The 56,975-nt window shown below is 69.8% G+C and carries 43 protein-coding genes and 2 pseudogenes; 26 read left to right on the top strand and 19 right to left on the bottom strand.

What is annotated here, in order from left to right; translation table 11 throughout:
• A pseudogene (locus FIF60_RS15315) lies at nucleotides 1-490 on the bottom strand (hypothetical protein); the annotation flags it as partial.
• Nucleotides 491-610: 120 nt separating this feature from the next.
• Here FIF60_RS15315 and FIF60_RS15310 point away from each other — a divergent pair.
• Genes FIF60_RS15310 through FIF60_RS15285 form a run of 6 tightly spaced genes read left to right on the top strand, consistent with a single transcriptional unit; the run spans nucleotide 611 to nucleotide 8,134 of the window.
• Nucleotides 611-1,744, top strand: a complete 1,134-nt coding sequence (locus tag FIF60_RS15310) for a mandelate racemase/muconate lactonizing enzyme family protein (RefSeq protein ID WP_144186968.1) — start codon at nucleotides 611-613, stop codon at nucleotides 1,742-1,744.
• A gap of 11 nt (nucleotides 1,745-1,755) precedes the next feature.
• Nucleotides 1,756-3,420 (top strand): urocanate hydratase, encoded by a 1,665-nt coding sequence (hutU, locus tag FIF60_RS15305; RefSeq protein WP_144186967.1) that lies wholly within the window; start codon nucleotides 1,756-1,758, stop codon nucleotides 3,418-3,420.
• On the top strand, nucleotides 3,413-4,939 hold the full coding sequence (hutH, locus tag FIF60_RS15300; RefSeq protein WP_144186966.1) for a histidine ammonia-lyase: 1,527 nt from the start codon (nucleotides 3,413-3,415) through the stop codon (nucleotides 4,937-4,939). Before hutU ends, hutH begins: the two co-directional genes overlap by 8 nt.
• Nucleotides 4,940-4,956: 17 nt before the next feature.
• On the top strand, nucleotides 4,957-6,033 hold the full coding sequence (locus tag FIF60_RS15295) for a TRAP transporter substrate-binding protein (protein WP_239451650.1): 1,077 nt from the start codon (nucleotides 4,957-4,959) through the stop codon (nucleotides 6,031-6,033).
• On the top strand, nucleotides 6,033-6,575 hold the full coding sequence (locus FIF60_RS15290) for a TRAP transporter small permease subunit (protein ID WP_239451652.1): 543 nt from the start codon (nucleotides 6,033-6,035) through the stop codon (nucleotides 6,573-6,575). The genes FIF60_RS15295 and FIF60_RS15290 overlap by 1 nt, the downstream gene beginning before the upstream one ends.
• 14 nt (nucleotides 6,576-6,589) lie before the next feature.
• Nucleotides 6,590-8,134: a TRAP transporter large permease gene (locus tag FIF60_RS15285; RefSeq protein ID WP_338032087.1), complete on the top strand. Its 1,545-nt coding sequence runs from the start codon at nucleotides 6,590-6,592 to the stop codon at nucleotides 8,132-8,134.
• Between the two features lie 57 nt (nucleotides 8,135-8,191).
• On the opposite strand, the gene FIF60_RS15280 is transcribed toward FIF60_RS15285, so the two are convergent.
• From FIF60_RS15280 to FIF60_RS15270, 3 genes are all read right to left on the bottom strand, one after another.
• Complete coding sequence (locus FIF60_RS15280; protein ID WP_144186963.1) at nucleotides 8,192-8,677, bottom strand: chemotaxis protein CheW; 486 nt, start codon at nucleotides 8,675-8,677, stop codon at nucleotides 8,192-8,194.
• Between the two features lies 1 nt (nucleotide 8,678).
• Nucleotides 8,679-11,288, bottom strand: coding sequence for a hybrid sensor histidine kinase/response regulator (locus FIF60_RS15275; protein WP_144186962.1), 2,610 nt, complete (start codon nucleotides 11,286-11,288; stop codon nucleotides 8,679-8,681).
• Nucleotides 11,289-11,368: 80 nt separating this feature from the next.
• Entirely contained in the window at nucleotides 11,369-12,136 is a 768-nt protein-coding gene (locus tag FIF60_RS15270; protein ID WP_144186961.1) for an aspartate/glutamate racemase family protein, read from the bottom strand.
• A 105-nt stretch (nucleotides 12,137-12,241) separates the two neighbouring features.
• On the opposite strand from FIF60_RS15270, the gene FIF60_RS15265 reads away from it, so the two are divergent.
• From FIF60_RS15265 to FIF60_RS15210, 12 genes are all read left to right on the top strand, one after another.
• Nucleotides 12,242-13,249 carry a Bug family tripartite tricarboxylate transporter substrate binding protein gene (locus FIF60_RS15265; RefSeq protein WP_144186960.1) on the top strand — a complete coding sequence of 336 codons (1,008 nt, stop codon included), beginning with the start codon at nucleotides 12,242-12,244 and terminating at the stop codon, nucleotides 13,247-13,249.
• Nucleotides 13,250-13,263: 14 nt separating this feature from the next.
• Complete coding sequence (locus FIF60_RS15260; protein ID WP_144186959.1) at nucleotides 13,264-13,887, top strand: 2-hydroxychromene-2-carboxylate isomerase; 624 nt, start codon at nucleotides 13,264-13,266, stop codon at nucleotides 13,885-13,887.
• Between the two features lie 14 nt (nucleotides 13,888-13,901).
• Nucleotides 13,902-15,416 (top strand): amidohydrolase family protein, encoded by a 1,515-nt coding sequence (locus FIF60_RS15255; protein ID WP_144186958.1) that lies wholly within the window; start codon nucleotides 13,902-13,904, stop codon nucleotides 15,414-15,416.
• 71 nt (nucleotides 15,417-15,487) lie between these two features.
• A complete protein-coding gene (locus FIF60_RS15250; protein WP_144186957.1) occupies nucleotides 15,488-16,180 on the top strand; it encodes a GntR family transcriptional regulator in 693 nt (230 codons plus the stop codon).
• Between the two features lie 14 nt (nucleotides 16,181-16,194).
• Nucleotides 16,195-16,716 (top strand): cysteine dioxygenase family protein, encoded by a 522-nt coding sequence (locus FIF60_RS15245; RefSeq protein ID WP_144186956.1) that lies wholly within the window; start codon nucleotides 16,195-16,197, stop codon nucleotides 16,714-16,716.
• A gap of 52 nt (nucleotides 16,717-16,768) precedes the next feature.
• Nucleotides 16,769-17,257 carry an L-2-amino-thiazoline-4-carboxylic acid hydrolase gene (locus tag FIF60_RS15240; protein WP_144186955.1) on the top strand — a complete coding sequence of 163 codons (489 nt, stop codon included), beginning with the start codon at nucleotides 16,769-16,771 and terminating at the stop codon, nucleotides 17,255-17,257.
• A gap of 54 nt (nucleotides 17,258-17,311) precedes the next feature.
• Complete coding sequence (locus tag FIF60_RS15235; protein WP_144186954.1) at nucleotides 17,312-18,430, top strand: ABC transporter substrate-binding protein; 1,119 nt, start codon at nucleotides 17,312-17,314, stop codon at nucleotides 18,428-18,430.
• A gap of 52 nt (nucleotides 18,431-18,482) precedes the next feature.
• Entirely contained in the window at nucleotides 18,483-19,412 is a 930-nt protein-coding gene (locus tag FIF60_RS15230; protein WP_144186953.1) for a branched-chain amino acid ABC transporter permease, read from the top strand.
• On the top strand, nucleotides 19,405-20,400 hold the full coding sequence (locus tag FIF60_RS15225; protein WP_144186952.1) for a branched-chain amino acid ABC transporter permease: 996 nt from the start codon (nucleotides 19,405-19,407) through the stop codon (nucleotides 20,398-20,400). Before FIF60_RS15230 ends, FIF60_RS15225 begins: the two co-directional genes overlap by 8 nt.
• Nucleotide 20,401: 1 nt before the next feature.
• Nucleotides 20,402-21,172 carry an ABC transporter ATP-binding protein gene (locus FIF60_RS15220; RefSeq protein WP_144186951.1) on the top strand — a complete coding sequence of 257 codons (771 nt, stop codon included), beginning with the start codon at nucleotides 20,402-20,404 and terminating at the stop codon, nucleotides 21,170-21,172.
• On the top strand, nucleotides 21,169-21,882 hold the full coding sequence (locus FIF60_RS15215) for an ABC transporter ATP-binding protein (protein ID WP_204251212.1): 714 nt from the start codon (nucleotides 21,169-21,171) through the stop codon (nucleotides 21,880-21,882). The genes FIF60_RS15220 and FIF60_RS15215 overlap by 4 nt, the downstream gene beginning before the upstream one ends.
• A 21-nt stretch (nucleotides 21,883-21,903) precedes the next feature.
• Nucleotides 21,904-23,190: an NAD(P)/FAD-dependent oxidoreductase gene (locus tag FIF60_RS15210; RefSeq protein WP_144186950.1), complete on the top strand. Its 1,287-nt coding sequence runs from the start codon at nucleotides 21,904-21,906 to the stop codon at nucleotides 23,188-23,190.
• A gap of 3 nt (nucleotides 23,191-23,193) precedes the next feature.
• Here the strand turns inward: FIF60_RS15210 and FIF60_RS15205 are convergent, their stop codons facing one another.
• From FIF60_RS15205 to FIF60_RS15175, 7 genes are all read right to left on the bottom strand, one after another.
• Nucleotides 23,194-25,545, bottom strand: coding sequence for a xanthine dehydrogenase family protein molybdopterin-binding subunit (locus FIF60_RS15205; protein WP_144186949.1), 2,352 nt, complete (start codon nucleotides 25,543-25,545; stop codon nucleotides 23,194-23,196).
• 88 nt (nucleotides 25,546-25,633) lie between these two features.
• Complete coding sequence (locus FIF60_RS15200; RefSeq protein WP_144186948.1) at nucleotides 25,634-33,601, bottom strand: Ig-like domain-containing protein; 7,968 nt, start codon at nucleotides 33,599-33,601, stop codon at nucleotides 25,634-25,636.
• Between the two features lie 61 nt (nucleotides 33,602-33,662).
• Nucleotides 33,663-35,003 carry an HlyD family type I secretion periplasmic adaptor subunit gene (locus FIF60_RS15195; RefSeq protein WP_144186947.1) on the bottom strand — a complete coding sequence of 447 codons (1,341 nt, stop codon included), beginning with the start codon at nucleotides 35,001-35,003 and terminating at the stop codon, nucleotides 33,663-33,665.
• Between the two features lie 11 nt (nucleotides 35,004-35,014).
• Complete coding sequence (locus tag FIF60_RS15190; RefSeq protein ID WP_144186946.1) at nucleotides 35,015-37,165, bottom strand: peptidase domain-containing ABC transporter; 2,151 nt, start codon at nucleotides 37,163-37,165, stop codon at nucleotides 35,015-35,017.
• Nucleotides 37,162-38,787: an ABC transporter transmembrane domain-containing protein gene (locus tag FIF60_RS15185; protein WP_144186945.1), complete on the bottom strand. Its 1,626-nt coding sequence runs from the start codon at nucleotides 38,785-38,787 to the stop codon at nucleotides 37,162-37,164. The genes FIF60_RS15190 and FIF60_RS15185 overlap by 4 nt, the downstream gene beginning before the upstream one ends.
• Nucleotides 38,788-38,933: 146 nt before the next feature.
• Nucleotides 38,934-40,100: an acetyl-CoA acetyltransferase gene (locus tag FIF60_RS15180; RefSeq protein WP_144186944.1), complete on the bottom strand. Its 1,167-nt coding sequence runs from the start codon at nucleotides 40,098-40,100 to the stop codon at nucleotides 38,934-38,936.
• A 79-nt stretch (nucleotides 40,101-40,179) separates the two neighbouring features.
• Nucleotides 40,180-40,941 (bottom strand): amino acid ABC transporter permease, encoded by a 762-nt coding sequence (locus FIF60_RS15175; protein WP_144186943.1) that lies wholly within the window; start codon nucleotides 40,939-40,941, stop codon nucleotides 40,180-40,182.
• Between the two features lie 87 nt (nucleotides 40,942-41,028).
• Here FIF60_RS15175 and FIF60_RS15170 point away from each other — a divergent pair, with 87 nt between their 5' ends.
• From FIF60_RS15170 to FIF60_RS15160, 3 genes are read left to right on the top strand one after another with little or no spacing between them, the layout of a single operon-like run.
• Complete coding sequence (locus FIF60_RS15170) at nucleotides 41,029-41,838, top strand: transporter substrate-binding domain-containing protein (RefSeq protein ID WP_158639244.1); 810 nt, start codon at nucleotides 41,029-41,031, stop codon at nucleotides 41,836-41,838.
• Entirely contained in the window at nucleotides 41,745-43,028 is a 1,284-nt protein-coding gene (locus tag FIF60_RS15165) for an NAD(P)/FAD-dependent oxidoreductase (RefSeq protein ID WP_239451651.1), read from the top strand. The genes FIF60_RS15170 and FIF60_RS15165 overlap by 94 nt, the downstream gene beginning before the upstream one ends.
• Nucleotides 43,021-43,689, top strand: a complete 669-nt coding sequence (locus FIF60_RS15160; RefSeq protein ID WP_158639243.1) for a glutathione S-transferase family protein — start codon at nucleotides 43,021-43,023, stop codon at nucleotides 43,687-43,689. Before FIF60_RS15165 ends, FIF60_RS15160 begins: the two co-directional genes overlap by 8 nt.
• Before the next feature lie 11 nt (nucleotides 43,690-43,700).
• Here FIF60_RS15160 and FIF60_RS15155 read toward each other — a convergent pair whose 3' ends face one another.
• Genes FIF60_RS15155 through FIF60_RS15130 form a run of 6 tightly spaced genes read right to left on the bottom strand, consistent with a single transcriptional unit; the run spans nucleotide 43,701 to nucleotide 49,088 of the window.
• Nucleotides 43,701-44,696, bottom strand: coding sequence for an isopenicillin N synthase family dioxygenase (locus FIF60_RS15155; protein WP_144186939.1), 996 nt, complete (start codon nucleotides 44,694-44,696; stop codon nucleotides 43,701-43,703).
• Nucleotides 44,693-45,823 (bottom strand): pyridoxal phosphate-dependent aminotransferase, encoded by a 1,131-nt coding sequence (locus tag FIF60_RS15150; protein WP_144186938.1) that lies wholly within the window; start codon nucleotides 45,821-45,823, stop codon nucleotides 44,693-44,695. The genes FIF60_RS15155 and FIF60_RS15150 overlap by 4 nt, the downstream gene beginning before the upstream one ends.
• On the bottom strand, nucleotides 45,820-46,458 hold the full coding sequence (locus FIF60_RS15145) for a phosphohydrolase (protein WP_144186937.1): 639 nt from the start codon (nucleotides 46,456-46,458) through the stop codon (nucleotides 45,820-45,822). The genes FIF60_RS15150 and FIF60_RS15145 overlap by 4 nt, the downstream gene beginning before the upstream one ends.
• 16 nt (nucleotides 46,459-46,474) lie before the next feature.
• A complete protein-coding gene (locus tag FIF60_RS15140; RefSeq protein ID WP_144186936.1) occupies nucleotides 46,475-47,488 on the bottom strand; it encodes a C-terminal binding protein in 1,014 nt (337 codons plus the stop codon).
• Complete coding sequence (locus FIF60_RS15135) at nucleotides 47,485-48,105, bottom strand: carboxymuconolactone decarboxylase family protein (RefSeq protein ID WP_144186935.1); 621 nt, start codon at nucleotides 48,103-48,105, stop codon at nucleotides 47,485-47,487. The genes FIF60_RS15140 and FIF60_RS15135 overlap by 4 nt, the downstream gene beginning before the upstream one ends.
• Nucleotides 48,102-49,088, bottom strand: coding sequence for a M14 family metallopeptidase (locus FIF60_RS15130; protein WP_144186934.1), 987 nt, complete (start codon nucleotides 49,086-49,088; stop codon nucleotides 48,102-48,104). Before FIF60_RS15130 ends, FIF60_RS15135 begins: the two co-directional genes overlap by 4 nt.
• A gap of 99 nt (nucleotides 49,089-49,187) precedes the next feature.
• On the opposite strand from FIF60_RS15130, the gene FIF60_RS15125 reads away from it, so the two are divergent.
• Genes FIF60_RS15125 through FIF60_RS15110 form a run of 4 tightly spaced genes read left to right on the top strand, consistent with a single transcriptional unit; the run spans nucleotide 49,188 to nucleotide 53,130 of the window.
• On the top strand, nucleotides 49,188-49,982 hold the full coding sequence (locus FIF60_RS15125) for an amino acid ABC transporter permease (protein WP_144186933.1): 795 nt from the start codon (nucleotides 49,188-49,190) through the stop codon (nucleotides 49,980-49,982).
• Between the two features lie 25 nt (nucleotides 49,983-50,007).
• Entirely contained in the window at nucleotides 50,008-50,862 is an 855-nt protein-coding gene (locus tag FIF60_RS15120; RefSeq protein ID WP_204251211.1) for a transporter substrate-binding domain-containing protein, read from the top strand.
• 10 nt (nucleotides 50,863-50,872) lie between these two features.
• Nucleotides 50,873-51,760, top strand: coding sequence for an amino acid ABC transporter permease (locus FIF60_RS15115; protein ID WP_144186932.1), 888 nt, complete (start codon nucleotides 50,873-50,875; stop codon nucleotides 51,758-51,760).
• Nucleotides 51,757-53,130 (top strand): formimidoylglutamate deiminase, encoded by a 1,374-nt coding sequence (locus tag FIF60_RS15110; protein ID WP_144186931.1) that lies wholly within the window; start codon nucleotides 51,757-51,759, stop codon nucleotides 53,128-53,130. Before FIF60_RS15115 ends, FIF60_RS15110 begins: the two co-directional genes overlap by 4 nt.
• A 17-nt stretch (nucleotides 53,131-53,147) precedes the next feature.
• Here the strand turns inward: FIF60_RS15110 and FIF60_RS15105 are convergent, their stop codons facing one another.
• Nucleotides 53,148-54,455, bottom strand: coding sequence for a hemolysin family protein (locus FIF60_RS15105; RefSeq protein WP_144186930.1), 1,308 nt, complete (start codon nucleotides 54,453-54,455; stop codon nucleotides 53,148-53,150).
• A gap of 88 nt (nucleotides 54,456-54,543) precedes the next feature.
• Nucleotides 54,544-56,340, bottom strand: coding sequence for a PHA/PHB synthase family protein (locus FIF60_RS15100; protein ID WP_144186929.1), 1,797 nt, complete (start codon nucleotides 56,338-56,340; stop codon nucleotides 54,544-54,546).
• A 159-nt stretch (nucleotides 56,341-56,499) separates the two neighbouring features.
• On the opposite strand from FIF60_RS15100, the pseudogene FIF60_RS15095 reads away from it, so the two are divergent.
• A pseudogene (locus tag FIF60_RS15095) lies at nucleotides 56,500-56,975 on the top strand (hypothetical protein); the annotation flags it as partial.

Genomic DNA, 56,975 nt, shown 5'->3' with positions numbered 1-56,975 from the left:
CGACGCCGCGGGCGCGCAACTCGCGCCGCCTGGCGAGCTCCGCCTCCGCGTCGCGCTCGGCGGCGTCGCGCGCGCGGGCCGCCGCGAGCGTTCGGTCATGCTTGGCCTCTGCGGCGGCGACCTGGGCTGTAGCCCGGGTGCGCTGGCTTTCGGCAAGCACGAGATTGGCCCGCGCCGCCTGCTCCTCCGCCACGGCCGCGCCGAGCCGCGCGACGAGATGGCTGTCCTCGAGCCGGGCTACGGGCTGGCCTGCCTCGACCCGGGAATTGTAGTCGACCAGCACCTCGCGCACCTGGCCGGAAAGCTGGCTCGACACATCCACCGTGCGCCTCGGGTTCACGCTGCCCGTGGCGGAGACGGCCGCGACGATCGGCCCGCGGTCGACCACGGCGACGCGGAGCGGCCTTGGCGGCTCCTCCCGCACGGAGGCAACGGCCAGGGCAGCGCCTGCGCCGATGCACGCCAGAACAGCGATGGTGCGAAGCGTCATGCCTTCGCCAGTCCCTCGTTGTGTCGATCACCCCCTGCCCGCGCCGGATTGTCGCCCGGCCGGGAAGGGCATCATACTCGATCTTCGCCCGCTTCGGGACGCCTCACGAAAAGGCCAGCGATGACGCGAATTCGCGAGATCCGCCTCACCCCCCTTCGGCATGCCCTGGCGGAACCCTATGGCATGGCAAGGGGGCTTGCGGCGGCACGCCAGTGCACCCTCGTCGAGCTCGACACCGATGACGGCATCACCGGCATCGGCGAGGCCTGGGGTCCGCCCGCGGCGGTGAAGGGCTATCTCGATGCGGTGAAGGACGCCTGGATCGGGCGCGACCTCTTCGCCCATGCCCAGGCCGTGCCGCTCATCCTCGGCCGGAACTACCATTTCGGCATCGAGAACCAGCTGATGGCGCTGTCTTCGGGCATCGACATCGCCGCGCATGACGCGATCGGCAAGCGGCTCGGCGTTCCCGTGCATGCCCTGGTCGGCGGCAAGGTGGCAGACCGTGTCGCGGTCTATGCCTCCGGCGGCTACATGACGGCCGACCCGGAAGCCAGCCTCGACGGGATGATCGACCGCTTCCTCGGCAGGGACTTCTTCGCCGCGAAGATGAAGATCGGTCATTCGGTGGAGAAGGACGTCGGCCGCGTCGCCCACGCCCGGCGGCGGCTCGGCGACGGGTTCGCCTTGATGGTCGACATCAACGGCAACTGCACGGCAGACCAGGCGCTCGCCACGATCCGCGCCATCGAGCCGTTCCGCATCCACTGGATCGAGGAGCCGCTCGCCCCGCTCGATTGGGCCGGCTACCGCTGGTTGCGTGACCGTTCACCCGTACCGATCGCTACGGGCGAGGCGCTCTACACCGCGCACCAGTTCAACCGGCTTGGCGCCGAGGGCTGCGCCGATGTCTGGCAGCCCGACCTCTCGCTCTGCGGGGGCCTGACCCAGGGGCGGCTGATCGCACAACTGGCCCATCTCCATCACAAGCGGCTCAGCCCGCATGTCTGGGCCTCCGCCATCGGCCTCGCCGCGGCCGTGCACCTCGTCGCCGCGCACAGCCCCTATCCCGCGACGACGCACCCGCCCGACCCGACCTACGTGGAATACGACGTCGGCGAGAACCGGCTGCGCGACGAGCTGCTCGCCGAACCGCTCGTGCCGGAAGCCGGCTACATCACCGTGCCGGACGGCCCGGGCCTCGGCATCGCGCTCGACCCCGACGCCGTGAAGCGCCTCACGGCCGACATCTGAGGAGAGTGGGGATGGCCCAGGCCAATCGCCGCATCATCCGGAGCCCGCGCGGGGCCGAGCTCAACACCCTCTCCTGGCAGACCGAGGCGCCGCTTCGGATGCTGATGAACAACCTCGACCCGGAGGTGGCGGAACGGCCTGACGATCTCGTCGTCTATGGCGGCATCGGCCGCGCGGCGCGGGACTGGGCGAGCTTCGACACGATCGTCGGCGTGCTCAAGCGGCTGCGCGACGACCAGACGCTCCTCGTGCAGTCGGGCAAGCCGGTGGGCGTGTTCCCCACCCATGCCGACGCCCCGCGCGTGCTGATTGCCAACAGCAACCTCGTTCCCGCCTTCGCGACCTGGGAGCATTTCGACGCGCTCGATCGCAAGGGGCTCATGATGTACGGCCAGATGACGGCCGGAAGCTGGATCTACATCGGAAGCCAGGGAATCGTGCAGGGCACATACGAGACCTTCGCCGAGCTCGCGCGCCGACACTACGGCGGCACGATGGAGGGGCGGTGGATCCTGACCGCGGGCTTGGGCGGCATGGGCGGGGCGCAGCCCCTCGCGGCCGTATTCGCGGGCGCCTGCATGCTTGCCATCGAGTGCCAGCCGAGCCGGATCGAGAAGCGGCTCGCCACAGGCTATGTCGACCATTGGGCGAAAAGCCTCGAGGAGGGTCTGGCGATGATCCGCGCCGCCTGCACCGAGAAGCGGGCCATCTCGGTCGCGGTGCTCGGCAATGCGGCCGAGATGTTCCCCGCCCTCGTCGTGCAGGGCGTGAAGCCCGATGCGGTGACCGACCAGACCTCCGCGCACGACCCGACCAACGGCTATCTCCCGCTCGGCTGGACGCTCGAGCAATGGGAGGAGCGTCGCGTCTCGGATCCGCGCGGCACGGCGGCAGCGGCGCGGAAGAGCATGGTCGCCCATGTCGAGGCGATGCTCGCCTGGCACCGCATGGGCATCCCCGTGGTCGACTACGGTAACAATATCCGACAGATGGCGAAGGAGGAGGGGCTCGCCGACGCGTTCGCCTTCCCGGGCTTCGTTCCCGCCTATATCCGTCCCCTCTTCTGCCGCGGCATAGGCCCGTTCCGCTGGGCCGCGCTCTCGGGCGATCCGGACGACATCGCGAAGACCGACGCGAAGGTGAAGGAGCTGATCCCGGACGATCCGCACCTGCATCGCTGGCTCGACATGGCCCAGGCGCGCATCCACTTCCAGGGCCTTCCCGCGCGCATCTGCTGGGTGGGGCTCGGGCAGCGCCACCGCATCGGACTTGCCTTCAATGAGATGGTCGCGCGCGGCGAGCTTGCCGCACCCGTGGTGATCGGGCGTGACCATCTCGACAGCGGATCGGTCGCGAGCCCGAACCGCGAGACGGAGGCGATGCTGGATGGGTCCGATGCCGTGTCGGACTGGCCGCTGCTCAACGCGCTGCTGAACTGTGCATCTGGCGCTACGTGGGTCAGCCTCCACCATGGCGGCGGCGTCGGCATGGGGTGGAGCCAGCATGCGGGTATGGTGATCCTCTGCGACGGAACCGAGGCGGCGGCGAAACGCATCGCACGCGTGCTCTGGAACGATCCCGCCACCGGCGTGATGCGCCACGCCGATGCCGGCTACGACATCGCCATAGCGTGCGCGCGCGAGCAGGGGCTCGACCTGCCGATGCTCCATGGCTGAACGCGTCACCGCTGGCGCCCTGACGCTGCCGCAGCTTCGCCGGTTGTACGAAGGCGGCTCGGCCGTGCTCGGAGAAGGCTGGCGCAAAGCCGTGGCGGCGTCGGCCGCGACGGTCGCAGGCGTGGTCGCGCGCGGCGAGGTCGCCTACGGCGTGAACACGGGCTTCGGCAAGCTCGCGACGACGCGCATCGCGGCCGAGGATGTGGCGGCTCTCCAGCTCAACCTGGTGCGCAGCCACGCCGCGGGAACCGGCCCTGCCCTGCCCGCCCCCATCGTACGGCTCGTCCTGCTGCTGAAGGCCGCGAGCCTGGCGCGGGGCTTCTCCGGCGTCCGGCCCGAGATCATCGAGACGCTGATGCGCCTTCTCGAAGCCGATGTCCTGCCGGTGATCCCCGCGCAGGGCTCCGTCGGCGCCTCGGGCGATCTTGCGCCGCTCGCGCATCTCTCGCTCGTTCTCGTGGGCGAAGGCGAAGCGATGGTAGGAGAGCGTGTCGTTGCGGGAGCGGAAGCGCTTCGGTCGACCGGCCTCGCACCGCTGACGCTTGCCGCGAAGGAAGGCCTCGCACTTCTGAACGGCACGCAGGTCTCGACGGCGCTTGCGCTGGCCGGCCTGTTCGCTGCGGAGGATTGCCTTGCCTCCGCCCTGGTGACGGGAGCGATGAGCGTTGATGCCGCGCGCGGTTCCGACACGCCGTTCGAGCCGCGCATCCATGCCGTACGCGGCCATCGCGGCCAGATCGACGCGGCCGCCGCCCTGCGGGGGCTGCTCGCCGGAAGCGCGATCCGCGACAGCCACCGCGTGGGCGACCCGCGCGTGCAGGACCCCTACTCGCTCCGCTGCCAGCCTCAGGTGATGGGCGCGCTTCTCGATACGCTCCGGGCGGCTGCCGCGACGCTGGAGACAGAGGCGAACGCCGTCTCCGACAACCCGCTCGTCTTCTCCGAGACGGGCGAGATCCTCTCAGGCGGCAATTTCCACGCCGAGCCGGTGGCGATCGCGGCCGACACGCTTGCCCTCGTGATGGCGGAGACCGGCAGCCTCGCCGAGCGTCGCATCGCGCTGTTGACCGACCCGGTGATGACCGGCCTCCCCGCCTTTCTTGCACCCGAGCCGGGGCTCAATTCCGGCTTCATGATCGCGCATGTGACGGCGGCCGCGCTCGCAGCCGAGAACAAGGCGCTCGCCACGCCACGCTCGACCGACAGCCTGCCAACCTCCGCCAACCAGGAGGATCATGTGTCGATGGCGACGCATGCTGCGCGACGGCTCGGCGACATGGGCGGGAACCTCGCCGCCCTCATCGGCATCGAGGCGCTTGCCGCAGCGCAGGCGGTCGGGTTCCACCGCCCGCTCACCACCTCCGCGCCGCTCGAGGCAGCAATCGCGAAGCTCCGCGAAACCGTCCCGCCCTGGGGAACCGACCGCGTGATGGCGCCCGACATCGCGGCTGCGAAGGCGCTCGTCTCCTCCGGCGCGCTTGCCTCGCTCTGCCCCCTTGCCTTGCCGTCGCGCCGATGAACGGGAATGGAGACCAGATGATGAAGCGTCGTGGAGTGCTCGCCGGTGCTGCCGTCGCGGGTCTTGCCGCCCCGGCCATCGCGCAGGGGAGGATGGAGTGGCGCATGGTCACCTCCTGGCCGCGCAACCTCCCCGGTACGGGAAGCGGGGCGAACAGGGTGGCCGAGCGCATCGCCCAGGCAACGGGCGGGCGCATCACCGTGCGCGTGCACGCCGCGGGCGAGGTCGTGCCCGCCTTCGGCGTGTTCGATGCGGTGTCGCAGGGAACCGTCGAGCTCTACCATTCGACGCCGCATTTCTGGTTCGCCCGCTCCCGCGCCGCCTCGATCATCGGCAGCTTCCCGTTCGGGCTGATGACGACTGAGCTCACCGCCTGGCTTCGCAATGCGGGCGCCCAGGCGATGTGGGACGAGCTCTACGCCCGATTCAACCTCAAGCCATTCCTCTGCGGCAATTCCGGCCCGCAATGGACCGGCTTCTTCCGCCGCGAGCTTGCCACGCCGGACGACCTTCGGGGCCTCAGGATGCGCGCTGGCGGGCTCGTGGGCGGCATGTACCAGCGCCTCGGCGCCTCGGTGGTGCAGATGCCGGTGGGCGAAGTATTCCAGGCGCTCCAGGCAGGCACGATCGACGCCGCCGAGTTCGCCGGGCCCTGGGCGGATGGTCCGCTCGGCTTCGGCCGCGTCGCACGCTTCTACTATCGCCCCTGCGGGCAGGAGCCTTCGGCGAGCCTCGAGACGGTGATCCACAAGCCGAAATACGATGCGCTGCCCGACGAGCTGAAGGCCGCGCTCCGCTTTGCCATCGAGGGCTACAACGAGGAGAGCGTCGCGGAGTGGGACCACTTCAACCCGCTCGCGCTCAAGGAGGTCGTCGAGCGGCAGAACGTGCAGGTGCGCTCCGTTCCCGAACCCATCGTGCGCACCATGGCCGAGACGGCGAAGGCCTTCATCAGCGAGCTGCGCGACGAGGGCGACGCGCTGAACCGCCGCATCATCGAGAGCTACATCGCCTACCGGCAGGCAGCGGCCGACTACGTGGGCGAGGCCTACGCGCCGGTGCACGCGGGCCGGGCGATGGTGAGCTGGGCGTGATGGCGCTCGCGGCGCTCGGCCGCGCGCTCGACCGTTTCTCCGATCTCGTCGGCCGCACCGTGATGTGGCTCGCGGCCCTGCTCGTGCTCGTGCAGTTCGCCGTCGTCGTCCTGCGCTACGGCTTCTCGACGAGCCTGATCCAGATGCAGGAGAGCGTGATCTACATCCACGCGACGCTGTTCATGCTGGCCATCGCCTACACGATGCTGCACGAGGGCCATGTGCGCGTGGACATCCTCTATGCCGGATGGAGCGCGCCGCGCCGCGCCGCGGTCGATCTCGCCGGCATCATCGTCGCCGTCATTCCCTTCTGCCTCCTGATGCTCTGGACGTGCTGGCCCTTCGTCGAGGCATCCTGGCGCATCAGGGAGGGTGCGATCGCCTATGGCGGCATCCCCTACCAATACCTTCTGAAATCGCTGATCCCCGCAATGGCGGTGCTGCTCCTGCTCCAGGCCATCGCGCATGCTGTGCGCTGCGTGCTGACGATCGCGGGGCTCCGGGCTGACCATCGCGCCGGCCGCGTCACGGAAGGGGCCTGAGGGCGTTGGGCGGCGTGCTCGACATCCTGATGTTCGCGACCCTCTGCGCGGGAATCCTCACCGGCATTCCCGTCGTCTTCATCCTCACCGGCGCGTCGCTTCTCTTTGGCGCGCTCGGCTGGGCGTTCGGCGTGTTCACGCCTTCGCTTCTGGGTGCGCTGCCGCCGCGCATCTTCGGCACGATGACCTCGGAGGTGCTCGTCGCCATCCCGCTCTTCGTCTTCATGGGCATCATGCTCGAGCGGTCGAAGATCGCCGAGGACCTGCTCGAGACGATGGGGCGCCTGTTCGGAACGATGCGCGGCGGGCTTGCCATCTCCGTCACCATCGTCGGTGCCCTGCTTGCGGCGAGCACCGGCATCGTCGGCGCGACGGTCGTCACGATGGGGCTGATGGCGCTGCCGGCGATGCTGCGCAACCGCTACGATCCCGCGCTTGCCTGCGGCACGATCTGCGCTGCCGGAACGCTCGGGCAGATCATCCCGCCCTCGACGGTGATGGTGATCCTGGGCGAGATCATCTCCGCCGCCTACCAGCAGGCGCAGCTCGCCAAGGGCGCGTTCTCGATCCAGACCGTGTCGGTCGGCCAGCTCTTCGCCGGCAGCCTGCTTCCGGGGCTGCTTCTCGTTAGCCTCTACATCCTCTACCAGGCCGTCCTGGCCTGGGCCCGGCCGGCCGTCGCCCCGGCGCTTCCGGCAGGAGAGAAGGTCAGCCGCGAGGAGGTGCTCGGCGCACTCGTGCCGCCGATCGTCCTCGTCGTCGCCGTGCTCGGCTCGATCCTCGGCGGCATCGCGACACCGACGGAGGCTGCCTCCGTCGGCGCGGTGGGGGCGAGCCTGCTTGCCGCGCGCCGCGTGTCGCCGGCGCGCTGGCCAGCGCCGCTCGCGCTTGCCTCCATCGTCGGGCTCGTGGTGCTTGCAAGCATCTTCGACCTGCGCCTCGGCCGCGCCGCCCCGCCGCTCGGAGACCAGCTCGGCGTCGCCGGCGCGGCGCTCTGCGCCGCAGGTCTCTCGGCGGCCATCCTGCACGCGCTCCTCGTCACCGGGCGCTCGGGCGTTCTCGCGGGCGTCTGCCGCGCGACCACGACCATCACGGCGATGATCTTCGCGATGCTGATCGGCGCGACCCTCTTCGCCCTTGTGTTCCGGGGCCTCGGCGGAGATGACATGGTGCACGCGGCGCTCTCCGCCATTCCGGGCGGCGCGGCCGGCGCGATCACGGTGGTGATGGTCGTGATCTTCGCTCTCGGCTTCTTCCTCGATTTCGTCGAGATCTGCATCATCGTGATCCCGATCGTCGGGCCGATCATCCTGCAGATGGATGTCGACCCGATCTGGTTCGGCGTGCTGGTCGCGGTAAACCTGCAGACCTCGTTCCTCACCCCGCCCTTCGGCTTCAGCCTGTTCTACTTGCGCGGCGTCGCGCCCGAGAGCGTGGGCACAGCAGACATCTATCGCGGCATCATCCCGTTCGTGGCGATCCAGCTCGTGGGCCTCGGGCTGACCGCAGCCTTCCCCGCCCTCGCCACGGCCCTGCCGAAGGCGCTGTTCGGCGCATGAGAAAGGGCCGGCGAGGGTCACCCCTCGCCGGCCCTCGGGCACGCGCCAATAGGACGCTCAGCCCTTCAGGTCGACGCCGATGTCAAGGAGCTTGTCCACGTCGAGCACGACCATGAGCTGGCCCTGCAGCCGATAGACGCCGAGCGAGACCGACCGCCAGCGCGAATCGAGCGTCGGCGGGTTCGCCTCGCGCGCCTCGTCGTCCAGCGCCAGCACCTCGCCCACCTGGTCGACGAGCAGGGAGTAGAACTCGCCGGCCGTCTCGACGACGACGCTCATCGGCTTCGCGCTCGCCTCAGGTGCGGGCAGGCCGAGGCGGCGTCGAAGGTCGATCGCCGTCACGATGCGGCCACGCAGGTTGAGGCTGCCGGCCACCTCCGGCGGGGCGAGCGGCACGCGGGTCACCTGCTGCACGCCGAGGATGTCGCGCACGGTGAGCACGGGAATGCCGCAGAGCTGGTTCGCGACGGTCAGCGTCACGAATTCCCGCGCGGTGCTGGCGGTGCCGCGCGCGGCGCGCGGGCGTTCCATCACGGTGGTCATGTCAGAGCGTCTCCATCTCGGTGGCCGAGAGAACCTGGGCGAGCGCGGCGAGCACCGCGTCACGGTCGAACTTGGCAACGTAGTCGCTGAACCCTGCCGCGCGGCCGCGGGCGATGTCCGCCTCCGACACGCGGCTCGTCAGCGCGATGAGCGGGAGCGAGGACCATGACCCGGCGCGCCGGACCTCGGCGGCGAAGGCAATGCCGTCCATCTCCGGCATCTCGATGTCGGAGACGATCGCGTCGAACATCTCGCCCGCCTCGCGCAGCTTCAGCGCGGCCGCGGCACTGTCGACCACCGTGACGGCGTAGTTGGCGGTGGTCAGCACGGGCGGCAGCAGCTGGCGGAAGAAGGCGCTGTCGTCGAGCACCAGGACACGCTTCTGGCCCTGGCCGACCTCGCTCTCCTTGCGCGCGAACCAGTCGGGGTAGGCGAGGCGGAGCCAGTAGGTGATGTCGATCACCTCCGTCGCGCGGCCGGCGATCGTCGCGGTGCCGAGGAAGCCGGGCCTGTGCGTGTTCAGCTCGACGCGGAGACGGTCCTCCACGACATCGAGGATCTCGTCGACGAGCAGGCCCATCGACCGCTCGGCGTCGTTGAACACGAGAACGGGCTGGCGCGTGCGGCCGCCATTCTCCGCACCGGGGCTGCCGACCATGCCGCCATCGATCGGCACGAGCGGCATGAGCTTGCCGCGATACTGCATGACGGGCGAGCCGTTGGCGTTCTCGATCGCCTCGATGGGATACTCCTCGAGCCGGGCGACGAGGCCGAGCGGCACAGCCTTCGGCTCCGATCCGCCGGCGCGGAAGAGCAGCAGCGCGGTCTTGTCGGTCTCCACCACGGATTCCGAGGTGGTGCCGTTGAGCGCCTCGCGCTCGGCCCCCGTGCCTGTGCCGATGCCGACGGCGCGGGCGATGCCGTTCGGGTCGAGGATCATGATCACGCTGCCGTCGCCGAGGATCGTATTGCCGGAGAAGAGCGTGATGTGGCGCAGGATCGGCGCCACGGGCTTGACCACGATCTCCTCGGTGTCGAACACCCTGTCGACGATCAGGCCGAAGGTCTGCACGCCGACCTTGCAGACGATGATGAAGTCGCCCGAGGCCTGGTCGGTCTCGGAAGGCAGGCCGAGCAGGTTGCGCAGGTCGACGAGCGGCAGGAGCCTGTCGCGCAGGCGCAGGACCGGCGTTTCGTTGATGCGCTCGATCGCTGCTTCGGAGGCCCCGCCGGCGCGGACGAGCTCGACAACGCTGATCTGCGGGATGGCGAAGCGCTCCGCTCCGGCCTGGACGACGAGGGCTGCGACGATCGCGAGCGTCAGCGGAATCTTGATCGTAAAGGTCGTGCCCTGCCCTTCGACGGAGCGAAGCTCGATCGTGCCGCCGATCTTCTCGATGTTGGTCTTGACGACATCCATGCCGACGCCGCGGCCGGACACGGAGGTGACGGCGGCGGCCGTCGAGAAGCCCGCGCGCCATATGAACTGGTGCACGTCGCTCTCTGCCATCGCCGCGACCTCGGCCTCGCCCGCGAGCCCCTGGGCGACGGCCTTCTGGCGGATGCGCGCGGTGTTGAGGCCCCGCCCGTCGTCGCTGATCTGGATGATGATGTGCCCTCCCTCATGGAAGGCGTTGAGCACAAGCCGGCCGGTCTCGCTCTTGCCTGCCGCGCGCCGGTCCTCCGGCTTCTCGATGCCGTGGTCGACGCTGTTGCGCACCATGTGCGTCAGCGGGTCCTTGATCAGCTCGAGCACCTGGCGGTCGAGCTCGGTCTCGGCGCCGATCATCTGCAGGTCGATCTTCTTGCCGATCTCGTGGGCGATGTCGCGCACGAGGCGCGGGAACTTGCTCCACGCATTGCCGATCGGCTGCATGCGCGTCTTCATCACGCCGTCCTGCAGGTCGGAGGTGATGTGCGAAAGCCGCTGCAGCGGCACCTCGAAGGGGTTGTTCTCGTGCGTGCGGGAGAGCTGCAGAAGCTGGTTGCGCGCAAGCACGAGCTCGCTCACCAGCGTCATCAGGTCCTCGAGCACATCGACGCCGACGCGGATCGACTGCTTGGAGGCGGCGAGCGTGTCGGTCCCGTCCCTGCCCGCGTCGCGGGCGGGGCCTGCGGGGGGCAGGATCTCGGCCTTGGCCTCCACTGCGGGCGCCTCCGTCGCCGCCGGCTCGGGCGGCAGCTCCTCCTCCTCGGCCGGCGCGGCGGCCACCGCTGCGGGCGCGTCGACGTCCTCGCCGTTGTAGATCCGGTTCAGCGCATCGATGATGTCGCTGTCGTCCGCCGCCACCTCCTGGCCGTGCTGCTCGAGGTCATGGACGATCGTCTTGATCCGGTCGATCGAGCCGAGAACAACGGAGATGGCACCGGTCGTGACGGTCATTGTCCCGTCGCGAAACTTGCCGAGAACGTTCTCGGAGGCGTGGGCGACCTTCTCGAGGCGGGAGAGGCCGAGGAAGCCGCAGGTTCCCTTGATGGTGTGCACCAGCCGGAAGATCAGCGCGAGCGTCTGCGCATCGTCGGGCGACTGCTCGAGGCGGATCAGCGCCGTGTCGAGCTCGGCGATAGCCTCGGCCGTCTCCGTCAAGAAATCCTTCAGCAGATCGTCCATCGGCGCACCTCCATGCAGGTGCCCGCATTCGACCCCGATGCGCCGAAGAAACCGTAAAGACCGCGCCGATTCCCGGCCTTTCAGCCGCCGAGGCAGGTTCGCCGGTCGGCCGGCGGGCCGAAATCCCGGGGCCTCAGCCCAGCATGGAACCAGGCAATGAAGGAATAGATGTCGTAGACAGGCAGGCCCAGGGCCTCGCGCAGGGCATGGGCGTAGGGCGGCATGTTGGTGCATTCGAGCACGATGGCGCCGACCTCCGGGTGGCGCGAGACGAGGTCGCGCCCCGCGTCGAGGATGTCCTGGGCCGCGAGCGCGACGTCCATGTCGTGCTTCTCGCCCTTGATCAGCACGCGGAAGAATTCCCGCCCGTTCTCCGTCCCGGCCACGGGGATGTCGCGTGGAACGCCCGCGGCATCGAGATGGGCCGGTGTCAGCGTGGACGCCGAGACGGTAATGAGCCCCACCCGTCTTCCCGGCGGAAGCGTTGCCTGCACCAGGGGCACCTGCATCAGGCTCGAGGTCGCGACCGGAACGTTCAGCCGCTCGGCCATCTCTCTCTGGAACAGGCTCAGGAACCCACAATTGGTGGTGATCGCCTCGGCGCCGAGGTCGATCAGATCCTCCGCTGCCGCGACGAAGGCATCGAGAAGCCCCTTCGCCCCCTCGAGCACGACGCGTTCCGGGCTCGCTCCGCGAACGACACGGAACAGAACCGGAAAGGGCCAGGTCAGGCCGTTGCCCATGTCGCCCGGGATGCGGGGGAAGCGCGCCTCGAGCATCAGGATGCCCAACGGGGCTCCGTAGATGCTCTTGCCTCCTGCGGCGATGGCGGTGCGGGGGGCCTGCATGTCTCGGGTCATAGTGCGTCTCGCGAAGGTTCCGCGCGCCGGAGGGTTTGCGCTCGGCGGTTGCAGCGGACACTATGCCGCCCTGGGAGATATTGGGAGGGATTGATGAGCATCCGTTCGTCCGCAACGCGCCGCGCCGCGCTCGCAGCAGCACTCGCCTTCACCGCTCCGTTCGCCTCAGCGCCGGCCGCGGCGCAGGATTTCCCGGTCCAGGGCAAGCCGATCACCATCGTCGGCGGCTTCCCGAACGGGTCGGGCACCGACATCTACAGCCGCAGGCTCGCCGAGCCGCTCGGCCGGGCGCTGGGGGCGACGGTGGTGGTCGACAATCGCGTCGGCGCAGGCGGCAACATCGCGATGGACCATGTCGCCAAGTCGATGCCGGACGGGCACACGATCCTGTTCGGCACCTCCGCGATGCTCGCGATCAACCCCGCCCTGTACGCCCGGATGCCGCTCGACACGATGAAGGATCTCGCCCCCGTCATCGCCCTGGCCGATGTGCCGAACGCGCTCACCGTCGCGCCCGACCGCCGGCCGAACCTGACCGACTGCCGCGCCGTGATCGCGGCGGCGAAGGCAGCGCCGGGTCGGCTCAACTACGCCTCGACCGGCAATGGCGCCTCGACGCATCTTGCCGGCGCGCAGTTCGCGGCCGCTGCCGGCATCGAGATGACGCACGTGCCCTATCGCGGCGGACCGTTCGCCATGACCGCCCTGCTCGGCGGCGAGGTGGACATCTTCCTGCACCAGACGCCTGCCCTCGTCGGCCCCTACCGGCAGGGCCAGGTGAAGCTGCTCGGCGTCACGAGCCGCGGCCGCCTCGCCGGCTTCCCTGACGTGCCGCCCATGGCCGAGGCCTGCAACCTGCCCGGCTTCGCGACCACCACCTGGTATCTCCTCGCCGTGCCGGCATCCACGCCCCAGCCCGTCATCGCCAAGCTCGCCGCCGAGGTGCGGAAGATCATCGACGAGGCCGGCTTCGTCGCCTGGATCAATGAGCAGGGCATGACGCAGATGTCCGAGGGCCCGACCGAGGCGCGCAAGCTGCTCGAGGCAGACCTCCCCGTCTGGGCGGAAGTGGTTCGTCGCTCCGGCGCGCGGGTCGACTGACCTCGCGCCATCCCATGACCGAGGCGATCCAGTACTTCCACTCCCTGTCGTCTCCGTGGGCGTATCTCGGCGGGCCGCGGCTCGCCGAGCTCGCCGCGCGCTACCGCGTGCCCGTCGTCTGCCGGCCCATCACGGTGCTGACGGAGAATGGCGGGGTGCTGCTGCGGACCCGCCCCGACGCACGGCAGCGCTACCACGAGGTGGAGCTCGAGCGGTGGCGCAGGCATCTCGGTATGCCCCTGAACCTTCGCCCGAAGCACTATCCGACGGACCCCAAGCCCGCCGCCCTGGTCGTGATCGCCGCCCAGCGCGCGGGCCATGACGCGGTCGCGCTCTCGCATGCCTTCCTCCGCGCCCTCTGGGCAGAGGAGCAGGACACGAGGGACCCGGCGGTGCTCGCCCGCATCGCCGACGCCGAGGGCCTGCCCGGTGCGGCGCTCGTCGCGGCTTCGGCGAGCGCGGAGGTGGAGGCGGAGTGGGTCGCCAACCGCGAGGCTGCGATCGCGGGCGGGATGTTCGGAACGCCGAACTATGTCTGGCGCGGCGTGATCCATTGGGGGCAGGACCGCCTGTCCTTCCTCGAGCGGCTGATCGCGCAGGACACCGCGCCGGCGATCGCCACCGGCCGAGCCTGGTAGCCAAGGAGGCGGCAATGGCCGCGACGGAGAAGGGCGACCTCGTCATCCGCGGCGGCCTGCTCGCCGACCGCGCCGCCACCATCGCCGAGCCGCGCGACATCCTTGTGCGCGACGGCGTCATCGCGGAGATCGGCCCGCCGGGCATGGCGGTGCCGGAAGGCGCGCGCATCCTCGACGCCTCGGGGATGCTTCTCCACGCGGGGCTGGTGAACGGCCACACCCATGCGCATGGCTTCCTCTCGCGCGGCGTGGGTGACCGCTGGACGCTGGAGTTGCTCCTTGCCGCCTCGCCGTGGGTCGGCGGCGCACGCACGGTCGCGGACAAGGCGCTCTCGGCGACCATCGGCGCGGCAGAGATGGTGCTGAAGGGCTGCACGGCCGCCTTCGACATGGTCACCGAAACACCGATGCCGACCGCGGAGGGCATCGACGCGGTGGCAGGGGCGTACGACGCGGTCGGCCTCCGTGCCGTCATCGCGCCGATGGTGGCAGACCGGACGCTCTACGAGGCCATCCCCCCCATCGCCGAGGCCCTGCCCGAGGCTCTCCGGGCCGAGGTCGCGGCACTTCGGCTGCCGCCCTGGCGCGACACCTTCGCCGCGCTGGACCGGATCGTCGCGGGATGGCGCTGGTCGGGGCGCGACATCGCCGTCGGCATCGGCCCGACCATCCCGACGCACTGCGATGATGCCTTCCTCGCCGCCTGCCGCGACCTCGCAGAACGGCACGGCGTGCGGCTCTCGATGCATGTGGCGGAGAGCAAGGTGCAGGCCGTGATGGGGCTGCGCACCTATGGCCGCACGGTCGTCGAGCATCTCGATGGCCTCGGGCTGATCGGGCCGCGCTTCGTCGCCGCCCACGGCATCTGGCTCGATGACGGCGACCTCGAGACGATGGCGCGAAGGGGAGCGACGATCTCGCACAACCCCGGTTCCAACATGAAGCTCGGCAACGGCCTGTTCCCGCTTCGCCGGGCGCTCGATGCCGGCGTTGCCGTTGGCCTCGGCACCGACACCTGCTCGTGCGGTGACAACCTCAACATGTACGAGGCAATGCGGCTCGCCTCGCTTCTCTCCAAGGTGCAGGGCCCCGACCCCGCCTCCTGGGCAAGTGCGGAGGAGGCGTATGGGGCAGCGACCGGGGGCTCGGCCCGTGCGCTTGGCCTGGAGGGCATCGGGCGGATCGCGGTGGGAGCCAAGGCAGACATCGTGTTCCTCGACCTGCGCCACCCGAACTGGATGCCGCATCGCTGGACGGTGAACCAGCTGGTGCACGTCGAGGACGGCACCGCCGTCCGCCACGTCATGGTCGGCGGGCGGCTGATTGTCGAGGACGGGCGGCTCACAACGGTTGACCTCGCCGCGCTGAAGGACCGCGCAGAGGAGGCCCGGGCAAGGCACGAGCGCGACACGGCCCCGCAGCGTGCCCTGTTCGAAAGGCTTGCTCCCATCGTCGCCAAGGCCGGCCCGGCGATCGCTGCCGAGCCGTACAGGGTGCGGCGCTACCTCGCCGAGAGCGGCAGCTTCTAGCGCAACAGCCTTTGGAGGCGCGCGCTTGGCCCTTGCGCGCGGTTCTGACATGTCAGAGAAATGCCCGAGCGATGACAGAGCCTATATCCTTCGTCCCGGCCCCAGCGAGCCTGACCGAACAGGCAATCGCCGCGCTGCGGCGCGCCATCCTCTCCACCCGCATCGCCCCAGGCGCGACGGTGAGCGAGGCTGAGGCGGCAGCGCTCACCGGTCTGGGCAAGGCGCCCGTCCGCGCCGCGCTGGCGAGGCTCGCCGACGAGGGGCTCGTGCAGCCCATGGCCCGGCGGGGCTGGCTCGTCACCCCCGTCACCGTGCGCGACATCCATGAGGTGTTCGGGCTTCGCGCGCTTCTCGAGCCGGAGGCCGCGCGGCTCGCCGCCGGCCGCGTCGATGAGGCGGCCCTGCAGCGGCTCGATGCCGTCTGCCGCTGCGGCTACGACCCGGCCGACCCCGAAAGCGCGCTCGCCTTCCTCGAGGCCAACACTGCCTTCCACGTTGCCATCGCGGATCTCGCCGGCAACCGCCGCCTCGCGCGCACGCTCGCGCGGCTGCTCGACGAGGCGGCGCGGCTTCTCGTTCTTGGCCTCTCCGCGCGCGACCGGACGGGCGAGATGCGGGCGGAGCACGGCGCGCTGATCGCTGCGCTCGTCGCAGGCGATGGCGCGCGCGCGGCAGAGGCGGTGGCGGCCGAGATCGAAACAAGCCGGGCCATGGTGCTCGAGGCGCTGCTGCGCCCCGATTCCGCCACCCGCGTGGGCACCTGAGGGGGGATGGAGAGATGACCAGGGGGGTCGGACGGAGCGCCGCCTTCAGCGCCATGCTGGGAGGCATCACCGCGGCCGCACGCGCACCGGAGACCTCGCGCCACCTGGCCGTCGCCGAGGCGCTTGCGCCGTTCCTTGCCGCCGATGATCTGCTCGCCGGCTTCCCCTGCCCCTGCTCGCCCGACCGCTACGTGCGGCACCTGCTGCACGAGAACGCCGCGGAGGGCTGGGCTATGGTCGCGATCGCCTGGGCGCCAGGCCAGGCGAGCCCGGTGCATGGGCATCGCACATGGTGCGCCGTCGGCATCTATCGCGGCTGGCTCGAGGAGCGCTATTTCGGTCTCGAGAGCGGGCTGCCGTCCCTTGCCGCCCGGCACCCGCGGGCTGTCGGCGCGACCTCCTCCGGCCCCGCCGACATCACGCTCGTGCACCAGCTCGCGAACGTCTCGGACGGGCCGGCGCTCTCGCTGCATGTCTACGGCGTCGCGTTCGATCGCTTCGGAGACGGGGTGAACCACGTCTACGCCGCCGCTTGACGGCGCGCCCCGCTCCGCGCAGCGTTCCGCGGTGCACAATGGAGGGGTAAGGATGGAAGCGGCCCCGCTTCGGGCGCAGCTGAAAGCGCAGCTCGCCAACCGCGCGCTGATCTACCTCGAGGCCTATGACGCGCTCGCTGCAGAACTCGGCGCCGAGAAGGCCGAGGAGGTGCTCAAGCGGGCGATCTACAAGCGTGGCACCGCCGTCGGCGAGGCGTTCAAGCGCTTCGGCCCGGCCGATCTCGTTGGCTTGCGCGATGCCTTCATCGGCGGGCTGCCCGGCGGGCCTGACTTCTTCAAGCCCGAGGTGAAGCGCTGCGATGCCGGCAAGCTCGAGATCCAGTTCCATGACTGCCCGCTGAAATCGGCCTGGGTCGCCGCCGGCGTTCCGGACGAGAAGCTCGCCACGCTCTGCCGCATCGCCGGCATCATCGACAACGGCACCTTCGAGGCCGCAGGCTTCGCCATCGAGAACCGAACCTGGACGCCGGGCAAAGAGGGCTGCTGCAACCTCCACATCACCCCGGGCAGCACGGCCTGAGCGGTGCCGTCCGGCCCGATCAACGCGCCCGAGACTCATGCGACGGAGATAGACATGACCACGACACGCCGCACGCTTCTTCTTGCCGGCGCCGCGCTTCCCCTGGCCGGGGCGGCGGTGGCGCAGCAGCGCACCGTCACCCTCGGCTACCAGCTTCCGCTGACGGGCGAGTTCAGCCAATACGGCGAGCGCTTCCGTAACTCGGCGATTATGGCGCTCGATGCCTTCAACCGCTCGGGGCGCATTCCCGCGCAGGTGAACATCGTGTTCGAGGATACACGCTCCGACCCGCGCGAGGCCGTCGCCGTTGCCCGCAAGTTCGTCGACAACCGCGACATCGTCGCCGTGCTCGGTGACTTCTCCTCCTCCGCAGCGATCCAGGCCGGCCGCGTCTATGCCGAGGCGGGCATGCCGCAGCTGAGCCAGACGGCCTCGCATCCCGACTACGTAAAGATCAGCCCCTGGCAGTTCCGCAACATCACGACGCAGGCATATGAGGGCCCGCATGTGGCGCGGTGGATGGCGGCCAACGGCGTCAAGCGCGTCGCCGTCGTGTCCATCCAGAATGACTGGGGCCAGTCGGTCGTCTCGAACTTCGCCGACGCCTTCAAGGCGACCGGCGGCGAGGTCGTCGCGACGCAGATGTACAACCCCGGCAACCGCGAGTTCCGCGCCGTGCTGACCGACATCGCCCGGCAGCGGCCGGATGCGATCTACATCGGCATGTTCTACGAGGATGGCGCGGCGTTCCTGCAGCAGCGGCGCCAGCTCAACATCCGCGCGCCCGTCTACGGCACCTCCTCGATGTACGAGCCGAAGCTGATCGAGCTCGCAGGCCCAGGCGCCGAGGGTATGTACCTCTCGACGAGCTTCATGGCCGAAAGCCCCGAGGCGCATGTGAAGGCCTATGTCGAGGAGTACAAGCGCCGCTTCAACTCCGAGCCGAACATGTTCTCGGCCCAGGCCTTCGATGCGGTGAACATCATGCTCGAGGCGATCGCGCGCGCCTGGCCCGACGTCACCCGCCAGCGCGTTCGCGACGAGCTCGCCAGGACGAAGGACTTCCCCGGCGTGACGGGTGCGACGACCTTCGACCCCGAGACGCGGGAGCCGGCCAAGACGCTGGCGCGGATGCGCATCCAGGACGGCAAGTTCACCCTGATCCAGAACTGAGCCAGCGTCCGGCGGGAGGCGCGCGGCCTCCCGCCCTTGCGGGAACATCTCGTTGTTCGACCGTTTCGACATCTTCTTCGTCCAGCAGCTCGTCAACGGCTTCTCCGTCGGGCTCGTCTACGCGCTCGTCGCCATCGGCTTCACGCTGATCTTCGGCGTGCTGAACGTCGTCAACTTCGCGCATGGCGAGATCTACATGATCGGCGCCTATGCCGGGCTGATGGCGCTGATCTTCCTCGCCCCGCCCTGGGTCGCGCTTCTGCTGATCGTCCTCGCCGCCGGCATCGTCGCGGGCGTGCTGCTCGAGCGGGCCGCGTTCAAGCCGTTCAGGCGGTTCCGCGACGAGGCCTCGTTGAAATCGAAGGCGATGCGCGAGAGCACGCTTCTCTCCTCGCTCGCCGTCTCGATCATCGTCCGCGAAGCGACGGAGAAGATCTTCGGCGCCGACATGCGGCCGATCCCGCGCGCCTACGCCAACGCGCTGCAGGAGCCGATCCTGATCGGCGAGCTCGCCGTCGCCTCGGGCCAGCTCGTCATCCTCGGCGCGGCGATCGTGATGTTCCTGACGCTGCAGTTCATCCTGTTCCGCACGCAGATCGGGCTCTCGATCCGCGCGGTCGCGGCAAACCCGCTCGGCGCGCAGTATGTCGGGGTGAACGTCGACCGGACGGTGATCGCCACCTTCGCGATCGGCTCCGGAATGGGCGCGGTCGCGGGCATCCTGATCGGCCTCTACCAGGGAACCATCTTCCCGGCGATGGGCTTCGCGCCAGGCGTGAAGGCCTTCGTCGCGATGGTGATGGGCGGGCTCAACTCCATCCCCGGCGCGGTGATCTGCGCGATCTTCCTCGGCGTCTCCGAAGCCGTGGCGACAGAGTTCTTCGCCCAAGGGTGGGCCGACCTTGTCGCCTATCTCTTCCTGGTCCTGACGCTCATCTTCTTCCCGACAGGTCTCTTCGGTGCGGGGCGCGAACGTGTCTGACCGTCGATTCCCGCCGCTCGCGATCGCTCTCGGGGCCGCGATCTTCGTCCTCGTGCCGCTCGGGTTGAGCCTCGCCGACTCGGGCTATTTCTTCCGGCTCGCGATCGTGACGCTGATCTTCTCGATCCTCGCGCTCTCGATGCAGCTCATCACCGGCGTCGCCGGCCTGCTCAGCCTTGGACACGCGGCGATCTACGGCGTCGGCGCCTACACCGCGGCGATCCTCTCGACACGGCTCGGCCTCGGCCCGCTCCTGACCATCCCGCTTTCCGGCCTCGTCTCAGGGCTTCTGGGCATCGCCCTCGCGCTACCGACGATGCGGCTCGTCTCGATCTACTTCGCCGTCGCCACGCTCGGCCTTGGCGAGATGATCTACGTCACGCTGCTCAACTGGGTGTCTTTCACCGAGGGTCCCCTCGGCATCGGCAACATCCCGCCACTGAGACCTTTGGGGATCGACCTCTCCGGCCCGCTCGCGACCTATCTCTTCGTCGCGGTGATCACCGCCATCGCTGCCGTCATCGTGCATCGCTGCACCCACTCCTATTACGGCAACGCGCTGCGCGCGGTCCGCGAGGACGACCAGTGCGCAGACGCAATGGGCCTCAACGTCGTCCGCCTCAAGATCGAGGTGTTCGCAATCGCCTGCTTCCTCGCAGGCATCGCCGGTGCCCTCTGGGCGCACACGACGGGCTACGTGAACCCTGGCGATTTCCGCTTTGCCGAGAGCATCCTCATCCTCGCGATGGTCGTCGTCGGCGGGTTGGGCAGCGTTCCGGGCGCGATCATCGGCGCGGCGCTGCTGCTGCTCCTGCCCGAGGCGCTGCGCGCCGTGGGCGAGGTGCGCATCCTGATGGTCGGCGTCGTGATGTTCCTCTGCATCCTGTTCCTGCCGAGGGGGCTGTTCGGCGAGGTGTCGGCGCTGTCGCTCGCACGCCGGCAGCTGGGTGCGGCCTGGCAGCAGGACCGCGGCGTGGGGTGGCGCTGAGATGCCGCTGCTCGAGATCGATCGTGTCACGCGGCGCTTCGGCGGGCTCACCGCCGTCGACGATGTCTCGGGCCATGTCGGGGAAGGCGAGCTCGTCGGCCTGATCGGGCCGAACGGCGCGGGCAAGACGACGCTGTTCAACGTCATCTGCGGCTTCACCCCGCCAAGTGCGGGCGAGGTGCGCTTCACCGGCACGCGGATCTCCGGGCTCAAGCCCTGGCGGATCTGCCGCCTCGGCATCGGGCGGACGTTCCAGAACCTGCGCGTCTTCCCGAACATGACCGTGTTCGACAACGTATCGGTCGGCGCGGCGGGGCGGGAGGGCCAGTCGCCGCTCGACGCGCTCTGGCGAAGCGGTGGCGCGCGCGCGCGAAGTGGCGCGATCAGCCGCCGCACGGAAGAGGCGCTCGAGCGGACGGGCCTCGCCGACGTCGCCGGCGAGCTTGCCGCCAACCTCTCCTACGGAAGGCGGAAATATCTCGAGATCGCCCGCGCGCTCGCCACAGGCCCGCGACTTCTGGTGCTCGACGAGCCGGCCGCGGGGCTGAACGATACCGAGACCACCGCGCTCGCCCGCTTCATCACCTCGCTGTCTGCCGAGGGGTTGACCATCCTCCTCGTCGAGCACGACATGGGCCTCGTGATGAGCATCTGCCAGCGCGTCATGGTGCTCGCCTCCGGCCGGAAGATCGCCGATGGCACGCCTGCCGAGGTGCAGAAGGACGAGGCCGTGCTCGAGGCCTATCTCGGCGTGGCGGAGGACGAGGCGTGAGCGCGGTCCTCGAGGTGCGGGACCTCGCGGTGCGCATGGGCGCGCAGACCATCCTGCACGGCATCTCGCTCGACGTTCCCGCCGGTGGCATCGTCACCGTCCTCGGCTCGAACGGCGTCGGCAAGACGACGCTCATGCGCGCGCTCTCGGGCGTCTATCGCGCGACATCGGGAACGATCCGCCTTCTCGGCGAGGACATCACGGCGCTGCCGAGCCACGCCATCGTTCGCCGCGGCCTCGCCCAGGCGCCGGAGGGGCGGCAGATCTTCGGCGCGATGACCGTTGCCGAGAACCTGCGCCTCGGCGCGATCGGGGAGGCGGACCAGGCGCTGCTCGAACGCATCCTCACGCTCTTCCCCATCCTGCGGGAACGCTACCGCCAGCGTGCCGGATCTCTCTCGGGGGGCGAGCAGCAGATGCTCTGCGTCGGCCGCGCGATGATGGCGCGGCCGAAGCTCCTGCTGATGGACGAGCCCTCGCTCGGCCTCGCGCCGAAGCTCGTGAAACAGATCTTCGACCTCGTCGCCACCATCCGGGCCGACGGCACGCCCGTGCTGCTCGTCGAGCAGAACGCGCGCGCAGCCCTTCGCGTGGCCGACCATGCCTACGTGATGGATGGCGGGCGCATCGTGCTCGAAGGCCCTGCGCGAGAGCTCGCCGAGGACGAGCGGGTCAAGGCGGCGTATCTCGGCGGGCACGCCCACGCCTGACAGGAAGGAGCCGGTCGCGGAATGACCGACAAGCGCGACGAGATGCCGCCGAGCCTCTGGGCGGCGACCGCCCCTCCCCCGCCCGACACGCCGGCGCTTGCGGGCACCGTGACGGCCGATGTCTGCGTGATCGGCGGTGGCTATACCGGCCTCAACGCCGCGCTCGCTGCGGCCGAGGCAGGCGCAAAGGTGGTGCTCATCGAGGCGGCCTCGATCGGCTGGGGCGCCTCGGGCCGAAACAACGGCCAGGTCATCCCCACGCTCTCGCGCATGGACCCCGACGAGATCTCCGCCTCGGGCGGGGCGAAGGGCGAGGAGTTCGTGGGCCTGATCCGCGACAGCGCATCGCTCGTGTTCGACCTCATCCGCCGCCACGGCATAGAGGCCGAGGCCTCGCAGAGCGGCTGGATCCAGCCCGCCCATCGCGAGAGCCGGATGAAGATGGCCGCCAAGCGCGTCGAGGCCTGGAGCAAGCGAGGCGCGCCGGTCGCGCTGCTCGACCGTGCCGCGATGGAGACGCTCACCGGAACCGATCACTGGTTCGGCGGCTGGACCAACAGCTCGGGCGGGACGATCAACCCGCTCGGCTATGCACGTGGTCTCGCGCGAGCGGCGATCGCCGCCGGCGTCACGATCCATACGGCGACGCCTGCCGAGGCGATCTCCCGCAGCGGCGACCGGTGGGAGGTGAGGACGCAAGGCGGCGCCGTTCGGGCAGAGCGCGTGATCATCGCCACCAACGCGTATTCGACCGATCTCTGGCCGGGCTTCCGGCGGGAGGTGATCCCCGTCCGCTCCTACCAGATGGCGACGGCGCCGCTCACCGACAACATTGCGAAAACGATCCTTCCCGGTAAGCAGGCGCTCTCCGATACGCGCGGCGATCTCTACTTCTTCCGCTACGACGCGTCCGGAAGGCTCATCACAGGCGGCGCGCTGGCGCTTGGGCATGACTGGGAGAAGCGGATCCGCGAGCGGATTGGCGCGCGTGTCGCGGCCGTGTACCCGCAGCTCGGCGTGCCGCGCTTCGACTATGTGTGGTGGGGCTATATCGGCATGACGGCAGACAAGGCGCCGCATGTGCACGAGCTCGCGCCCGGTGTCACCGGCTGGAACGGTTGCAACGGGCGCGGCGTCGCGCTTGCGACCGCGATCGGCCGCGAGCTCGGGCGGCAGGCGACGGGAACGTCCTGGTCGGACATTCCCCTGCCGCTCTCGCCCGTTCGGCCCATCCCGGCCTACGAGTTCGCCAGGCGCATCGCGCCGGCGGCGATCATCGAACGCCGCTGGCGCGACGCGCGCGACTGATCCTCAGGCCGCCTTCGCCGCCTTGATCGCCCGCCACACGCGCTCGGGCGTCGCAGGCATGTCGATGTGGCTTATGCCGTACTCCGAAAGCGCATCGACCACGGCATTCATCACCGCAGGCAGGCTGCCCGCGCATCCCGCCTCGCCGCAGCCCTTCGCGCCGAGCGGATTGGTCCGCGCCGGAACGGGGCGGCTCTCGGTCGCGAAGGCGCACACGTCGTCCGCCCGCGGCAGGGCATAGTCGGTGAACGAGCCCGACACGAGCTGGCCGTTCTCGTCGTAGACGGTGCTCTCGTAGAGCGCCTGGCCGATGCCCTGGACGATGCCGCCATGCGCCTGGCCGGCCACCAGCATCGGGTTCACCACCGTGCCGAAATCGTTCACCGCGACGTAGCGCACCACCTGCGTCACGCCGGTATCGGGGTCGATCTCAACCTCTGCGATATGGCAGCCGTTCGGGAAGGCCGAGGGCGCCTGGTCGAACACGTGCCGCACGTCGAGGCTCGCCGGAACGCCGGGCGGAAGCTGCTTCGCGGCGCGCAGCCAGGCGGCGAGCTCCATGATGTCCATGCCTCGGTCGGTGCCGACGATGGAGAACCGCCCACGCTCGAAGGCGATGTCGGCGACCGCTGCCTCGAGGGCATGGGCTGCCGCCTGCGTGCCCTTCTCGATGACCTGGTCGGACGCTTCGAGGATCGCCGCGCCCGAGGCCATGATCGACTTCGAGCCGCCCGTTCCGCCACCGGCGACGAGCTCGTCGCTGTCGCCCTGCACGAGCCGGATCTTCTCGAAGGGAACGCCGAGCTTCTGGTGCAGCACCTGGGCGAACGGCGTCCAGTGGCCCTGCCCGTAGTCGAGCGTGCCGGTGATGATCGTCACGCTTCCGTCCTTCTCGAAGCGAAGCCCGCCCTGCTCCTTCGCCGGGGGCGCCGTCACCTCGAGATAGTTGCCGATGCCGCGGCCGCGCAGCTTGCCGCGCGTGGCACTCTCTGCCTTGCGCGCGCCGAACCCGTCCCAGTCGGCGGCGGCGAGCGCGCGCTCGAGGAGGGCGGAGAACTCGCCGCTGTCATAGGCCGAGCCGGAGGCGGCCTGGAACGGCATGGCGTCGGGGCGGATGTGGTTCAGCCTGCGCAGCGCCACCGCGTCGCGCCCGGTCTCCTTCGCCGCAGCCTCGATCAGCCGCTCCATGAAGTAGTTGCCTTCCGGCCGCCCGGCACCGCGATAGGCAGAGACGGGCGTGGTGTTCGTGACCGCGCAGGTGGTGCGAACGCCGATGAGCGGCGTGGCGTAGTTCGACTGTACGTTCTTGACGAAGTTGCCCGTGCCCATCAGCGGCGCGACCGTGCCGAGATAGGCGCCCATGTTCGCATAGGAGGTGAGCCGGACGGCAAGGAACTTCCCCTCCACGTCGAGGGCGAGCTCAGCCTTCACCTCATGGTCACGCCCATGCTGGTCGGACAGGAAGCTTCCCGAGCGGTCATCGGTCCACTTCACCGGGCGGCCGAGCAGCTTCGCGGCATGCAGCAGGCACACATACTCGGGGTAGACGGAGGCCTTCATGCCGAAGGAGCCGCCGACATTGCCGGTGAGGACCCGCACCTTGTCGACCGGAAGCTTGAGGATGTCGTTGGCGAGCTGGCCGCGCAGGCCGAACACGCCCTGGCTGCCGACACGGAGCGTGAACCGGCCCGACGCCGCGTCGAACTCGCCGATCGCGCTCCGCGGCTCCATCGCGCAGACGACGACGCGGTTGTTTCGGATTGACAGCGTCGTGACATGGGCGGCGCGAGCGAAGGCCTCGTCGACCTTCGCTTGGTCGCCATAGGCAAAGTCCAGAACCACGTTGTTCGGGATGTCGTCATAGAGTTGTGGCGCGCCAGGCTCGGCCGCGGCGGAGGCGTCCGTGACGGCGGGAAGCGGGTCGATGTCGAGGATCACCGCCTCAGCGGCATCGCGCGCCGCCACCTTGCTCTCGGCCACCACGAAGGCGACGGGGTCGCCCACGAAGCGGACCTTGTCCGACGCAAGCGCCGCGCGTTCGATGTTGCGCAGCGGCGTGCCATCGGCGTTCTTCAGCGGCAGGACGCAGCGCATCGTGCCGTATTCGCCGAGGTCGGCTGCCGTGAACACACCGAGCACGCCGGGCATGGACTTCGCCGCCTCGGCATCGATGCCCCGGATCACCCCATGCGCGTAGGGGCTCCGCACCATCACGCACCACACCTGGCCGGGCAGCGAGAGGTCGTCGGTGTACTGCCCCTCGCCGCGCAGCAGGACGGGGTCCTCGTTCCGAGGCACCGGCTGCCCGATGCCGAACTTGAGCATGGTCGGGTCGAGGACCTGTGTGTCAGGCATATCCGGCTCCGCGCTGTTTTCGCTTACCTGGGCCGGAAAGCTACGGCAGCAAGCCTGTCCTGTCAGCCCGTCGCCCGACTGGGCCGTCTCACCACGTGATGCGTTCGATCTGGGTGAAGTCGATCTGCGCGCCGTCTCCGAACACGATCCTGCCCGAGGCGGGCTCGCTGAAGTCGAGCGTTCCTTCCCCTCCGGTCCAGCTCACTCCTGCCTCCTCGAGGATGATCGTCCAGCCCCCGGCAGGAGGCGGCCCGGCCGAGGGTGGGCCGGCAGCATCGCCGAGCATCACCGTGTCGAACCCCTCGCCTCCCTCGATGACGTCGGCCCCGCCGCCCTGCTCGATGAGGAACAGGTCGTTGCCCGCGCCGCCGCGCAATGTCTCGTCGGCGGCACTGCCGACGATCACGTCATCCCCGGCCCCGCCCTCGGCAACCCCGCCCTCGCTTTCGATCACCTCGTCGCCGATGAGAACGGAGAGCCGTTCCGTGGTGCTGTCGCCGCCGGCATCGGTCAGGGTGATCGAGAGGCTGCGCGGCCCCGTCTCGAGCGCGCCGCCGTCTGCGTCGATGAGCGTCAGCCGCTCGATGAGATCGGCATACACCTCCGGTGCCGCCGCGCCGGCGAGCCGGAGCGTTCCCGCCTCGGCATCGAACCCACCGCCGACCATCCGGATGCCAGTGTCACCGACGAGCACGTCCTCGCCATCCGGCACCAGCGCCAGGCCGTCGAGAACGATCCGGTCTCCAGCGTGGCGACCGGCACCGAGCATCACCACCGCACCGATGATCGCCTCACCGTCCGGCTCGGCGATGGCGGCAGAGGAAACGAGCGCGGCCTCTCCCGCGGCCGCCTCGGCAGGGCTGCCGGAGGCGATCGCGAGCGCCGGCGCTTCGGCGATCGGCGCGATGGTCACCGGAAGGCTCGCGATCGTCGCCGCGCTGTCGCCATCGCCGAGCTCGCGGGACCCGGCGGTAACCGTGAGCGTCATGCTGCCGAACCAGTCCGTCGCCGGGATGAGATGCAGTCCTGCAAGCTCGGCCGGCGCAAGCAGCCAGGATCCGTCCTCCCGCTCCGTGCCGGCCGAAAGCCGCGCGCCGGGAGCAAGGCCGGCGACAACGATGCCGGTCAGCACCTCCGAACCGTCGGTGTCTGCGAGGCGCAAGCTGATGCCGAGGGGAACCGTACCATCCTCGACGCCGGTCGCAGCCGTGACGGACAGGATCGGCGCCGTCGCCACTGCTTCGACGGCAAGCATGACCGATGCCGTCGCCGTGGCGCGCTCATCGGTGTCGATCTCGCGCACCTCGGCAGCGACGGACAGGGTCGTGTTGCCGGACCATCCCGGGGCCGGAATGAGGCCAAGGCCCGCGAGATCGGCCGGGGACAGCAGCCAGCTTCCGCCCGGCTGCAGGCTCCCGGCCGTCAGGCGCGCTCCGGGTGGCAGGCCGGAGACGGTGATGCCGAGGATCTCCTCCGAGCCGTCTGGATCGATGAGCGGCACGGCAAGCGCAAGCGGCACGATCTCCCCCTCCGCACCGGAGGCGGGCGCGGCCGCGATCGTCGCGCCGTCGACCACAGGCGTGACGGTCACGGTGACGTCCGCCGTCACGCTGCGGGAGTCTCCGCCGGCTTCCGTGCTGGTGATGGTGAAGCGGAGCGGGAAGTCGCCGGCGGCATGCGGAGGCGGGGTGAAGGCAAGCCCGGGAAGGTCCGAGGCTGCGAAGCTCCAGCTTCCATCATCGTTGCGCTGGCCGGCACTGAAGGTCGCGCCCTCGGGCACGCCGGTCGCCGTCACGGTCAGCGTCTCCGAGCCGTCGCGATCGCGCAGCGTCGCGGTGATGGAGATCGGGATCGTCGTGTCCTCGGCGCCACGGGCGGTCGGCGTCGCATCAACGATCGCGCCATCCGAGACGGCGCCAACGGCAATCTCGAGCGGGGCCGTGCTGGCCGCGACCGCGCCGGTGCTGCGCTCGACGGAAAAGGCTGTCACCGTTGCGGAGATCGTCCCCCCGAAATCGCCCGGCGGGGTCAGGGAGAGGCCGGCAAGCTCGTCCGGGCGCAGCGTCCAGCTTCCGTCGCCGTTGTTGACGCCGGCCGAAAGCCGTGCGCCGGAGGGCATGCCGGAAATGACGATGGAAAGGCTTTCCGACCCGTCCGTGTCGGCAAGCGCGGCGCCGATTGAAAGCGGTATGGCGTCGTCCTCGCTGCCCGAAGCGGCGGCGACCGCAAGAAGCGGCGCATCCGGCACAGGCGCGACGCTGAAGGAAACGGTTCGCGTCACCGTGCGGTGGTCGCCGTTGCTGACCTCGGCCACCACCGCCGACACGGTGAGCCCATAGGTCCCATGGGCATGGGCGGGTGGCAACACGCACAGTGACGCGAGGTCAGCGGGGTCGACCGAAAACGTTCCGTCGCCGTTGTCGGTGATGCCATCGCCAACGAGCCGTGCGCCCGGCGGGACGTCAGCGATCGTGACGGACAGCAACGTCTCCGACCCGTCGCGATCGCCCGGCGTTACGGAAAGGTTCAGTGCGACCGGCTGGTCTTCCGTGCCAGCGCCAGGCAAAGCCCCAATCGCTGGCGCGTCGGCGACGGCTTCCAGCACCGCCTGCGGCATCCCCATGCTGCTGGTGGAGGCGCCGAGCGCATCGGTCGCGACAGCGCGGACGGTGAGGGAGACGGGGCCGGACAGGTCGCGCGGCGGAAGCACGGCAAGCCCGGGAAGGTCGGCCTCGGTCAGAAGCCAGCGGCCGGTAGCCGGATCGCGGAACCCAGCCGTCAGTGACGCCCCTGGTGGAAGGTCGCTCACGACATAACTGAGTGTGACGTCGCCGGTGCCGCCGCCGCCATGCGCGGAAGTGATCGAGAGTGCGAGCGGCCGGTCCTCGTTGCCATCGGCGAGCGTCGCGATGAGTACGGGCGCCTGGGGCTCCGCGGCGCCGCCCCCCACCCCCGATGATCCACCGCCGCTGGGGTCGCCGCCCCCGGCCTCTCCGCCGCCAGTCTCGCCGCCGCCGGAGCCGCCGCCAGCGATACTGAGGCGAAGCGTTGCCGTTGCTGTCGCGGTGTCGCCTTCCCGCTCGGTCGCGATGGCACGGACGGCGAGAGCGACCTCGCCCACGAAACCTGCTGGCGGACGGATGGAGATGCCCGCACCCTCTCCTGGCTGGAGCACCCAGGTGCCGTCGCCCATGCTGTGCCCGGCCGACAGGCGGAAGCCCTGCGGCACGCCGTCGATCACGAGCCGGACGCCCTCCGACCCGTCGACATCCGCAACGGCCGCGGATAATGGCAGGGACACCCATCCCGCGTCGGGATCGGACGAGCCGTGCGTGGCGGCCGCCCTGTCCTCGACCGTGAGGAGAGGCATGTCGGCCACGCCGTGCGGATCGACGGTCATCACGCCGCTGATCGTCTGCCGCTCGCCGCCCGTATCCTCGATCGTCATGCTGACGGTGAGGTCGAACGCGACGTCACTGTCGCGCGGGGGGATCACCCGTACATCCGAAAGCCGCTCGGCAGGGATCGCGTGGAGCCCGTCGGCGCCTGCCGCGATGGCTGTGCCATCCGCGTAACGGAGCGAGGCGGCGGCGGGAACGCCCCCGATCACGATCGTGCCGACCACGCGTTCGGAGCCGTCGCTGTCGGCGAGGCCGGGGTCGAGCGGCAAGGCGATGACGCTGTCCTCCGCCCCGCGCGCCGTCGCCCAGCGCGCGGCCGAACCGGTTCCGCCAACCGAAGGGGTATCGACCACGGCGGTGATGCTCACAGGAAGCGGAACGGTGCGTGTCGCGATCGACCCACCATTCCGCTCCTGCGCGACGGCAGTCAACGTCAACGCGTGGTCGCCCGCGTAGTCGCGTGGCACCACGAGCGCGGCGCTTTCCGCCTCCTCCGCAGTCAGCGACCAGCGGCCGGGTCCTGCGAAGGTGCCCGCGGTCAGGCTCATGCCGGTGGGAACGCCGGAGACGACGAAGGAGAGCAGCTCCGACCCATCGGCGTCGGCGAGGCGTCCGCTGATGCCGAGCGGGACAGGCTGGTCCTCCGCCACCATAGCGCCGCCGGCGACATCGACCGGCGCATCGGCAACGGCGCGGACTTGGACAGGCAGCGCGACGGGCATGCTCTCGGCCATGCTGCCGTTCGGCTCGGCCGCGATGCTGGAAACGCGCAGGGTGAAGTCGTCATCCGCGTTCGCAGGCGGCGTGATGCGGAGTCCCGCCACGGCGGCCGCCGGAACGAGAACGCTTCCGTCCGGCTCCGGGATGAGCACGCCTGAAGGCGTGCTGAGGCTCGCACCGGCAGGAATATCAGCGATGCGGAACAGCATGATCTGCTCGGACCCGTCAGTGTCGGTCGCCACGCCATAGAGCAACAGCGGAATGGCGCGATCCTCGTCACCCGCCGCGGCGACGACGCGGATCGTCGGCGTGTCGGCAACCGCGTCGACGTGTACCGAGAAATTGGCCCGCGCTTCTGCCGAAGACCCGTCGCGCGCTTCGGCGGCGACGGCCACCAGGCTCAGGTCAAGCGTGCCGGAAAAGTCACGCGGCGGCAGGACGGACAGTCCTGCAAGGTCGCTCCCAGCGACGACCCAGGCGCCGCCCTGCTCGCTGCCGTGCGAGAGCCGCGCACCCGCCGGCAAGCCGGTGATCGTGACGGTCAGGGCTTCTGAGCCATCCCTGTCGGCAAGCGCGGCCGATAGGCCGCCAAGCGGGATCCACGCATCCTCCGTGCCGGCGGAGTTGGCGACGGTGACGAGAGGCGCATCCGCCACCGCGGTGACGCTGATCGTCCCCTGCGCCGTGATCGTCCGCGCGTTGCTCCTGCCATTGCCGGCATCGCTCAGCACGGCGGAGAAGGTCAGCGCGATGTCGGCGTCGCTGTCCTGCGGCGGGCGGATCGAGATACCGCCCGCCCGGAGCGTGGCGGTTGAAACCACCCAGGTGCCCGGCGAGATCTCCGTGCCTTGCGACAGCAGGGCACCGTCCGGGACGCCACTGATCGTCGTCGTCGCCGACCAGGTTTCCGAACCGTCGCGGTCGGGCGTGGTGAAGGACGCGGCGATGGCAATCCATCCGTCCTCGGCACCCTTACCCGATGCCGTGATCCGCCCCAGGTCAGCGACCGGATCGACGGAGATGGTGAAGGTCGTGCTCTGCTGTGCCGGCGCCGCGCCATCGTTGGCTTCGGTTGCGATGGCGGTGAGCGTTACCGTGTATGTGCCGGCGCGATGCGGCGGCGGCAGGAACGAGACGCCCGCGAGTTGCACGGCGGTCAGGCTCCAGCTTCCATCTCCGTGCTGCGTTCCTGCGGAGAGACGAGCACCGGGACGGAGACCCGAGAGCCGGAAGGAGAGCGTTTCCGACCCGTCCGTGTCGGCTAGGGCGCCACCCAGACCCGCGAGCCGGATCCAGCCATCCTCGTGGCCTGCGGCATCGGCTGCCTGCACCATGGGCGTGTCGGCAACCGCTCGCACGACGATCGTTGCCGTCGTCGTCACCGGGCGCTCGTCCACCGCGACGCCGGACCGATCGATCACGGATGTCGCGAAGCTGAGCACCAGGTCCGCATCGCTGTCTTCGGGCGGCCTGACGGAGATCGCCCCGCCGAGCAGGTCGTCCGTCGCAACGGTCCAGACGCCTGGAGAGAGCATGGCCCCGTGCGAAAGTGTCGCTCCGGCGGGGAGCCCGGAGATCGTCGTCGTCGCGCCGTACGTCTCCGACCCGTCGGCGTCAGGTGTGGCGAAGCTCGCCGTGAGCGGGATCCGCTGGTCCTCGGACCCCGCCCCCGCAATGGTCAGGGTCGCCGCATCGGCCACGGGATCGACCGTGACCGTGAAGCCTGCATGCCGCGAGGCCGGTGCCGCCGCAGGATCGGCTTCGGTCGCGATCGCGGTTACCATGAGCGCATAGCTTCCCGATGCATGGGCCGGGGGGCGGAACCGCAGCGTCGGGAGGTCCGAGGCAGGCACGGTCCAGGTGCCGTCGGCGTTCGCGGCTCCGGCCGACAGCGCGCCCCCGGCGGGCACGCCGGCGACGGTGACGGCGAGGGTTTCCGACCCGTCCGTGTCGGTGAGCGACGCAGCGAGGCCCTGGAGCGGGATCCAACTGTCCTCGGCACCGCTTGCGTCCGAGGCGCTGAGCAGCGGCGCATCGGCCACCGCCTCGACCGCGACGGTCAGCGATGCGGTGACCTCTCGGCGCGCCTCGAGCCCGCCTTCGCTGTCGATCACCGTCGCGGTGAGGTCGAGGGGGATGTCGGTGTCGCTGTCGACAGGCGGCAGGATGGCAAGCGTGCCGTCCTGCAGGGAAGCCGTTGGCACACGCCAGGCACCGCCGCCAAGCGCTTCGCCCGCGTTCAGCAACGCCCCATCCGGAACGCCGGAGACGAGCACCGTCTCGGCCCAGCGTTCGGATCCGTCCGTGAAGTCGCCGAAGCGAGCATCGATCGCGATCCAGCGATCCTCGAGCCCGGCCGCGGAGGCAGAGAGCGTCGCTGCGTCGACCACTGGAACGACCGTCACGGCGAAGGGCACCGTCGTCATTGCCGTGTCGCTGTTCGCCCCCTCAGTTGCGGCAGCGACGAGGGTGAGCGCGATCGTTCCCGCGAAGTCGCGTGGCGGCAGAAGCGAGAGCAAGGAGAGCTCCGTTGCCGCAACAACCCAGCCTGCCCCGTTGGCGACGCCATGGGAGAGGCGCGCGCCTGCCGGCAAACCCTCGATGCGAACCGAGAGGGTTTCCGAACCGTCTCGGTCGACGAGCGCCGCGGAGAGGCCGGCGAGCGCGATCCACCCATCCTCCGCCCCCGCCGTGTCGGCAGCGGTCGCCTCCGGTGCGTCGCCCACCGCAGAAACCGTGACGGTGAAATCATGCGCGGAGGTGGCCGTGCTGCCGTTCGGCTCCGCTGCGGTCGCGATAAGGCGGAGTGCGATCGTCCCGGAGAAATGCTCCGGCGGGGTAAGCGTCAGCGCCGCAAGATCCTCCGGCACGATCGACCATGAGCCGTCATCCAGCCTGGTGCCGCTCGAGAGGCGCGCCCCTTCCGGCACCCCGAGCAGGATGACCGAGGTGATCTGCTCCGAACCATCGAGATCGACGGCGACGGCGCGCGTACCAAGCGCAATTGCGCTGTCCTCGCGCCCGGTAGCCAATGCCGCGACGTCGGGCGCATCGGCAACGGCATCGACGCGCAAGGGAACAGAGCGCGTGGTGACGGCTTCGACGCCGTCATCGGTTCGGGAGACCGCGCGGATCTCGAGCATCACCTCGCCGCTCCAGTCCCGCCCAGGCGTCAGGGTGAGCCCTTCGAGCTCGGCGGGCGTGAGCATCCACGCCCCGTCACCGATTGCGCGGCCGGCAGACAACGTCGCACCCGGGGGCAGGCCTTCCACATAGACAGCGAGGACCTCGCCACCGAGACCGTCCCGGTCGTCGATCGCAGCAGTGATCGGCAGCCCGACGGCAGTGTCCTCATCGGTGACCACGCCAGCCGCCTCGAGGCGCGGAGGGTCGGCAACGGGTGAAGGCCTGTCCTCGTCCCCCGTCTCGTCCGCCGCCTCATCCTCGGATGCCGCACTCTCCTCACCAGCGGATCGCGCCGCCGGAATCGCGGTTGCGGACTCCCCCGGAAGCGACACACGCTCGGCCGAAGCCGGCGTTAGCGATGCGGACTCGGTCCTCCTCCCTGCAGCCTCGGGCATTGCCGTCGCCCCGGTCGTCATCGGTGCCGCGCCGGAGGTGCGAGGCGGTGTCGCCGTCGTATCACTGCGAGCCTGCTCGTCGATCCCCTCGCGAGACGGAACGGGTGCGTCATGAGGCGTCGTTGCGCCATGCTGCGCCGGCGGTGCCGTCGCCTCCTGCGGCAACGCCCCGCCGATCGTTGAGGCGGCGGCGGACCGGTCAGCGGAGACGAAGCCGACGACCACGGGGGCTGCGACCGCAGCGTCGGGGAGTCCAGGTCGAACGGCTGCGCGGAGGGCGCGCAGCGCGACTTCGTCGACGAGCGAGGCGCCTGCCTCAAGCGCGTCGCGCTCCGCCGGGTCGTTCTGTGCCATTGCAGAAGCTCCTCGGCCCGCCTCGCCGGCCTCGTGCCGGCGGCAGGCTTTGCGCGCGCCTTCAGCGCTCGCGGAAACTGTCGCTCATCGCTGCGTGAACAGGCTTCATCAGGTAGGCGAGAAGCGTCTTGCCGCCGGTCACCACGTCAGCCTGTACGGTCATTCCGGGGATCAGGCGATTGGCGTCCATGTCACGGCCGACGTGATCGGAGGCGAGCGCGATCCTCGCCGCGTAGAAGGGCTGATTGTCGGCATCCAGGGTGGTGCCGGCCGCGAGATGAACGATCGTGCCCTCCGTCGTGCCGAAGCGCGCGTAGTCGAAGGCGTGCACCTTCACGCGCACCGGCTGGCCAACGGAAACGAAGCCGATGTCTCGCGGCGAGATCCGCGCCTCGACCAGGAGGCGCGCGCCATCCGGCACGATCTCCATCAGCGGCGCGCCGGGAGGGACAACCGCCCCAGCGCGGCGAACCTGCGTACCCTTCACCGTTCCCGCGACCGGCGAGAGGACCACGAGCCGGCCGACACGTTCCCACGCCTCGCGGATCGCCTCTGCCACCTCGAGGCGCTCGACGGCGATGCGGCCGAGATCGCGGGCGAGCTCGTCGCGCAGCGAGGATTCCGCCTCCGCAAGCCGTGCCTCCGCTTCGGCCGCGGCGCGCCGCGCTGCCTCCGCCATCGCCGCGAGCCGCTCGACCTCCGCGGACGCGGCGAGGAAGGCACGGCGCGTCTCGAGAACGGCTATGCGCGTCGTCAGGCCCTGGGCGAGCAGCGTCTCGCGCAAGGCGAGCTCGTTGCCCTGGAGCGTGACCTGCCGGGCAACGCCCTCCTGCTGGGCCGAGAGCGCGCCGAGCTCTGCCTCGCGCTGGGCCATCGACTGTCGCAGCACGGCGAGGCGATCGTCGCGGCTTCGCAGACGTTCCTCGTGCGCCAGCCGCTGGTCGGCGGCGAGGCCCACGAAGGTGAGGTCGTCGGTCTCGAGTTCGAGCGGCCTGCCATCGAGCATCGCCCGCAGATGCGCCTCCCGGAACCTGAGCCCTGCCTCGCGGGCGCGCAGCCTCTCGAGCTCGCCCTGGGCCTGCGCGGAGGCGAAGCGGAGCAGAGGCTGGCCCTCGCGCACGTGCTCGCCATCGGAGACCAGAACCGCCTCGACGATGCCGCCTTCGAGATGCTGCACCTGTGCAACAGGGTCCTCGGTCGCCACCTGGCCGGCGGCCACGGCGACCTCCGGCAGTCGCGTCACGGCCGCCCAGGCAACGAGGCCCGCAAGGAGCATGGCGATGCCGAGGATGATCGCGCGGTCGGTGCCGCGCCGCCCGCTCTCTTCGAGCCCCGAGAGCATCAGGAGCGCGCGATGCTCGAAACGGGCAATATCCTGCGCCCCCGTCGTGGTTTTCTGCATCGAATGGCTCCTCACCTCTGCTGCGCCAGAAGCCGCACGGCGGAGGGGCGCTCGGCCTTGCGCTGCTCCTCCACCTGGCCGTCGGCGAAGCGGAACACCCTGTCGGCAAGTGCGATGTGGCTCGGCCTGTGCGTGACGACGAGGATCGTCGAGTTGCCCCGCAGCGCACCGATCACCCGTGCGACGGCAGCGGAGCCGTCATCGTCAAGCCCGTTCGCCGGCGCATCCATCAGGACGATGCGCGAGCGCCGAAGCAGGAGCCGCGTCAACGAGATGCGCGTGACGAGACTCGCCGCCACGACGCTGTCGCTGTTGTCGCCGAGCCTCGTGTCGAACCCCTCGGGAAGCGAGGCGACAAGCCTGTCGAGGCCGGTCTCCGCTGCTGCCTCGCGGATCTCGGCAGGCGTCGCGTCCGGGGCGGCGAACAGGAGGTTCTGCGTCACCGTCCCGTAGAGCAGCTGCGGCGTCGCAGGCGCGTAGGCGATCGCCCGGCGAAGCTCGACCGGGTCGAAGCGCCGGATGTCGAGGCCATCGATGCGCACGCTTCCCGCACTCGGGCGGTAGAGGCCGAGCACGGCGAGCAGGAGCGAGGTCTTTCCCGAGCCCGAGGGGCCGACGAGCGCGACGACCTCGCCCGCGCGGATTTCCGCCGACACGCCGAGCAGCGCTGGTTCGGCCTGCGGCAGATATCGGAGGCTCAACCGTGATATCGCGATATCGCCGCGCAGCTCGCCGACCGGCCGCGCCGGTGCCTTGGCATCACGCTCCGGCGCGAGCGCCATCATCTGGTCCGTCTGCCGGATGGATGTGCGCACCTGCTCCCAGCGCGAAAGGATGGTGAACGCCATCTGGATCGGGCCGAGCACGCGCCAGATCACCATCATCGCAGCGATCAGCGCGCCGGGGCCGATGCTTCCGGCCAGCACCGCATGCACCCCGAGTGCGACCGCGGAAAGGCCTGACAGGCCGATGGCGGCCTGGCCCAGTGCGGCCACCATCCCGCCGAGCGAACCGACCTCGGCACCGGCGCGTGCCGCTTCTGCCGCCGCCGCGCGGTGCCGCGCCCGCCAAACCTCGGCCGCACCGCATTGACGTATGAGCCGCATCGAGCCGAGCGCCTCGAGCGCCACCTCGTCGCGCTTCTGCGACGCAACCGCCGCGGCCGACACCGCGCGTCGCATCGCTCCGCGCACGCCGAGGAACAGCAGAGCGAACAGCATGATCGCGACAATCGGCGCGAACGCCACCGGCCCGCCGATCCCCGCGAGAAGCGCCACCAGAAGGAGGGCAACGGGCGCGTCGAGCGCGGCAACGGCGAGGCTTCCCGAGAAGAACTCGCGGACCGTCGAGAAATCGCGCAGCCGGTTGATCTGCGCGGAAAGCCCGGCGCGCTCGGTCATCGTGAGAGGAAGCGACAGGAGCCGGTCGAGCACCGCATGCGCTACGGTCCCATCGATCCGCTCGCCGACGCGCGCGAGGATGCCGAGGCGGGTCGCGCGGAATCCGGCCTCGAACGCGAGAGCGAGTGCCAGGCCCACCAGAAGCATCGGCAACGGGGCCGCCGTTCCGGCGCCGATCAGCACGTCGAACACCGCCATCGTGAACAGCGGCACGGCGAGCGACAGCAAAGCGAGCGCGACGCTCGCCGCGATGAGGGGCGGAAGCATAGGCCGGAACCCGAGAAGCATCGCGCGCACCCAGCCGTCCCGCGTCGGCGCCTGCGGCATCGCCTCGCTCAGGCAAAGGGCGGGGCGTGCGAGGTCCGCCGGGTCCAGCGGGGGTGACCAGGTGCCATCCTCGTTCACGCGGACCGCGCGGCCGGCATCGTCACGCACCGCGACGCTGATCGTCCCATCCGGCTCGATCAGGATCGCCGGTAGGCGTTCGAGGCGAAGTGCGCCGGCCCCGAGATGTTCGGTGCGATAGCCCAAATTGGCCAGAGTGACCCTGAGGCCGACGAGGTCGAGCGGGCCGGCGCAATGCGGCACGGCGCCGGCAAGCTGCGCTGCCGTGCCGCTCCAGCCGATCGCGGAGAGGAACTGGCCAAGCGCGCCTGTCGCCGGCCCCGGTTCGGCGATGCCGGGGGCGATCGCGACGGGAGGGCGCGGGCCATCGAGGCTGCCCCATGGCGAGGCGGAGAGCCAGGCAGGCGCCTCGCTCACGGCACCTCTCCCAGCCTTCCGTCGGCGAGCGTGTAGCGCCGCTCGGCCAGCGCCAGCGTGGAAGGCCGGGCGCTGACGAGTACGATCGTGCAATGGCCGCGAAGCCGCCCGAGCAGAAGGTGCACCGCCCGGTCGGCCGCCGGATCGAGGAAGACATTGGCTTCGTCGAACAGGACGATCCGCGGCGCGACGGCAAGAGCCCGGGCGATCGCGACGAGCTGCACCGCGCCACGCGGAAGCAGCGCCCCGCCCTCGCCGAGTGGTGTGTCATAGCCCTGGGGAAGGGTCGCTGCGATCGCATCGAGCCCGAGGTCGGCAGCGATTGCGCGAGCCCTGCCGGCAAGCGAGGGCCGATGCATCGTCAGGTTCTCGAGCAGCGTCCCGCGCACGAGTGCGCCCTGCGTAGGAAGCAGCGCGCACACCTCTGCGATGCTGTCCGGATCGACATCGGAAAGGTCCGAACCGTCGATCAGCACGCGTCCATGAGAGGGTGTCACCAGGCCCGCGATGAGCCGGAGAAGCGCGGTCTTGCCCGCCCCGTTTCGCGCGGTGATGCCGATGATCGCACCGGCTGGCGCGTGCAGGTCGAGCCCGCTGAGAACAGGCGAGCCGTCGTCGCGGCGGACAACGGCTCGCTCGATGCGGATCTCGCCGTGCCGCGCGGCGAGAGCGGGCAGCGGCGGTGGAACAGGCAGGGCGGTGATCTCCGCGAGCCTCTGCGCCGCGCCGCGCAGCACCTCGGCGCGGGTGAACACGGTGAGGGCGGAGGACAAAGGCTGGAGCGAGCGGCCGCAGAGGAGGAGGCAGGCGCCCAGCGCGCCGACCGTGATCCGCTCCTCGATCACCTCGACGGCCCCGAGGGCAGCCACAAGCGCGGATCCGATGCTGGCAAGCAGCAGCGCTGCGCCGTGCCCGTGGCCAGAGAGCGCAGCGAGCTTACGCCGTGCCGCCGCACAGCGCAGGATCAGCCGCTCGTTCCGGCGCAGCATCTGCTGCTCGAGCCCGAGTGCCTTGACCGTGTGCACATGGGCAAGCACGTCGAACAGCATGTTGAAGCGCCGCTCCTCACCCTCGGCGAGCGCGGCGACGGTGCGGCGGAGGCTTCGACCGACAAGCAGCGACACGGCGAGATAGAGCGCCGCGAGAAGCACGGGCACGGCGGCGAGCGTCGGCGACAGATGCGCCATCGCCGCGACGTAGACGAGGCAGAACGGCAGGTCGAGAAGCGCCTGGAAGGCCGCACCGGAATAGGCGTCGCGCACCGTCGCGATGCTCGCGAGGCGCTCGAGATAGAGGCCCGCACCACTCCGCTCGAAGCGCTCGATCGGCGTGCGCGACAGCACCCCCATCGCACGCGCCTGCGTGTTTGCCTCCCACGCCCCCCCCACGCGCGCGACGACACGCCCACGCAGGATGCGCAGCGCCGTCTCGAGCACCAGCGCGACGACGACGGCAGAGGCGAGCGCCCAGAAGGTCGCGACCCCGTTCTGCGCCAGCACGCGGTCATAGACGTGCAGCATCGCGATCGGCAGCGCGAGGGAGAGGAGGCTGATGAGAAGCGAGGAAAGGACGAGCTCGGCGGAAGCCCCGGAGAGGCTCCGCAGGATGGAAGGGGCCGCCATCCCCTGCAGTCCTGAGCTCGACACGCGACCCACCTCGCACACCGCCGCGCCACGGCCGATGCGGCGCGATCCGACGCACTATGGGCGGAGAGGCATCACCGTGCGGTTAATGGCAGCCTGGGCATGCCAGAGGCAGCGGCCACGCGTCAGCGAAGGGGTTCGAGCACCGAGACGTAGTTGGCGACGGCGACGCCGCCCATGTTGAATACCGCACCAAGCGATGCGCCGGGAACCTGCATCGCCCCCGCCGCCCCGGTCAGCTGCATGGCGGCGAGCGCGTGCATCGAGACGCCGGTCGCCCCGATCGGGTGGCCCTTGGACTTGAGGCCTCCGGAGGGATTGACCGGAAGCGTTCCGCCCATCCGCGTCCAGCCCTCCATGGCCGCGACGGGCCCCTTGCCTTCCGGAACGAGGCCCATCGCCTCGTATTCCAGAAGCTCGGCGATGGTGAAGCAGTCATGCGTCTCGACGAAATCGAGGTCATCGAGCGTGATGCCGGCCTCAGCCTTGGCATCCGCCCAGGCCTTGGCCGCGCCTTCGAACACGATCGGGTTGCGGAGGGAGAGCGGCATCAACTCGTTGACATGCACCGCCGAACGGAACCGCACCGCCTTCGTCAGGCTCCGCGCCACCTCCTCCGCCGCGAGCACGACCGCCGCAGCACCATCGGAGACGAGCGAGCAATCCGTCCGACGCAGAGGCGGCGCGACGTAGGGGTTGCGCTCATGCACCGAGCGGCAGAACTCGAAGCCGAGATCCTTGCGGATCTGCGCATAGGGGTTGTTCACGCCGTGCGCATGGTTCTTCGCGGCGATCATGGCGAGCGCGTCGGACTGGTCTCCCCAGCGCTGGAAATAGGCCTGGGCGATGCGGGCGAATACACCGGCGAAGCCGCCCTCAACCTCCGCTTCCTCGGCCCGGTAGCTCGCCGCGAGCAGCGCATCGCCCACCTTCGGCCCCGGCGTGGAGGTCATCTTCTCGACACCGATCACGAGCACGACCTTCGCGCGGCCCGCGGCGATCATGTCGCGCCCGGCATGGATGGCCGCCGTTCCTGTCGCGCACGCATTCTCCACGCGCACGGCAGGCAGGAAGCGCCAGGCAGGCACCGCGTTGAAGGCGAGCGAGGAGGGGAAGTCCTGCGCGCTGAAGCCGTTATTGAAGAGGCCGACCGCAAGGGCCTCGACATCCTCCACCGCAAGCCCGGCATCCTCGACCGCCGCCCGTGCGACGCGGTGGATCAGGCTTTCGATGTCGGGATCATCGAGTTTGCCGAACGGCGTATGCGCCCAGCCGACGATGCAGGCAGTCATCGATCCCTCCTCCTGGACTGGCCGGCCCGTTGTCCACCCTCCGGGTGCACTTGTCCACGACCGCCGCCAGGCTCGGGCTTCACGCCGGCTCGATCCGTCCCGGCGTCCGGCCGCTTACGGCGAGCCGGCGCTCGAGCCAGCGCACCCCGGCAGAGATCGCGATCACGAGAACGAGATAGCAGACGATCAGTACCGTGTAGATCTCGAGCGGCCGGAATACCGTGACCACCAGCTCATTCGCCTTCCGCGTCAGCTCCGGCAGGCCGATGACGGAGGCGAGCGAAGACATCTTCACGACATAGACGAACTGGTTGCCAAGCGCGGGCAGGATGCGGCGGATCGCCTGCGGCAGGATCACGAACCGCATCGACTGCCAGCGCGACAGGCCGAGCGCGGAGGCCGCCTCCCGCTGGCCATGCTCGACCGACTGGATGCCGGCTCGGAAGATCTCCGCCTCGAAGGCGCTGTCGCAGAGCCCGATCGCGAGCACGGCGGCGGCGAACACCTCGAGCCTGATGCCGGTGACGATCGGCAGGCCGTAGAAGGCCCAGAGGATCATCACGAGGATTGGGACGGCCCGGAACCCTTCCACCCAGATGCGCGCCGCGATGCGCGCGGGCCTTAGGGGGGCGGCGCCGAGCAGCGCGACGGCAAGTCCGAGCACCATGGAGAGCGCCATCGCGGCGACCGCGACCTGGATGGTCGCCGAGAAGCCCTCGAGGATGAAGGTGAGGTTTGACCACCCGCCCGGCGTTCGCGGATCGACGACATGCCAGCCGAAGCTCGATCCGCACGCTCCGAGCAGCAACAGGCACGCCACGGCGATGCCGGCACGGTGCATGGACTTCCCCTTTTGCAACACCGCGCCTACGCTGCACGTGCGAAGGCACGGCCACAAGCACGGGCCGGCAAAGGGGAGACATCTCTGATGAACAGACGGGAGATCGGGGCGGGGGCGGTTGCCCTCTCCGGCATCGCGGCAGCCATGCTTGCCTCCCCTGCCGCTGCTCAGCCAGCCTCGGGCTCGCGGCTCCAGGCGGTGCAGCAGGCCGGCGTGATCCGCTTCGGCACGACGGGCGACTTCAACCCGATGAGCTTCCGCGACCCGGCGAGCCGGGAGCTCAGGGGGCACCAGATCGACGCCGCACGCCAGCTCGCGGCTGACATGAACCTTCGCGCCGAGTTCGTGCCGACGGATTGGCGGACCCTGATCAACGGGCTTCAGGCCAACCAGTATGATGCGGTGTTCACCGGCACGTCGATGAGCGTCGCCCGCGCCATGGCCTCGGCCTTCACCATCCCGTGGGGCCGCAACGCCTTCGTCCCGCTCGTCGCGCGCGCCAACGCGGCCCGTTTCAAGGATTGGCCCGACCTGAACCAGCGCGGCGTCACCATTGGCACCAATCTCGGCACGACGATGGAACAGTTCGTCCAGGGCGCCCTGCCGAACGCAACGCTCCGCCGAGTCGAGAGCCCGGCGCGCGATTGGCAGGAGCTGCTCGCCGGCCGGGTCGACGCAACGATGTCGTCCCTGATCGAGGCAGCGTTCCTGACGAAGGAGTATCCGCAGCTCGTCTCCATCCTCGCCGACAAGCCGCGCAACCCGATCCCGATGGCCTTCATGGTCGCCGCAGGCGACCCGGGCTGGCTCACCTTCCTCAATGCCTGGATCACCATCCGCCAGGCGAGCGGCTTCTTCGACGAGATCAACACGCGCTGGGGCATCGTCCAGCTCTGAGCACGGGGACAGACGCCGCCCTCGCGGGGCTGACGCGCCGCGAGGGGCCTGGGCGCACCGTCGCGATCGTCGGCGGCGGGATAGGCGGGCTCAGCCTCGCCTGGGCGCTCGCTCGCCGCGGGCACCGCGTCACGCTCGTCGAGGGCGCCGCCCTGCCCAATCCGCGCGGGAGCTCTGCCGACGAAGGGCGGATCATCCGCCACGCCTACGGAACGATGGCCGGGTATGGTGCAATGATGCCGGCCGCATACCGGGCCTGGGCCACGCTGTTCGCCGAGACGGGCGCCGACCGGCTGGTCCGTGCGCGCGCCCTCTACATCCTGCGTGAGGAAGGGCCGTGGCAGGATGCGGTCGCGCGCACGCTCGCGGCCTCCGGACACGCCCTGACGGTGCTGGACGAGGCGGCGCTCGCCTCCTTCCCGATGGTCAATCGAGACGGCGTGCTGCGCGTGGTCGACGTCGCGGGCTCGGGAATTCTCGAGGCGGGAGCGATCCTCGCCGACCTCATCGCGCTCCTGCCACGCCTTGGCGTCGCGCTTCGGCCGGCCACCCGTGTCATCAGGCTGGATGCCGAGGCGGGGCGGCTTCACCTCGCCGACGGCGCGACGATAACGGCCGACCATGTGGTCGTTGCCGCCGGCACGGGCGCGCTGCGCCTCATGCCCGCAGAGGCCCGGGCTGCGGGGCTTCGCGCATCGGTCCAGACGCTCGCCTACCTCGACCCGCCCGGCGACCTCGCCGACGCCTGGGCGGACGGGCCGCTTCTGCATGCGCGGCTTCCCGGCCACCAGGCGGGCGGCGTCTATGTCCTGCCGCCGCGGCGCGGAGCGCGCCTCAAGATCGGCGACTACGCCACGAGCATCGACGCCGACCCGGAACGTGACCATGCCGCGCTCCGCGCCGACCGGGTCGCGGCACTGCTCGACGGCGGCGCTCGGGTGATCGCAGGGTTCGGCGACTACCGCATCGCGCAGCTCCGCCACTGCCACTACACCATGGTGCCGGACGACCGCTTCGTTCTTCGCAAGGCCGGCGGCCGTGCGACGCTTCTCTCGGCCTGCTCCGGCCATGGCTTCAAGCTCGCACCGCTGATCACGCTCGGCCTTGTCGCTGCGCTCGAGGGGCGTCTCGGCGACGACGCTCTGGGGCATTGGGCGGCAGGACGCATCGGGGAGGATGCGGATGGCTGAGCTCGTCCTCTACGGCAACGATGTCTCCGGCTACTGCTGCAAGGTGCGGATCATCCTCGCCCACAAGCACCGTGCCTGGCGCGACGAGGCGCCGCCGGACGGCTACGGCAGCCCCGCCTATCGCGCGATCGTTCCGGCCGGAACGATCCCCGCCCTGGTTCAGGGCAACCTCGTCCTGAGCGAGAGCGAGGCCATCGCCGAGTATCTCGACGAGGCTTGGCCCGACCCGCCGATGCTGCCCGGCGATGCCGCTGCGCGGGGAAGGCTACGCCAGCTCGCGCGCTTCCATGACAGCCGGCTCGAGCCGCCGCTGCGCGCGCTGTTCGCGCATGTCGCACCGGAGGCGCGGGACGACGCAACGGTCGACCGGCAGATGGCGCTCTACGCGCAGAGGCTCGGCGAGCTCGCCTCACTCGCGGTGCCCAGGCCGCTGCTCGGCGGCGAGGCGCTGACGCTGGCCGATTGCGGCTATCCGGCGACGTTCATGCTTGGCCGAGGCATGGCGGGCGCATTCGGACTCACCGTCGCGATGCCGGAAGCGCTCGCATCGTACGAGAAGGCGCTCGCCGCACACCCGTCGGTCATGCCAGCCCTCGCACGCTGCCGGGCGGCAACGGAGCAGTGGTTCGCCGCGAAGCTCGGCCGCCCCCTCGCCTTCTAGCAGACCGGACGCTACGACGCCGGCGCGGCCTCCTTGCGGTAGGCGAAGCTGCGCGCGAAGCGGCCGAGGATATGCGCCCCGCATGTCGTCGTCTCGTAGCGGGCAGGACTGTCCGCCGTGACGCAGGCAGGGATGGCGGTGATTTCCGTGTCGGGATGCGGGTCGTAGAACACGGCGATGGACTGCCGCTCCCGCCCGCTCGCATTCACCACGCGATGCGGCGTGGAAACGAACAGGTCGTTCGTCCAGCGCGCCATCAGGTCGCCGATGTTGATGACGTAGGTGCCCGGAATGGGCGGCGCAGCGATCCATTCCCCGCGCCGGTTCTGCACCTGAAGGCCGCCGGTGTCGTCCTGCGCGAGGATGGTGATGCACCCATAGTCGGTATGGGCGGAGACGCCGAACTGGCTTTCGCCGAGCTCGGGGGGCTGCGGCGGATACCAGATGGCGCTGCCGCGGGCGAGTGGCTTGGCAAAGGCGGCGGCGAAATGATCGGGAGGCAGATCAAGCGCGGCGGCGAAGCCGCGCAGCAGCCTCTGCCCGCAGGCCAGCACCTCGGCGTAGTAGGCCGAGAGCGCCGATCGGAAGCCCGGCATGGCCGGCGGCCACTGGTTCGGGCCCATCAGCGGCTTGCCAGCCTGTACGTCAGGGTCCCTCTCGGACAGCTCGAGGCCGAAGATGAAGCTCTCCTTCAGGTCGGGCCGCTTCGCGCCGTCCATCACCGCCCCGCCCGGTGCGAGCCAGCCGCGATGCAGCGCGTTCACCCGAACCGTCGCCTTCGTCTCCTCCGGGCTTCGGAAGAAGCGGCGCGCCTCGGCGAACGCGGCATCGATCACCGTCTGCGGCACGCCGTGATTGGCGATGTAGAAGAACCCGACTTCCGTGGCGGCGCGCCTGATCGCTGCGCCGACGGCAGCGAGCCCTGGCTCCCCTGGTGCGCACAGTCCGGCAAGGTCGATCACCGGGATCTCGCTGAAGTCGACCTGTCGTGCCGTTGCGTACCTCATGGCAGCGTCTCCTCGGGCATGCGTGCGTTTGTGCCGAGCGCGGCAGCGAGCGCCTCGAGCGCGAGAGCGTTCTCCCCCGTCGTGCCGACGGAGATGCGGAGCGCGGTATCGTAGCCGGCCGGTTCGCGGAACCCGCGGGCGAGCACGCCGCGCGCAGCCATCGCGGCAAGCACGGGCTCGACCGGCCGGCCGATATCTGCCGAGACGAAGTTCGCGACCGACTGCCACGGCGCGAAGCCAAGCGCGCGGAACCCCGCCGCAAGCTGTTCCCGGCCCGCGCGGGTCCCCTCGATCACCCGTGCGAGGTGCGCCTCGTCCTCGAGGGCGGCGGCAGCCATCGCGACCGACATGGCGGAGACCTCGAAGATCGGCCGCACCGACCCGATCGCCTCGACGACATCCTCGCCCGAGCAGACGCCATAGCCAAGGCGCGCACCGGCAAGGGCATAGGCCTTCGAGAAGGTTCGCGAGACGATCCACGGCCCGCGTCGTCCCCGTACGAGAACGGCAACGGCATCCGGCCCGCCGGCAGCCCGGCTGAACTCCGCATAGGCCTCGTCGACGCAGAGAAGCACCGTCTCCGGCACGCCGCGGGAAAGCGCCGCGAGCGCGGCCTCGTCGAGCATGCCGCCGGTATTGCCGTTCGGCGTGCAGGCGAAGACGAGACCGGTATCCGGCCCGATCGCTGCAAGCATCGCAGGCACGTCATTCGCACCATCGGGCGAGACCTCGATGGGCACGGCACGCGCACCGGCGATCGCTGTCGAGAGTCGGTAGCGGGGGAAGGACGGGCGCGGAAAGATGCAGGATCGGGACGGATCGAGGGCAACCATGCAGGCGTAGTGGAGGATGAGGTCGGAGCCTGCCGCCAGCACGATCCGCCGCGGGGCGACGCCGGTGCGCGCGGCGAGCAGGGACACGAGCGGCTCGCCTTCGCCGGACGGGTAGCGGTTGACGCCGGCCGCGGCTTCCGCCGCAGCCGCGATCGCGCGCGGGCTCGGACCCCAGGGACACTCGTTAAGGTGCAGCCGCGCCCGCGGCGGTGCTCCGGCTGCGCCGCCTCCTGCCCGCATCGGTGGCGCGAGGCCCGCCACGCGCGTCGGCATCCAGGATGGTTCGCCGGTCATGGCGCGGTGCCCTCCACCTGGAATCGCCGCGCCGGTGGTCGCGCGAACAGCCTGCGCACCATGGGCGCGAAAGCCTCGATCGGCAATGTCGGGAACGAGGGGTCGATCGCGCTCTGGTCGAACCGTGCGACGAAATCGGCGGCATCGGCGAAGAAGGGATGGCCGAGGAACCGATCGCGCTCGCGCCCGTCGAAATGCGGATGGTCATGGGCATGATGCGTCTGGAAGATCTGATGCATCTCGAGCACCCAGCGGTTCCTCTCGCTGACATAGGGCCTCAGCAGGGCGGCGGCGAACTCGCCATGGCTCGGGCCAGCGATGGTGAAGCCGATGTCGTGCAGCAGCGCGACCACCACGAACTCCTCATCGGCGCCCGACTGCAGCGCCATCGTCGCCGCCTGAAGACCATGATCGTACATCGAGAGCGTGTAGCCGAAGCTCGGATCGCCGCGCGCCGCGGCGAACAGGCCGAGCACCAGCTCCGCCTGCCGGCCCTGCATGTAGGCCTTGCGCTGTGCCTCGATCATCCGCCACTCGGCGCCATCGAGCAGGTCGAGCGCCGGCTTCTCGACAAAGCTGAAATCCGCCCGCCAGAGCTCGGGCCGGCGCGGGCGTTCCGCAATCGGTTCGTCCATTGCCTTCCCTTCCCCTTCAGAGCGCGTCGGGCGGATAGACATTGCGCAGCTTGCCCTCGCCCAGGAACAGCGCCGCCGTCTCTGCCGCCTTGCGTCGCATGTCGCTCTGCGCCTCGGGAGAGTGGAATGCAGCATGCGGGGTGATGAGAAGCCGCTGCCGGAGCCAGCCCTCCCCCGCGAGCCACGCGGCGATCAATGGATCGGCCGGATCGGGCGGCTCGTCGGGCAGCACATCGAGGCCGGCGGCATGGACGTGCCCGCCACGCAGCGCCTGGGCCAGCGCTGACAGGTCGAGGATGGCGCCGCGCGCGGTGTTGACGACGATGGCACCGGGCGCGAGTCGGGTCAGCCCGGCAGCATCAATCATGCCCTTCGTTTCCAGCGTGAGTGGCGCGTGGATCGTCAGGATGTCGGCGCCGTCGAGGGCTTCTGCGAGCGTCTCAGCACGCTCGAGCCCGAGCGCACGGTCGACCCCCTGCGGCAGATGCGGATCGTGGAACACCACCCGCGTGCCGAACGCCTTGAGGCGCAGCGCCACTGCCGTGCCGATGCGACCGAGACCGACGACCGCTGCGCGCTGCGCGTCCATCCGGCGAAGTCCTCCGGCGGCCTCCCAGCCCCAGTTGCCCCGTAGGTCGGCCCGCAGGGCCGCGTCATAGGCGGCGACGCCGCGTCTCAGCGCGAGGATCATCGCCACTGCATGGTCGGCAACCTCGGTCGTGCCGTAATCGGGCGTGTTGCACAGCGCGATGCCACGTGCGGCAAGGGCGGCACGGTCGACCCGGTCGACGCCGACACCGTAGCGGACGACGATGCGGCAACGATCGAGCAGCGCGACGCGCGCGGCATCAAGCCGGAAGCGGAACAGCATCACCGCATCGGCTTCGCGCCATCGCTCCGCCTCGATGGCCTCGGGGCTGCCCACCCGCGCATAGTCGAGCACCGCGTCCGCGCCGAAGGCGTTCCGCTCGACATCGTTTCCCTCTTCCGAAAAGGGAAAGCCCGGAAAGAGGATCCGCGGCGCGCTCATGCATGCTCCCAGTCATCGAGCGAGCGGGTGTTCGGTGGCGAGAGGCCGAGCACGTCACCGGCCGTCGTGACGCCGAGCCCGTTGAGCAGGCGGTTCGAATAGTTGAAGTAGGCGCAGACCTGGTTCGCCTCGAAAATGTCGGCGTCCGTCGCGCCAGCATCCCGAAGCGCCGCGACATCCCTCTCCACCATCGCCTGCGGCGTCAGGGTCAGCTTCCGGACATAGCGAAGCAGGGCGAGTTCCTTGCCGGAGAACACCGCCTCGGGTCTATCGGCGACCAGTGCCGCGTGGATCTCCTGCCCCCTCGCCTCGCCAACCAGCCGGCAGAGGCCGGCGTAATGATGCGCAACGGAATAGTCGCAGCGATTCGCAAGGCTTGTGTACACGCCGAGCGTCTCGAGGAACCACACCGGCGTGGTGTTGCCAGCGTGATGCAGCACGGACTTGTACAGGGCGCTGTGCCCCTCCATCGTGTGCGGCCGGAGCGAGTGGGCGCGCATCACGTTATCCACGCGGTCATCGGGGCCCTTCACGCGGTCGTAGAGGGTGCGCAGGTAGCCCTCGCTCTCCGCGTAGGGAACCAAGCGTATCCAGGCCGGATTGGCTTCGTCGCTCACGCGTCCTCCTCGACATCCTCGGCGATCAGGGCGGCATGGTCACCCGGCTCGAGCCTGCCGCGCGCGGCGACGGCAAGAACGAGGCCGGACAGGTTCGCGCACAGCCTGAGAGGTGGCCGCCGCGGTTCGCGCCAGTGATGCAGCACCGCGACGGCTTCGCCCGCGACGACGCTGTCTCCGGCGGTGACGATCGGCTCGACGATCCCGTCGGACGGAACGACGACGGCCGATTGCGGGTGTTTCAAGGCAACCATGCGCTGCGCAGCCGGTGGCGGAACGGAGCCGCACATGAGCCCGGCATGGGCCAGCAGGCCGAGGACCGCCTCGCGTCCACGCGTCAGCGAGCGCCGATCGATGCGCCCTCCGCCGCCAAGTTCCATCGCAACCATCGGCACGCCGGCGGCAGCGCAGGCGCTGTTCAGGCTGGTCGTCGACGAGGTCGCCCCGAGCACCTGGATCACAGGCAGGCGCGTCGCACGCGCGGCGGCGAGATTGGCGGCATGGAGGTCCGTGTCGCTCGTGCGGGTGGCGAGCGCTGCATCGGCATAGATCGCGGTGCTGCCCCCGGAATGGAGATCGGCCACCAGCGCGCAGGAGGGAAGCACGGTCTCGACGAAGGCGGCAATGGTGCGCGTGGGGCCAGGCGGCGCGCCGTTGAGAAAGGCGCGGTTGAGATTCATTCCGTCCAGGGGCGAGACGCGCGTCGAGGCTGCGACCGCCGGCCGGTTGAGCCCCGGCAGCACGATCACCCGCCCCGCCAGAGCATCGGGGTCGAGCTCATGGATCAGGGCGAGCAGGATCGCCTGGCCTTCGTACTCGTCGCCATGATTGCCTGCGGCAAGGAGAACGGTCGGACCTGACGTTCCGGCCAGCACGGCGATCGGCACCGGCACGTGGCCGAAGGCATGACGGTCGTCGGAATGGACGAGCCGGAGCGCGCCGATCTGCCTCCCGCGTGCGTCGAGGTCGATGTCGCAGAACAAGCCTGTCTCCTTGCGCCGCGATCATTGACTTGCATGGCCCGGACAGCAACAGTTTGTTGCGTCGCAACGAATAGGATGTGGAACAGGACCGGGGCGGGAATGGAGCGTTCCCTCGCGCTGCTTCGCACGCCGACCGGCGAGGCGGCGAGGCTGATCCTCCTTGCCATCGGCATGCTGTGGCTCATCGTCAATGGGGCGACGAGCTTCGGCTACAGCTGGCAATGGCACCGCGTCCCGCGCTATCTCGGACAGAGCTTCGAGGGCTCCTTCTGGCCCGGCCCCCTGCTCAAGGGGCTCGGCGTGACCGTCGAGATCTCCGCCGCAGCACTCGTCCTGTCGCTTGCGATCGGGCTCGTCACCGCGCTCGCACGGCTGAGGGGCTCGCGCCTCGGCCAGGGTGTCGCGCGCGTCTATCTCGAGATCATCCGCAACACCCCGCTCCTGATCCAGATCTACCTCTTCTACTTCGTGCTCGCCCCCATCGTCGGCATGTCGCGCTGGTGGGTCGCGGTGCTCAGCCTCGCTCTGTTCGAAGGCGCCTCGATGAGCGAGGCGATGCGCGGCGCCGTTCTCGCCGTCCCGCGCGGACACTGGGAGAGCGCGGCCGCGCTTGGCTTGAGCGAGGGGCAATGCTACCGCCGCGTCGTGCTGCCGCAGGCGCTTCGCATCGCCCTCCCCGCGCTGGCCGGCCGCGCCGTCTCTCTGGTCAAGGCATCGGCGATCGTGAGCGTCATCGCGGTGTTCGACCTGACGACCGAGGGTCGGAACATCATCAGCGACACGTTCATGACCTTCGAGATCTGGCTCACCGTCGCTGCCCTCTACCTGCTCATCACCACGCCGCTCTCGCTTGCCGCGCAAGGGCTCGAGAGGCGGCTCAGCACCCCGACCTGACCGCGCGATCAAGGAGAGACGACACATGAACCGACGCGACATGCTCAATGGCCCCGCCCTCGGCGCCGCAGGCGGCGCGCTCCTGGCAGGCGGCCTGATCAGCCCGGCACAGGCGCAGGGCGATGTGCGCGCGCAGCTTGCCGGCGCGAGCCTGGTCGAGGAGATCAAGCGACGCGGCACGCTGCGCGTCGGGCTCTCGACCTTCGTGCCGTGGGCGATGCGCAACCGCGGGGGCGAGCTCGTCGGCTTCGAGGTCGATGTCGCGACGCGGCTGGCGGCAGACATGAACGTCCGCCTCGAACTCGTACCGACCGCATGGGACGGGATCATTCCCGCGCTGCTAGCGGGGCGGTTCGACGCGATCATCGGCGGCATGAGCGTGACCATCCCGCGGAACCTCACCGTCAACTTCACCGACCCCTACCACCAGACGGGCATCGGCATCTTCGCCAACAAGCGCCTGGCGGACGGGTGGGCGACGCTCGCGCAGTTCAACCGGCCGGATGTTACGATCGTCGCCCGCCGCGGCACGCCTGCCGCCAACAGCGTCGGCGTGCACATGCCGCGCGCCACCCTGCGGCAGTTCGACGAGGAGGCGCCCGCGCTTCAGGAAGTGGTGAACGGCCGCGCCCATGCCATGGTGGGGTCGATCCCGCTGCCCGCTCACAGCGTGAAGCGCTATCCCGATGTGCTGGTCCGCCCGTTTAACGAGCCCTACCAGCGCGCCATCTCGGCCTTCGCGGTGCGCAAGTCCGACATCGACGCGCTGAACCTCTTCAACAACTGGATCAGGCTTCGGCAGATCACCGACAGCTTCCTCGCAGACCGTGCGGCCTACTGGTTCGACGGTCTCGACTGGGAGGACCAGATCCAGCGCTGACAGGAAGGCGATGGAGCTCTGGGGCAGGCGCCGTGGCGCGCGGCTCGCCGACGCGGCGCTGCTCCTTCTGCTCGCCGCGGGCATCGGCTACGTCGCCTGGTCGGCAGCGACGACGCTTCGCTACAATTGGAACTGGTCACTCATCCCAGGCTTCCTCCTCCGCATCGACGCGACGGGGCGGCCGGTTCCGAACCTGTTGCTGCTTGGCGTCTTCAATACGCTCCGGCTCGCGATCTGGGGCATGCTCGGTGCCGCGCCGATCGGACTGGCGGTCGCGCTCATGCGGCTGTCGGGAGACCGGTTCCTCCGCCTCGTCGGCGCGCTCTATGTCGAGCTCGTCCGCAACACGCCCGCACTCGTGCTTCTGTTCATCCTCTACTTCTTCGTCTCCGCCCAGGTCACGCCGCTGCTCGGGATCGACCGCGCTGCGGCAACGATGGGGCCGGTCGCGCGCGCCATCGTCACCATCATCGCCTCCCCGCCCGACCTGCTCGTCGGCTTCGTTTCGGGCGCAATCTGCCTCGCCCTGTTCGAGGGGGCCTTCATCGCCGAGGTGCTTCGCGCCGGCATCCTTTCGGTCGAGCGTGGGCAGTGGGAGGCAGGCTCGAGCCTCGGCCTCTCGCGCTGGCAGGTGCTTCGCCTCGTGGTCGTGCCGCAGGCCGTGTCGCGAAGCCTTCCTCCGCTCGGCAACCAGTTCATCGCGCTGGTGAAGGAAAGCTCGATCGTGTCGATCGTGTCGATCCAGGATCTGACCTTCATGGCGAACGAGGTGGCGGTCAGTTCCGGGCGCGTGTTCGAGGTGTGGATCACCACCTCCGTGCTCTACTTCATCATCTGCTTCTGCCTCTCGCTCCTGTTCGCGCGGGCCGAAGCGCGTGCGAGGAGGGCGACGCGATGAGGACGCTTTTCGCGCCATCGGCCCTGCTGCCCGACGGCTGGGCCCAGCAGGTCGTGATCACGCTCGACGAGGCCGGCACGTTCGCCGCCATCTCCGCTGGTGCCTCGCCGGATGGGGCCGAGCGCCTCGCCGGCCCCGTGCTGCCGGGCATGACCGACGTGCACAGCCACGCCTTCCAGCGCGCCATGGCGGGGTTGACCGAGCGTCGCGGCCCGACGGGCGATGACCATTTCTGGACCTGGCGCGAGATCATGTACCGGTTCCTTGCGCGACTGAGCCCGGACGATGTCGAGGCGATCGCGGCACATCTCTGCATATCGCTTCTCAAGGGCGGGTTCACCACGCTCGCCGAGTTCCACTACCTCCAGGCAGACCCCGATGGCCGCCCCTATGTGGAGCCTGGCGAGATGGGGCTCCGCATCATCGAGGCGGCGCGGCGGAGCGGCATGGCACTCACGCTTCTGCCGTCGCTCTACCGGCAGGGCGGGTTCGGAACGCCCCATACCGGCGGCCAGAAGCGGTTCGTTCTCGATGATGCCGCGCTCTCTGCCTCGCTCGCTCGGTTCCGGCGCGAGGCGGCGCATGACCGGCTGCTTCGCGTCGGCCTCGCGCCGCACAGCCTGCGGGCAGCGGCCCTCGGCGACATCGCGCGGTGGGTCGCCACCGTGCGCGCCGAGGACGCCGCCGCGCCGATCCACATCCACGCAGCGGAGCAGCCGCGCGAGGTTGCCGAGTGCCTCGCCGCCACGGGCCGGCGCCCCGTCGGGCTGATCCTCGAGGCGCTGCCTGTCGATGAACGGTGGTGCCTGATCCACGCGACGCATCTCGCGCCGGAGGAGATCGACGGCCTCGCCGCTTCGGGAGCGGTGGCCGGCCTCTGCCCGACGACCGAGGCCAATCTCGGAGACGGCGTGTTCCCCTTGCCGCGCTATCTCGAGCAGCAGGGCCGGTTCGCCATCGGAACGGACAGCCATGTCGGCGTGGCCGCAGCCGAGGAGCTGCGCAGCCTCGAGGCGAGCCAGCGTCTCGCGACGCTCCGCCGCGCCGTGGCGACCACGCCGGAAGAGCCGTCCGCAGGCACGCTGCTGTGGCGGCGCGCGGCGGAGGCAGGTGCGGCCGTCTGCAACCAGCCCGCGGGCGCAATCGCCCCGGGGCGCCGTGCGGATCTCGTCGTGCTCGATGGCGCCTCGCCGTTCCTCGCCGGCCGGACCGGAGCGCTTGCGGCAGATACGCTCGTCTTCGCCGGCGGGTCCGACCTGGTGCGGGATGTGATGGTCGGCGGCACCTGGGTTGTGCGCGACAAGCACCATCGGGACGAGGAACGGGCCGAAGCAGCCTTCGCGGCGACGATGCGGCGGCTCCTGGCCTGAGCGCGCGACGCCTCTCCTCAGACGTCGGGCACCACGCCCGCGGTGGGGCGGACGATCACCTTGTCGATGCGCCGGCCGTCCATGTCGACCACCTCGAACACGTGATTCTCCCACGCGATCTGGTCGCCTTCCGAGGGAATGCGGCCAGCGATCGTCAGGATCAGGCCGGCGAGCGTGTTGTAGTCGCCCTCCGAGGGGAGTTCCGGCAGGCCTAGCCGCGCCCTCACCTCGTCTGCGGGAAGCAGGCCGTCCATGAGCCAGCTTCCATCCGCCCTGCGCGCGCAGGTCGGCGTGTCGGCGACGGTTCCTCCCGCCACCTCGCCGACGATCGCCTCGAGCATGTCGTAGGCCGTGACCACCCCCTCGAAGCTGCCGTACTCGTCGACGACGAAGGCAATGCCGAGCCGCTCCCGCCGCAGGATCTCGAGCGCCTGCAGCACGCTCATGCTGTCGGGGAGCGCGGTGGGGCGTACCAGCGCCGCGGCGAGGCGCAGCGTCTCGCCGCCGAGCACCTGGTCCAGCAGATCCTTCGCCCGAACCACGCCGACGACGTTGTCGAGGCTGCCGTCGCAGACGACGAAGCGCGCATGCGGGCTTTCGCGGATCTGCTCGACGATCTCGTGTGGCGGGTCGGCGCGGTCGAGCCAGGCCACCTCCGTTCGCGGCGTCATCACCGCGCGAACCGACCGGTCGGGGAGGCGCAGGACGCGTTCGATCATGCGCTGCTCCTCGTGCTCGATGACGCCCGCGGCCGCGCTCTCCTGCACGAGCGCCTTCACCTCCTCCTCGGTGATCTGGCTCTGCTCCGGCTTCGCCGCGCCGAACAGGGCGAGCACCGCCCCCGACAGCACGCGGAGAAGCCAGACGGCCGGCGAGGCCGCACGCGAAACGGCGGTAAGGAACGGGGCAAGCGCCACGGCAAGCGTCTCGGGACGCCTGAGCGCGAGCGTCTTCGGCACGATCTCGCCAAGCACGATGGAGGCGAGCGTGATGACGGCGACGACGATCGCGAAGGCGACCGCCTCTCCGTTAGGCGAGATGAAGGCGAACCGGTCGAGCACGGCACCGAGCCGGAAGGCGAGCGTCGCGCCGCCGAAGGCGCCGGCAAGCACGCCGACGAGGGTGATGCCTACCTGGACGGTGGGCAGGAAGCGCTGCGGGTCCTCCGCGAGCGCGAGCGCCGCGGCAGCGCCGCGGACACCCTTCCGTGCCATCGCCTTCAGCCGCGGCTTCCGCGACGACACGACGGCAAGCTCGCTGAGCGCGAGCACGCCGTTGAGGCCGATCAACAGAAGGATGACGAGGATCTCGAGCGCGATGTCCATGCCCACCCGTCCTCCGGGCTCCCTGCCCGGAGGCTTCGTGACGAGATGGGAACTCTAGCCGAGCCTGGCGCCGCGTGCGACGCCCGGCTCAGTTGGCCATCAGCTTGACGTAGGAACCCGGCGCCGGCTCGATCGCCCTCAGCTTGCCGGCACCCGGCTCGCGCGCCTTCACCGTCTCCGGCGCGAGGGACGAAACCCAGCGCTGCCAGTCCGGCCACCAGCTGCCGGCGAGCTCCGTCGCGCCGGCGAACCAGTCATCCGGCGATTCGGGAAGCTCGGTGTTCACCCAGTGGCTGTACTTGCCGGATTCCGGCGGGTTGACGACGCCTGCGATGTGCCCCGACGCGGCCAGGACGAAGCGCTTCGGACTCTTGTAGATCTGCGTCGCACGATAGGTGCTCTTCCAGGGCGCGATATGGTCCTCGCGCGTCGAGAGCAGGTAGGTTGGGATCGAGATCCGGCCGAGATCGATCCCGACCCCGTCGAGCTCGATGCCGCCGGGCGTGATGAGCCGGTTCTGCTGGTACATCTGCCGTAGGTAGAAGCTGTGCATCGCCGCCGGCATGCGCGTCGAATCGCTGTTCCAGTACAGCAGGTCGAAGGGGAACGGCTCCTGCCCGAGCAGGTAGTTGTTCACGACGAAGGACCAGATGAGGTCGTTGGCGCGCAGCATGTTGAAGGTCACGGCCATCTCGTGCCCTTCGTGGAAGCCGCGCTTCTCCATCTTCTCTTCCATCGCCTTGAGCTGCTCCTCGTCGATGAAGATGGAGAGCTCGCCCGCTTCGGCGAAGTCGACCATTGTGGTGAGGAAGGTGGCGCTCTTGATGCGCATGTCCTTCTTCGCCGCCATCCAGGAGAGGGTGCAGGCGGTCAGCGTACCGCCGATGCAGTAGCCGATCGCGTTCACCTCGCGCTCGCCCGTCGCCTTCTCGATGGCATCGAGCGCGGCGAGCGGGCCTTCCTTCATGTAGTCGGCGAAGCTTTTCTCGGCGAGCTGCTCGTCGGGGTTCACCCAGGAAATGACAAACACCGTATGACCCTGCGAGACCGCCCAGCGGATGAAGCTGTTCTTTGGCCTGAGGTCGAGGATGTAGTACTTGTTGATCCAGGGCGGCACGATCAGGAGCGGGCGCTTCAGTACCGTCTCCGTCGTCGGGCTGAACTGGATGAGCTGCATCAGGGCGTTCTGGTAGACGACCTTGCCCGGCGTGGTGGCGATGTTCTCGCCGACCTTGAACGCCTCGTAATCCGTCATGCGGATCTGGAGGTTGCCCTTGCCGCGCTCGAGATCGGCGAGAAGGTTGTTCAGCCCCCGGACCAGGTTCTCGCCGCCGGTCTCGACCGTCTTGCGCAGCACCTCGGGGTTGGTCAGCAAGAAGTTCGAGGGCGCCATCGCGTCGACGAACTGGCGCGTGTAGAAATCGACCTTCTGCGCCGTGCGCTCGTCGAGCCCCTCGACGTCCTTGACGACGTTCTGGATCCAGCGCGCCGAGAGCAGATAGCTCTGCTTGATGAAGTCGAAGACCTCGTTCTCCTGCCAGTCCTCATGCTTGAACCGGCGGTCGCCGGCGGCCGGGCTGGCAACGGGATCGGGGCTGTCGCCCATCATCCTTCGCGCCGTGTTCTGCCAGAGCAGCATGTAGTCCTGCCAGAAGCTCATATGCGCTTGTACGAGCTTGGCGGGGTTGGCCATCATCCGCGCCGTCATCTCAAGGAAGGCGCCGCCGATGTTCATCGGGTCGAGCCCGGGCACGCCGCCGTCGCCCTGGCGCTTGAGAAACTCCATCACGATCCGCTGGCTGCGGCTTGCGATGTCGGCCATGTTTCGGCTCAACATGGCGGGATCGGGCATCTTGAAGGACTGGCTGGCCTTGTCTTCGGCCATGGATGAGACCCTCTCTGGAGCAGGACCGCGCATGTTGCGGCGCATCACGTGAGACTTCAGTCGCTGCCGGACCCTAGAGCGCGCTCCCTGGCCGATCAAGCGACGCCAGGACAGAAGAGGGCTGCATCGGCCTTCGCAACCGCGGCAGGGGTGCTGGGTTTGGCGACACTCGCGGCCTGCGGCCCGAGCGTCGACCCGATCGAGCGGGCCCGTGTGGCGGCGGGTCGCGCGCCGACGACGACGCTCCCGGCAGTGCCCGGGGAGGACCAGCCCTATCCGAGCCTCGGCTCGGTACCGCCTCGGCCGGAGACCACCGCGCCGGCGGAGCGCCAAGCATTGGCCGACCGCCTCGTCGCCGACCGGACCAATGCCCGGTATGTCGGCCAGCCCGTCGTGCCGACGCGGCCGGTCGTCCAGCCCACCACGCAGCGCGCGGCCGTCGAGGCCGCCCCGCTCGCCCAGCCCTCCTCGGGGCTGCTCGGGGCCGAGGACACGCCAGGCGAGCCGCTCGGGGTGGCGAGACCGATTGGTGCGCCACCGACGCCGGATCCGCCGCCGATCGCCGGTGCCCCGCCCGCTGCGCCGGCAGCGGCGGCAACGGATGCGGTCGCGCCAGAGCCGCGCACGACCACGAT

Source organism: Elioraea rosea (assembly GCF_007644105.1).
GTDB lineage: Bacteria > Pseudomonadota > Alphaproteobacteria > Acetobacterales > Acetobacteraceae > Elioraea_A > Elioraea_A rosea.
This window is presented reverse-complemented; position numbering and strand designations above follow the sequence as displayed.

Bases quoted from the DNA above. Each gene is read 5' to 3' on its own strand.
- FIF60_RS15310 (WP_144186968.1), top strand. From the start codon at position 611: ATGACGCGAATTCGCGAGATCCGCCTCACCCCCCTTCGGCATGCCCTG.
- hutU (WP_144186967.1), top strand. From the start codon at position 1,756: ATGGCCCAGGCCAATCGCCGCATCATCCGGAGCCCGCGCGGGGCCGAG.
- hutH (WP_144186966.1), top strand. From the start codon at position 3,413: ATGGCTGAACGCGTCACCGCTGGCGCCCTGACGCTGCCGCAGCTTCGC.
- FIF60_RS15295 (WP_239451650.1), top strand. From the start codon at position 4,957: ATGATGAAGCGTCGTGGAGTGCTCGCCGGTGCTGCCGTCGCGGGTCTT.
- FIF60_RS15290 (WP_239451652.1), top strand. From the start codon at position 6,033: ATGGCGCTCGCGGCGCTCGGCCGCGCGCTCGACCGTTTCTCCGATCTC.
- FIF60_RS15280 (WP_144186963.1), bottom strand. From the start codon at position 8,677: ATGACCACCGTGATGGAACGCCCGCGCGCCGCGCGCGGCACCGCCAGC.
- FIF60_RS15275 (WP_144186962.1), bottom strand. From the start codon at position 11,288: ATGGACGATCTGCTGAAGGATTTCTTGACGGAGACGGCCGAGGCTATC.
- FIF60_RS15270 (WP_144186961.1), bottom strand. From the start codon at position 12,136: ATGCAGGCCCCCCGCACCGCCATCGCCGCAGGAGGCAAGAGCATCTAC.
- FIF60_RS15265 (WP_144186960.1), top strand. From the start codon at position 12,242: ATGAGCATCCGTTCGTCCGCAACGCGCCGCGCCGCGCTCGCAGCAGCA.
- FIF60_RS15260 (WP_144186959.1), top strand. From the start codon at position 13,264: ATGACCGAGGCGATCCAGTACTTCCACTCCCTGTCGTCTCCGTGGGCG.
- FIF60_RS15255 (WP_144186958.1), top strand. From the start codon at position 13,902: ATGGCCGCGACGGAGAAGGGCGACCTCGTCATCCGCGGCGGCCTGCTC.
- FIF60_RS15250 (WP_144186957.1), top strand. From the start codon at position 15,488: ATGACAGAGCCTATATCCTTCGTCCCGGCCCCAGCGAGCCTGACCGAA.
- FIF60_RS15245 (WP_144186956.1), top strand. From the start codon at position 16,195: ATGACCAGGGGGGTCGGACGGAGCGCCGCCTTCAGCGCCATGCTGGGA.
- FIF60_RS15240 (WP_144186955.1), top strand. From the start codon at position 16,769: ATGGAAGCGGCCCCGCTTCGGGCGCAGCTGAAAGCGCAGCTCGCCAAC.
- FIF60_RS15235 (WP_144186954.1), top strand. From the start codon at position 17,312: ATGACCACGACACGCCGCACGCTTCTTCTTGCCGGCGCCGCGCTTCCC.
- FIF60_RS15220 (WP_144186951.1), top strand. From the start codon at position 20,402: ATGCCGCTGCTCGAGATCGATCGTGTCACGCGGCGCTTCGGCGGGCTC.
- FIF60_RS15210 (WP_144186950.1), top strand. From the start codon at position 21,904: ATGACCGACAAGCGCGACGAGATGCCGCCGAGCCTCTGGGCGGCGACC.
- FIF60_RS15205 (WP_144186949.1), bottom strand. From the start codon at position 25,545: ATGCCTGACACACAGGTCCTCGACCCGACCATGCTCAAGTTCGGCATC.
- FIF60_RS15200 (WP_144186948.1), bottom strand. From the start codon at position 33,601: ATGGCACAGAACGACCCGGCGGAGCGCGACGCGCTTGAGGCAGGCGCC.
- FIF60_RS15195 (WP_144186947.1), bottom strand. From the start codon at position 35,003: ATGCAGAAAACCACGACGGGGGCGCAGGATATTGCCCGTTTCGAGCAT.
- FIF60_RS15185 (WP_144186945.1), bottom strand. From the start codon at position 38,787: ATGGCGGCCCCTTCCATCCTGCGGAGCCTCTCCGGGGCTTCCGCCGAG.
- FIF60_RS15180 (WP_144186944.1), bottom strand. From the start codon at position 40,100: ATGACTGCCTGCATCGTCGGCTGGGCGCATACGCCGTTCGGCAAACTC.
- FIF60_RS15175 (WP_144186943.1), bottom strand. From the start codon at position 40,941: ATGCACCGTGCCGGCATCGCCGTGGCGTGCCTGTTGCTGCTCGGAGCG.
- FIF60_RS15170 (WP_158639244.1), top strand. From the start codon at position 41,029: ATGAACAGACGGGAGATCGGGGCGGGGGCGGTTGCCCTCTCCGGCATC.
- FIF60_RS15160 (WP_158639243.1), top strand. From the start codon at position 43,021: ATGGCTGAGCTCGTCCTCTACGGCAACGATGTCTCCGGCTACTGCTGC.
- FIF60_RS15155 (WP_144186939.1), bottom strand. From the start codon at position 44,696: ATGAGGTACGCAACGGCACGACAGGTCGACTTCAGCGAGATCCCGGTG.
- FIF60_RS15150 (WP_144186938.1), bottom strand. From the start codon at position 45,823: ATGACCGGCGAACCATCCTGGATGCCGACGCGCGTGGCGGGCCTCGCG.
- FIF60_RS15145 (WP_144186937.1), bottom strand. From the start codon at position 46,458: ATGGACGAACCGATTGCGGAACGCCCGCGCCGGCCCGAGCTCTGGCGG.
- FIF60_RS15140 (WP_144186936.1), bottom strand. From the start codon at position 47,488: ATGAGCGCGCCGCGGATCCTCTTTCCGGGCTTTCCCTTTTCGGAAGAG.
- FIF60_RS15125 (WP_144186933.1), top strand. From the start codon at position 49,188: ATGGAGCGTTCCCTCGCGCTGCTTCGCACGCCGACCGGCGAGGCGGCG.
- FIF60_RS15120 (WP_204251211.1), top strand. From the start codon at position 50,008: ATGAACCGACGCGACATGCTCAATGGCCCCGCCCTCGGCGCCGCAGGC.
- FIF60_RS15115 (WP_144186932.1), top strand. From the start codon at position 50,873: ATGGAGCTCTGGGGCAGGCGCCGTGGCGCGCGGCTCGCCGACGCGGCG.
- FIF60_RS15110 (WP_144186931.1), top strand. From the start codon at position 51,757: ATGAGGACGCTTTTCGCGCCATCGGCCCTGCTGCCCGACGGCTGGGCC.
- FIF60_RS15105 (WP_144186930.1), bottom strand. From the start codon at position 54,455: ATGGACATCGCGCTCGAGATCCTCGTCATCCTTCTGTTGATCGGCCTC.
- FIF60_RS15100 (WP_144186929.1), bottom strand. From the start codon at position 56,340: ATGGCCGAAGACAAGGCCAGCCAGTCCTTCAAGATGCCCGATCCCGCC.